The organism is Kitasatospora saccharophila (assembly GCF_039529925.1).
GTDB lineage: Bacteria > Actinomycetota > Actinomycetes > Streptomycetales > Streptomycetaceae > Kitasatospora > Kitasatospora saccharophila.
This window is the reverse complement of sequence record NZ_BAAANS010000058.1, coordinates 1-48708: the sequence shown is the minus strand read 5'-3', so window position 1 is coordinate 48708 and position 48708 is coordinate 1. Positions and strand designations below refer to the sequence as shown.

The 48708-nt window shown below is 73.5% G+C and carries 41 protein-coding genes, 1 tRNA gene and 1 pseudogene; 17 read left to right on the top strand and 26 right to left on the bottom strand.

Going from position 1 to position 48708, the window contains the following annotated elements:
* The 7 genes from ABD345_RS31865 to ABD345_RS31835 all read right to left on the bottom strand — a co-directional run.
* Positions 1–522: Rho termination factor N-terminal domain-containing protein (locus ABD345_RS31865; protein WP_344557239.1), on the bottom strand; the 522-nt coding region annotated here is incomplete at its 3' end.
* A gap of 512 nt (positions 523–1034) precedes the next feature.
* The gene (gene thrB, locus ABD345_RS31860; RefSeq protein ID WP_344557238.1) at positions 1035–1952 is read right to left on the bottom strand and encodes a homoserine kinase; all 918 of its coding nucleotides are present in this window, start codon (positions 1950–1952) and stop codon (positions 1035–1037) included.
* 301 nt (positions 1953–2253) lie between these two features.
* Positions 2254–3351, bottom strand: coding sequence for a threonine synthase (thrC, locus tag ABD345_RS31855; RefSeq protein ID WP_344557237.1), 1098 nt, complete (start codon positions 3349–3351; stop codon positions 2254–2256).
* Positions 3352–3362: 11 nt separating this feature from the next.
* Positions 3363–4655 carry a homoserine dehydrogenase gene (locus ABD345_RS31850; protein ID WP_344557236.1) on the bottom strand — a complete coding sequence of 431 codons (1293 nt, stop codon included), beginning with the start codon at positions 4653–4655 and terminating at the stop codon, positions 3363–3365.
* 132 nt (positions 4656–4787) lie between these two features.
* Positions 4788–6179: a diaminopimelate decarboxylase gene (lysA, locus tag ABD345_RS31845; RefSeq protein ID WP_344557235.1), complete on the bottom strand. Its 1392-nt coding sequence runs from the start codon at positions 6177–6179 to the stop codon at positions 4788–4790.
* A gap of 102 nt (positions 6180–6281) precedes the next feature.
* Positions 6282–7937 (bottom strand): arginine--tRNA ligase, encoded by a 1656-nt coding sequence (argS, locus tag ABD345_RS31840; protein WP_344557234.1) that lies wholly within the window; start codon positions 7935–7937, stop codon positions 6282–6284.
* A gap of 117 nt (positions 7938–8054) precedes the next feature.
* Complete coding sequence (locus tag ABD345_RS31835; protein ID WP_344557233.1) at positions 8055–8555, bottom strand: response regulator; 501 nt, start codon at positions 8553–8555, stop codon at positions 8055–8057.
* 169 nt (positions 8556–8724) lie between these two features.
* Here ABD345_RS31835 and ABD345_RS31830 point away from each other — a divergent pair.
* Positions 8725–8796 (top strand) — tRNA-Arg (locus ABD345_RS31830).
* A 100-nt stretch (positions 8797–8896) separates the two neighbouring features.
* Positions 8897–9274 (top strand): hypothetical protein, encoded by a 378-nt coding sequence (locus tag ABD345_RS31825; RefSeq protein WP_344557232.1) that lies wholly within the window; start codon positions 8897–8899, stop codon positions 9272–9274.
* 231 nt (positions 9275–9505) lie between these two features.
* Here ABD345_RS31825 and ABD345_RS31820 read toward each other — a convergent pair whose 3' ends face one another.
* The 4 genes from ABD345_RS31820 to ABD345_RS31805 form a co-directional block, all read right to left on the bottom strand.
* The gene (locus tag ABD345_RS31820) at positions 9506–10405 is read right to left on the bottom strand and encodes a trypsin-like serine peptidase (protein ID WP_344557231.1); all 900 of its coding nucleotides are present in this window, start codon (positions 10403–10405) and stop codon (positions 9506–9508) included.
* Positions 10406–10577: 172 nt separating this feature from the next.
* Positions 10578–11990 carry an MFS transporter gene (locus ABD345_RS31815; RefSeq protein ID WP_425556904.1) on the bottom strand — a complete coding sequence of 471 codons (1413 nt, stop codon included), beginning with the start codon at positions 11988–11990 and terminating at the stop codon, positions 10578–10580.
* A 254-nt stretch (positions 11991–12244) separates the two neighbouring features.
* On the bottom strand, positions 12245–13957 hold the full coding sequence (locus tag ABD345_RS31810) for a DUF885 domain-containing protein (protein ID WP_344557227.1): 1713 nt from the start codon (positions 13955–13957) through the stop codon (positions 12245–12247).
* Between the two features lie 56 nt (positions 13958–14013).
* Entirely contained in the window at positions 14014–14664 is a 651-nt protein-coding gene (locus tag ABD345_RS31805; RefSeq protein ID WP_344557225.1) for a rhomboid-like protein, read from the bottom strand.
* Positions 14665–14801: 137 nt separating this feature from the next.
* On the opposite strand from ABD345_RS31805, the gene ABD345_RS31800 reads away from it, so the two are divergent.
* The gene (locus tag ABD345_RS31800; RefSeq protein WP_344557223.1) at positions 14802–15560 is read left to right on the top strand and encodes a TetR/AcrR family transcriptional regulator; all 759 of its coding nucleotides are present in this window, start codon (positions 14802–14804) and stop codon (positions 15558–15560) included.
* Between the two features lie 192 nt (positions 15561–15752).
* Here the strand turns inward: ABD345_RS31800 and ABD345_RS31795 are convergent, their stop codons facing one another.
* The 3 genes from ABD345_RS31795 to ABD345_RS31785 form a co-directional block, all read right to left on the bottom strand.
* A complete protein-coding gene (locus ABD345_RS31795; RefSeq protein ID WP_344557221.1) occupies positions 15753–16592 on the bottom strand; it encodes a fumarylacetoacetate hydrolase family protein in 840 nt (279 codons plus the stop codon).
* A gap of 181 nt (positions 16593–16773) precedes the next feature.
* Entirely contained in the window at positions 16774–17883 is a 1110-nt protein-coding gene (locus ABD345_RS31790; protein ID WP_344557219.1) for a DUF6745 domain-containing protein, read from the bottom strand.
* A gap of 46 nt (positions 17884–17929) precedes the next feature.
* Positions 17930–18256, bottom strand: a complete 327-nt coding sequence (locus ABD345_RS31785) for a hypothetical protein (RefSeq protein WP_344557217.1) — start codon at positions 18254–18256, stop codon at positions 17930–17932.
* A gap of 232 nt (positions 18257–18488) precedes the next feature.
* Here ABD345_RS31785 and ABD345_RS31780 point away from each other — a divergent pair, with 232 nt between their 5' ends.
* The 5 genes and pseudogenes from ABD345_RS31780 to ABD345_RS31760 all read left to right on the top strand — a co-directional run bounded on the left by ABD345_RS31780 (position 18489) and on the right by ABD345_RS31760 (position 23746).
* Positions 18489–19442: an STM4015 family protein gene (locus ABD345_RS31780; protein ID WP_344557215.1), complete on the top strand. Its 954-nt coding sequence runs from the start codon at positions 18489–18491 to the stop codon at positions 19440–19442.
* A gap of 16 nt (positions 19443–19458) precedes the next feature.
* Positions 19459–20544: pseudogene (locus ABD345_RS31775) on the top strand (STM4014 family protein); the annotation flags it as partial.
* 201 nt (positions 20545–20745) lie between these two features.
* Complete coding sequence (locus tag ABD345_RS31770) at positions 20746–21567, top strand: STM4013/SEN3800 family hydrolase (RefSeq protein ID WP_344557243.1); 822 nt, start codon at positions 20746–20748, stop codon at positions 21565–21567.
* Complete coding sequence (locus ABD345_RS31765; protein ID WP_344557214.1) at positions 21567–22898, top strand: STM4012 family radical SAM protein; 1332 nt, start codon at positions 21567–21569, stop codon at positions 22896–22898. The genes ABD345_RS31770 and ABD345_RS31765 overlap by 1 nt, the downstream gene beginning before the upstream one ends.
* Positions 22895–23746: an STM4011 family radical SAM protein gene (locus tag ABD345_RS31760; RefSeq protein ID WP_344557212.1), complete on the top strand. Its 852-nt coding sequence runs from the start codon at positions 22895–22897 to the stop codon at positions 23744–23746. Before ABD345_RS31765 ends, ABD345_RS31760 begins: the two co-directional genes overlap by 4 nt.
* Positions 23747–23777: 31 nt before the next feature.
* On the opposite strand, the gene ABD345_RS31755 is transcribed toward ABD345_RS31760, so the two are convergent.
* The 6 genes from ABD345_RS31755 to ABD345_RS31730 are packed head-to-tail and all read right to left on the bottom strand — an operon-like array spanning position 23778 to position 29129.
* Positions 23778–24767, bottom strand: coding sequence for an ABC transporter substrate-binding protein (locus tag ABD345_RS31755; protein ID WP_344557210.1), 990 nt, complete (start codon positions 24765–24767; stop codon positions 23778–23780).
* A 30-nt stretch (positions 24768–24797) separates the two neighbouring features.
* Positions 24798–25550 carry an amino acid ABC transporter ATP-binding protein gene (locus ABD345_RS31750; RefSeq protein WP_344557241.1) on the bottom strand — a complete coding sequence of 251 codons (753 nt, stop codon included), beginning with the start codon at positions 25548–25550 and terminating at the stop codon, positions 24798–24800.
* A 20-nt stretch (positions 25551–25570) separates the two neighbouring features.
* Entirely contained in the window at positions 25571–26518 is a 948-nt protein-coding gene (locus ABD345_RS31745) for an amino acid ABC transporter permease (RefSeq protein WP_344557206.1), read from the bottom strand.
* A gap of 15 nt (positions 26519–26533) precedes the next feature.
* Positions 26534–27460: an ABC transporter substrate-binding protein gene (locus ABD345_RS31740; RefSeq protein ID WP_344557204.1), complete on the bottom strand. Its 927-nt coding sequence runs from the start codon at positions 27458–27460 to the stop codon at positions 26534–26536.
* Positions 27457–28005 carry a GNAT family N-acetyltransferase gene (locus ABD345_RS31735; protein ID WP_344557202.1) on the bottom strand — a complete coding sequence of 183 codons (549 nt, stop codon included), beginning with the start codon at positions 28003–28005 and terminating at the stop codon, positions 27457–27459. The genes ABD345_RS31740 and ABD345_RS31735 overlap by 4 nt, the downstream gene beginning before the upstream one ends.
* On the bottom strand, positions 28002–29129 hold the full coding sequence (locus ABD345_RS31730) for an LLM class flavin-dependent oxidoreductase (RefSeq protein ID WP_344557200.1): 1128 nt from the start codon (positions 29127–29129) through the stop codon (positions 28002–28004). The genes ABD345_RS31735 and ABD345_RS31730 overlap by 4 nt, the downstream gene beginning before the upstream one ends.
* A gap of 584 nt (positions 29130–29713) precedes the next feature.
* Here ABD345_RS31730 and ABD345_RS31725 point away from each other — a divergent pair.
* The 3 genes from ABD345_RS31725 (at position 29714) to ABD345_RS31715 (ending at position 34955) form a co-directional block, all read left to right on the top strand.
* On the top strand, positions 29714–30718 hold the full coding sequence (locus ABD345_RS31725) for an amino acid ABC transporter permease (RefSeq protein ID WP_344557198.1): 1005 nt from the start codon (positions 29714–29716) through the stop codon (positions 30716–30718).
* Between the two features lie 5 nt (positions 30719–30723).
* Positions 30724–32610: an FAD/NAD(P)-binding protein gene (locus tag ABD345_RS31720; protein ID WP_344557197.1), complete on the top strand. Its 1887-nt coding sequence runs from the start codon at positions 30724–30726 to the stop codon at positions 32608–32610.
* Positions 32611–32681: 71 nt separating this feature from the next.
* A complete protein-coding gene (locus ABD345_RS31715) occupies positions 32682–34955 on the top strand; it encodes an FdhF/YdeP family oxidoreductase (protein WP_344557196.1) in 2274 nt (757 codons plus the stop codon).
* Between the two features lie 116 nt (positions 34956–35071).
* Here ABD345_RS31715 and ABD345_RS31710 read toward each other — a convergent pair whose 3' ends face one another.
* Positions 35072–36631 (bottom strand): C40 family peptidase, encoded by a 1560-nt coding sequence (locus tag ABD345_RS31710; RefSeq protein WP_344557194.1) that lies wholly within the window; start codon positions 36629–36631, stop codon positions 35072–35074.
* Between the two features lie 300 nt (positions 36632–36931).
* Here ABD345_RS31710 and ABD345_RS31705 point away from each other — a divergent pair, with 300 nt between their 5' ends.
* Together ABD345_RS31705 and ABD345_RS31700 are read left to right on the top strand one after the other, a co-directional pair.
* The gene (locus tag ABD345_RS31705) at positions 36932–38089 is read left to right on the top strand and encodes an inorganic phosphate transporter (RefSeq protein ID WP_344557192.1); all 1158 of its coding nucleotides are present in this window, start codon (positions 36932–36934) and stop codon (positions 38087–38089) included.
* A gap of 14 nt (positions 38090–38103) precedes the next feature.
* Positions 38104–38331: a hypothetical protein gene (locus tag ABD345_RS31700; RefSeq protein WP_344557190.1), complete on the top strand. Its 228-nt coding sequence runs from the start codon at positions 38104–38106 to the stop codon at positions 38329–38331.
* Positions 38332–38443: 112 nt separating this feature from the next.
* On the opposite strand, the gene ABD345_RS31695 is transcribed toward ABD345_RS31700, so the two are convergent.
* Complete coding sequence (locus tag ABD345_RS31695; protein WP_486327094.1) at positions 38444–39994, bottom strand: MDR family MFS transporter; 1551 nt, start codon at positions 39992–39994, stop codon at positions 38444–38446.
* 144 nt (positions 39995–40138) lie between these two features.
* Positions 40139–40603, bottom strand: a complete 465-nt coding sequence (locus ABD345_RS31690; protein ID WP_344557186.1) for a MarR family winged helix-turn-helix transcriptional regulator — start codon at positions 40601–40603, stop codon at positions 40139–40141.
* A 114-nt stretch (positions 40604–40717) separates the two neighbouring features.
* Here ABD345_RS31690 and ABD345_RS31685 point away from each other — a divergent pair, with 114 nt between their 5' ends.
* Positions 40718–41761: an ABC-2 transporter permease gene (locus ABD345_RS31685; protein ID WP_344557184.1), complete on the top strand. Its 1044-nt coding sequence runs from the start codon at positions 40718–40720 to the stop codon at positions 41759–41761.
* Positions 41762–41783: 22 nt separating this feature from the next.
* Here ABD345_RS31685 and ABD345_RS31680 read toward each other — a convergent pair whose 3' ends face one another.
* From ABD345_RS31680 to ABD345_RS31670, 3 genes are all read right to left on the bottom strand, one after another.
* Positions 41784–42311: a GtrA family protein gene (locus ABD345_RS31680; RefSeq protein ID WP_344557183.1), complete on the bottom strand. Its 528-nt coding sequence runs from the start codon at positions 42309–42311 to the stop codon at positions 41784–41786.
* A gap of 80 nt (positions 42312–42391) precedes the next feature.
* Positions 42392–44785: an endopeptidase La gene (gene lon, locus ABD345_RS31675; protein ID WP_344557181.1), complete on the bottom strand. Its 2394-nt coding sequence runs from the start codon at positions 44783–44785 to the stop codon at positions 42392–42394.
* Positions 44786–45035: 250 nt separating this feature from the next.
* Positions 45036–45752 carry a rhomboid-like protein gene (locus tag ABD345_RS31670; protein ID WP_344557179.1) on the bottom strand — a complete coding sequence of 239 codons (717 nt, stop codon included), beginning with the start codon at positions 45750–45752 and terminating at the stop codon, positions 45036–45038.
* Positions 45753–46061: 309 nt separating this feature from the next.
* On the opposite strand from ABD345_RS31670, the gene ABD345_RS31665 reads away from it, so the two are divergent.
* The 3 genes from ABD345_RS31665 to ABD345_RS31655 all read left to right on the top strand — a co-directional run.
* Positions 46062–46787 (top strand): response regulator transcription factor, encoded by a 726-nt coding sequence (locus ABD345_RS31665; RefSeq protein WP_033212075.1) that lies wholly within the window; start codon positions 46062–46064, stop codon positions 46785–46787.
* 106 nt (positions 46788–46893) lie between these two features.
* Positions 46894–48066: a HAMP domain-containing sensor histidine kinase gene (locus ABD345_RS31660; RefSeq protein WP_344557177.1), complete on the top strand. Its 1173-nt coding sequence runs from the start codon at positions 46894–46896 to the stop codon at positions 48064–48066.
* A gap of 301 nt (positions 48067–48367) precedes the next feature.
* Positions 48368–48708: 2-oxoglutarate dehydrogenase E1 subunit family protein (locus ABD345_RS31655; RefSeq protein ID WP_344557175.1), on the top strand; the 341-nt coding region annotated here is incomplete at its 3' end.

Here is a 48708-nt window from a genome sequence, read left to right as displayed (position 1 = left end):
GGCGGCGAGGGCGGAGCCGGGGAGGGTGGCGAGGAGTTCCGCGGCGGTGGCCCGGCGGCGCGGGCGCTCGGCCCGGGCGGTGGCGGCCGCGGTCTCGGCGGCGGCCTGCACCGGGATCTCGATCTGCGCCTGCGGCTGCGGCTCGGCGGCCGGGGCGGGCCGGGTGCGGCGGGCGGCGGGCGGCGGGGCCGCTTCGCCCTGCTCCTCGGCCGGGGCGGCCTCGGCGGCGGGCGCGGCGGCCTTGGCGGCCTTCTTCGCGGCCGGGGCGGCGGAGCCGGAGGCGCCCGCGAGCAGCGGGTCACCGCCGCTCTTCTCCTTGATGGCCTCGATCAGCTGGCTCTTGCGCAGCCGCCCGGTGCCGCTGATCCCGAGGGACGAGGCGAGCTTCTGGAGCTCGGCCAGCACCAGGCCGTCCAGGCCGGCGGCAGCGGTACGACGGCGTCGCGCCGGAGCCGCAGGGGCTGCCGCGTCCGACGCCTCGGCGTCCGGGCGCGCGCCCATCAGATCGGTGGTGTCGCTCACTAAGGGTCCTTCCCTGGAGCGGACGTCGGCCTGTCTGGCACGGCGACCGGTTGTGCTGTCCTGTCCAGCGGCTCTTTGCGCCGGCCAGGGGCTGGATTCCCGCGGAAGGCTGGTCCTTCCGGGGAGCTGCGAAGTGCGGTGCACTGTGGTGCGAAGCGGCGCGGACGGCCGGGTTCTGCTGCCGACCTCGCTGCGCCTGTTGATGCCCGGGCCCCCGTCGCGCGGCGGCACTGCGGGCCCCGCCCGGCCGAGCCTCAGTGCGGAGGCTGGAGGTGGGAGTCCGGTGCCGTCACGGCTTCGGGATGGGCCCCACTTGCGCAGGCAGGCTGCGTACGCGGTGTGGCGAGCTCCCGGAGAATCGTGCTCCCGAGCTTCCGGCCCCCGTGCGGACGGGGGAACGGGATCGGGATGCGTCGCACCGGCGCCCGGAGGGCACCTGGTGCAGCAATGAGGTTAACACTACCTACCCCCTGACACATTCCCCAGCCCTTTGCTTGTCAATCGTGTCCGTCTCACATGTCGAGCGGCAGGACGGTGGCGCCGGTGCGGTCCAGCTCCAGCCGGTGCGCCGCGAACTGCGCCCCCGCGCTGTTGAGCACCTTGCCGACGTGGGCCTCGTCGGTGAGCGCGAGCACGGTCGGTCCGGCACCCGAGATGACGGCGGGGACGCCCTCGGCGCGCAGGGCGGCGACCAGGGCGGCGCTGTCCGGCATCGCGGAGGCCCGGTAGTCCTGGTGCAGGCGGTCCTCGGTGGCGGTGAGCAGCAGCTCCGGGCTGCGGGTGAGCGCCTCGACCAGCAGGGCGGCCCGGCCCGCGTTGAGCGCGGCGTCGGAGAGCGGCACGGTCTTGGGGAGCAGGCCGCGGGCGGTCTCGGTGAGCACCTCGGTGGAGGGGATGAACACGACCGGCACGACCCGGTCGGAGGGGTCAAGCGTGATGGTGCGGGCGCCGCCGTCCTCGGTCCAGGCGACGGTGAAGTTGCCGCGCAGGCAGGCCGCGACGTTGTCGGGGTGGCCCTCCAGCTCGGAGGCGAGGGCCAGCAGCGCGTCGTCGCCGAGCGCGGAGGCGCCGCCGATGGTGACGGCGCGGGCGGCGACGATGCCGGCGCAGATCGCGGCGGACGAGGAGCCCAGACCGCGGCCGTGCGGTATCCGGTTGGCGCAGACCACTTCGAGGCCGCGGGGCTGGCCGCCGAGCCGGTCGAAGGCGGCGCGCATCGAACGGACCACCAGGTGGCGCTCGTCGCGGGCGAGGTTCTCGGCGCCCTCGCCGGCGATGTCCACGGTCAGACCGGAGTCGGCGACCCGGACCACCACGTCGTCGTAGAGACCCAGGGCGAGGCCGAAGGCGTCGAAGCCGGGGCCGAGGTTGGCGCTGGTCGCGGGGACGCGGACCCGGACGGCGGCGGCGCGGAACGCGGGACCGGCCATGCGGTGGACACACTCCTGAGAAAGTGGGGGGAGCCAGGCCCGGACGACGCGGACGACGGGGGCGGCGGTGGTTCTGGCGGCGGGGTCTCGAAAGGGGGCGCGCAGCATGGCGCGGCCCGCCGGGGTCCAGCGTATCGAAGAGAGGTTCCGGAGCGGTACACCCTGCTCGACTCGGATCTTCCGTGTTGCCCCGAGCAGCGCGAAAGCGCCGGTGGGGTGACCGGAAAACGGCGGCGAGCGGCCGGCCCGGAGGGGGCCGGCCGCTCGCCGGGTTGACGCCCGGTCAGTGGCGTCGGTGGCGTCAGTCGAGCAGGCCCAGGCGGCGGGCGGCCGTCTCCGGGTCGATCGGGACGACCTGCGGCTGCGGGGCGCCGGCCACCGCCCAGTCCGGGTCCTTGAGGCCGTTGCCGGTGACGGTGCAGACGATCCGCTGGCCGGGGTCGACCAGTCCGGCCTCGGCCTTGGCCAGCAGGCCGGCCACCGAGGCGGCGGAGGCGGGCTCGACGAAGACGCCCTCCTGCGCGGCCAGCAGGCGGTAGGCGGCCAGGATCTGGCGGTCCGTCACCTTGTCGATCAGGCCGCCGGAGTCGTCCCGGGCGGCCAGCGCGTAGTCCCAGGAGGCCGGGTTGCCGATCCGGATCGCGGTGGCGATGGTCTGCGGCTTGAGCACCGGGGCGCCGTCCACGATCGGGGCCGAGCCGGACGCCTGGAAGCCCCACATGCGCGGGGTGCGGGTGGCCAGGCCGTCCGCGGCGTACTCGCGGTAGCCCTTCCAGTAGGCGGTGATGTTGCCCGCGTTGCCGACCGGCAGGACGTGGACGTCCGGGGCGTCGCCGAGCATGTCGACGATCTCGAAGGCGGCGGTCTTCTGGCCCTCGATGCGCACCGGGTTGACCGAGTTGACCAGGGCCACCGGGTACTTCTCGGAGAGCTCGCGGGCCAGCGTCAGGCAGTCGTCGAAGTTGCCGTCGACCTGCAGGATCTTGGCGCCGTGCACCAGCGCCTGGCCCATCTTGCCCAGGGCGATCTTGCCCTGCGGGACGAGCACCGCGGAGACCATGCCGGCCCGCACCGCGTAGGCGGCGGCGGAGGCGGAGGTGTTGCCGGTGGACGCGCAGATGACGGCCTGGGCGCCGTCCTCCTTGGCCTTGGAGATGGCCATGGTCATCCCGCGGTCCTTGAAGGAGCCGGTCGGGTTGGCGCCCTCGACCTTGAGGTAGACGTCGCAGCCGGTGCGCTCGGAGAGCACCTGGGCGGGGACGAGCGGCGTGCCGCCCTCCAGCAGGGTCACCACGGGGGTGGAGTCGGAGACCGGGAGGCGGTCGCGGTACTCCTCGATGAGGCCGCGCCACTGGTGGGTGTGGCTGCCTCGGGCTGTGCTTTCGGCAATGGCGTTCATACCGGTTTTCCTTATTCCCCTTCGACCCGCATGATGCTGGCCACGTCGCGCACGCTGTCCAGTGCGCGGAGCTTGTCGACCGTCGCCGACAGGGCGGCGTCGGTGGCGCGGTGGGTGACCACCACGAGCGCGGCGTCGCCGTCCCGGCCCTGCTGGCGCACGGTGTCGATGGAGACGCCGTGGTCGGCGAAGACCGAGGCGACCTGGGCGAGCACGCCCGCGCGGTCGTCCACGTCCAGGCTGACGTGGTAGCGGGTGACCACCTCGTCCATCGGCTTGGCGGGCAGCGCGGCGTAGACCGAGTCGCCGGGGCCGGTGGAGCCGGTCAGCTTGTTGCGACAGACCGCGACCAGGTCGCCGAGGACCGCGGAGGCGGTCGGCGAGCCGCCCGCGCCGGGGCCGTAGAACATCAGCCGGCCGGCCGCCTCGGCCTCCACGAAGACCGCGTTGTACGCCTCGCGGACCGAGGCCAGCGGGTGGCTGAGCGGGATCATCGCCGGGTGGACCCGGGCGGTGACCGAGGCGCCGTCGGCGGCCCGCTCGCAGATCGCCAGCAGCTTGACCACGCAGCCCATCTGCTTGGCGGAGGCGATGTCGGCGGCGGTGACCTCGGTGATGCCCTCGCGGTAGACGTCCGCGGCGGTGACCTTGGTGTGGAAGGCGATCCCGGCCAGGATGGCGGCCTTGGCGGCGGCGTCGAAGCCCTCCACGTCGGCGGTCGGGTCGGCCTCGGCGTAGCCCAGCGCGGTGGCCTCCTCCAGCGCCTCGGAGTACCCGGCGCCGGTGGAGTCCATCTTGTCCAGGATGAAGTTGGTGGTGCCGTTGACGATGCCCAGCACCCGGTTCACCTTGTCGCCGGCCAGCGACTCGCGCAGCGGGCGCAGCAGCGGGATCGCCCCGGCCACGGCGGCCTCGTAGTAGAGGTCGACGCCGGCCGCGGCGGCCGCGGCGTGCAGTTCGGCGCCGTCCTTGGCGAGCAGCGCCTTGTTCGCGGAGACGACCGAGGCGCCGCCCTCGAAGGCTTTCAGGATCAGCGACTTGGACGGCTCGATGCCGCCCACGACCTCGATCACCACGTCGATGTCGCCGCGGCCGACCAGGGCCTCGGCGTCGGTGGTGAGCAGGTGCTCGGGGACGCCGGGGCGGGGGCGGCCGGCCCGTCGGACCGCGATGCCCGCGAGCTCGACCGGGGCACCGATGCGGGCGGCGAGGTCGTCGGCCGTCGTCGTCATGATGCGCGCCACCTCGGAGCCCACCACACCACAGCCCAGCAACGCCACCTTCAGCGGGCGCGTACGCATCATCCGACTCCGCTCTGCATTCTTCGGTCCCCGTCGGGGCGCTCCGTCGTCCCCGGGGGCATGTCTGTTCACACCAGTCTCCGGGACTTTCCGCACAGATCTACGGCTGGTCCACGTTCTGAGACGAAAATTTCGTCAGCCGATATCCAGCCGCAGGAGATCCTCCTCCGTCTCGCGGCGGACGATCACCCGGGCCGCGCCGTCGGCGACGGCCAGCACCGGGGGCTTGAGGGCGTGGTTGTAGTTGCTCGCCATCGAGCGGCAGTAGGCGCCGGTCGCGGGCACCGCGATCAGGTCGCCGGGGGCCAGGTCGGCGGGCAGGAAGGCGTCCTTGACCACGATGTCGCCGGACTCGCAGTGCTTGCCGACCACCCGGACCAGCATCGGCTCGGCGTCGCTGGTGCGGGAGGCCAGCGCCACCGAGTAGGCGGCGTCGTACAGCGCGGTGCGGATGTTGTCGGACATGCCGCCGTCCACGCTGACGTAGGTGCGCAGGCCCTCCAGCGGCTTGACCGTGCCGACCTCGTACAGCGTGAACGCGGTGGGGCCGACGATCGCCCGGCCGGGCTCGACGCTGATCCGAGGGACCGTCAACCCGGCCGCGGCGCACTCCCGTCGGACGATCTCGCCGAGCGCGGCGGCGATCTCGGCGGGCTCGCGCGGGTCGTCCTCGGCGGTGTAGGCGATGCCGAGCCCGCCGCCCAGGTCGACCTCCGGCAGCTGGACGCCGTGCTCGTCGCGGACCTCGGCGAGCAGGCCGACCACCCGGCGGGCGGCGACCTCGAAACCGGCGAAGTCGAAGATCTGCGAGCCGATGTGCGAGTGGATGCCGCGCAGTTCCAGGGCGGGCTCGGCCAGCACCCGGCGGACCGCCTCGGCGGCCAGGCCGCCGGACAGCGAGAGGCCGAACTTCTGGTCCTCGTGCGCGGTGGCGATGAACTCGTGGGTGTGCGCCTCGACGCCGACGGTGATCCGGATCAGCACCGGCTGCCGGACGCCCTGCGCCCCGGCGATCTCGGCCAGCCGCTCGATCTCCTGGAAGGAGTCCACCACGACGTGGCCGACGCCGGCCTTCACGGCCTGCTCCAGCTCGCGCACCGACTTGTTGTTGCCGTGCAGCGCGATCCGCCCGCCCGGCATCCCGGCCGCCAGCGCGACGTGCAGCTCGCCCGAGGAGCACACGTCGACGTTCAGGCCCTCCTCGTGCAGCCAGCGCACCACGGCCTTGGACAGGAACGCCTTGCCCGCGTAGTACACGTCGGCGTCCGTGCCGAAGGCGTCCCGCCAGGCCCGGGCCCGGGAGCGGAAGTCGGCCTCGTCCAGCACGTAGGCGGGGGTGCCGAACTCCTCGGCCAGGGTGCGCACGTCGACCCCGCCGACGGTGAGCGCGCCGTCCGCGCCGCGGGCCACGGTGCGCGCCCACACCTTGGGGTCGAGGGCGTTCAGGTCGGCCGGCGGGGCCTGGTAGTGCCCCTCGGGCAGCACGTCGCCGTGCCGGGGGCCCGCCGGGTGAGCGGATCGACTCATCTTGCTGTCACTTCCTCGACCTATGGCGAGGGGCGGCGACCGGTCCGCCGTGGACCGGTCCGCCGCCCCTTCGCTCCGTACCGTGCGCTGGGGGCTTGGTGCTTACATCCGCTCGGGCGCCGAGACGCCGAGCAGTCGGAGGCCGTTGGCCAGCGTCGTTCGCGTGGCGTCGGCCAGCCAGAGCCGGGCGTGCGTGAGGTCGGTGACCTCCTCGTCGCCCTTCGGCAGGATCTGGCAGTTGTCGTAGAACCGGTGGTAGGCGCGGGCCAGCTGCTCCAGGTAGGTGGCCACGTGGTGCGGCTCGCGCAGCTCGCCGGCCTTGGCCAGCACCCGCGGGAACTCGCCGAGCTGGCCGAGCAGGTCGTTCTCCCACTCGGTGCTCAGCAGCTCCGGGGCGAAGTCCGCGCTGCGGGTGATGCCCTTCTCCGCCGCGTTGCGCTGCACGGAGCACATCCGGGCGTGCGCGTACTGCACGTAGAAGACCGGGTTCTCGGCGGTCTGGCTGGTGACCACGTCGATGTCGATGGTGATGGTGGAGTCGGTGGACTGCCGCACCAGCATGTAGCGGGCGGCGTCCACGCCGATCCAGTCGACCACGTCGTCGATCGTGATGATGTTGCCCGCGCGCTTGGAGAGCCGGACCTCCTTGCCGTCGCGCAGCATCTTCACGAACTGGCCGATCATCACCTCGATGTTGCGGTCCATGTCGTCGCCGGCGCAGGCCGCGATGGCCTTGAGGCGGTTGACGTAGCCGTGGTGGTCGGCGCCGAGCATGTAGACCGAGACCTCCGCGCCGCGGTCCCGCTTGCTCAGGTAGTAGGCGGCGTCGGCGGCGAAGTAGGTGGTCTCGCCGTCGGCCTTGATCAGGACGCGGTCCTTGTCGTCGCCGAAGTCGGTGGTGCGCAGCCAGATCGCGCCGTCCCGGTCGAAGACGTGGCCCTGCTCGCGGAGCCGCTCGATGGCCTTCTCGACGGCGCCGGAGTCGTGCAGCGTCTGCTCGGAGAACCAGGTGTCGAAGTGCACGCCGAACTCGGTCATCGAGCGCTGGATCTCGGCGACCATCAGCTTGAGGCCCTCGGTCCGGAACGCCCGGAGCTGCTCGTCCTCGGGCAGGTCGAGGATGCCGGGGACGCCGTCGGTGACGGCCTTGGCGATGTCGGTGATGTACTCGCCGACGTAGCCGTCCTCGGGGGCGGGCTGCCCGTTGGCCGCGGCCTTGAGCGACTTGGCGAACTTGGTGATCTGCACGCCGGCGTCGTTCAGGTAGTACTCGGTCGACACCTCGGCGCCGGTCGCCTTGAGCACCCGGGCCAGCGAGTCGCCGACGGCGGCCCAGCGGACGCCGCCGATGTGGATCGGGCCGGTCGGGTTCGCCGAGACGAACTCCAGGTTGATCTTCAGGCCCTTGAGCGCCTCGTTGCGGCCGTACGCCTCGCCCGCCTCGACGATGGTGCGCGCCAGCTCGCCCTGGGTGGCGGCGTCCAGCGTGATGTTCAGGAAGCCCGGACCGGCGATGTCGACCTTCGCGACGCCGGTGATCCCTCGCAGACGCCCGGCCAGGATCTCCGCGACGGCTCGCGGCGGCTTGCCGGCCGGCTTCGCGAGCTGGAGGGCCACGTTGGTGGCGTAGTCGCCGTGGTCCCTGTTCTTGGGCCGCTCGACCGTCACGTGCGCGGGCACGTCGACGGTCAGCTCGCCCGCCTCGATGGCGGTGCTGACGGCGGCCTGGACTGCCTGGGAGAGTTCTGCGGGTGTCACGGTGCCCAGCCTAGGCGAGACGGGGGACCCGGCCGCCACTCGGTTTGTCCGCGGCGGCGCGCGTCGCGGCTCCGGACGTGCTTCGTGTCGTCGGACGCCGCTGCTGGCGGGCACATCTCACGGGCGCGGCTCGTCCGGCCGGACGAGTTCCTGCCTCCGTTCGCTCTGAGCTGAATCGCGCGGGTCCGGCCCGCCGGACGGCGCCGGGCTGCCGAAGTCGTAGGCGAAGCGCCGCTCCGCCGAGGCCGCCGCCCGCAGCCGCCGCACCAGCGCGACCAGCTCCGCCGGGTCGAAGGGCTTGGCCAGGTAGCCGTCCACCCCCACCGACTCGCCGCGCTCCAGGTCGGCCGGCGTGCAGGCGCTCACGATCGCGATCGGCAGGTGCGCGGTGTCCCGCGAGGCGCGCAGCCGGGCCGCCGTCCGCAGGCCGTCCAGCCGGGGCATCACCACGTCCAGGGTGACCACGTCCGGCGCGACCCGGCGGACCACCTCCAGGCACTCGGCACCGTCGGCGGCGGTCACCACCTCGAAGCCCTCCAGCTCCAGGTTGACCCTGATCAGTTGGCGGATCACCTCGCTGTCGTCCACCACGAGGACCCGCCCCGACGTCGCCGCCACCTCACCGAGGGTAGCCGCGCCCCGCCCCCCGCGTCCGGCCTTTGGGTCACATCCGGCGGCCCGCTGACGGGCCGTCGGCGGGGGCGGGGAAGAACCCTGTGCGGAGGCGCGCACTTTCCCTGGTAGTGTTTTCCCCGTCAGGCCGGGCAACACCGCGAGGTCAGCCCAGGCCCCCGTAGCTCAGGGGATAGAGCACCGCCCTCCGGAGGCGGGTGCGTAGGTTCGAATCCTACCGGGGGCACTTCAGCAGGTGAGTCTCGACGAGGCCCGGGTCCAACGGACTTGGGCCTTCTTGCTGTCCGGGCCGAGCCGCCCGCCGGGTGTGGCAGGGTACCCGGGTGATGATCTCTCCCGAACAGGTCCGGCTGGTCTCCGGGGCGTCCGCGCCGATCCTGCTGCTCGGCGGCGCCCCCGTGCACGGCGGCCTGCCGGTGCTGCGCGTCACGGACGGCTCGGTGCCCGCGCTGGACGGCTGGTCGGTGTTCGCCCGGCTGACCATGTGCGTGCTGGACGGCCCCGGCGACGAGGGCTGCGTCTTCCCCACCCTGGGCGGCTCCTTCGACACCGACGGCGTCGCCCGCTGGTGCGAGGAGGTCGAACAGGCCGGCGGAGCGCTGGTCGTCTCCCTCCCCGACCCCGCCGGCCTGACCGGACCGCTCGACTGGCCGGCCCTCCTCGACGGCGGCTCGCACGGCGGCTTCGCCCCCGCTATGGGCTGACCGCCCGACCGGCGGGAGGCGAATCAGGGGCTCGGGGAACGGCGAGTCCGTGCTGCTGGCGGCCGGAGCCCATCGAAATGTCCGTGCTGCTGCGTGTAGTGACAAGAACCAGAAGCAGACGCGCGCAACAGCAGTGAACCCGCAACAGCCACGGCCTCGCCGTTCCCCGAGCCCCTGAGTGCGCGCACTCGTGAGCCCCTGAGTGCGCGCCTCTGAATGCGTGCTCCGCTATCAGCTTGCCTCGGCGAGGAGTTCGGCGATGGTGTGGTCGAAGGCGGCGCTGTAGGAGGTGTCGGCGGTGTCGCCGCCCTGCTGGTAGCCGCCGATGACGCCGATGACCTCTCCGGTGTCGGTGTCGACGAAGGGGCCGCCGCTGGTGCCGCCGGGGAAGGCGGGGCAGTCGATCCGGCGCTGGTAGGTGTCCTGGCGGGTGGTGGTGTTGGTGCAGCGGATGGGGAGTTCGGTGCTGGCGGGGTAGCCGTAGAGCCGGACCCGGGCGGTCCAGGGGGCGTCGGTGCCGAGAAGGTTGCCGCCGACGGCGTCCTCGATCTGGCGGCCGTCGTTGGGGGCGACGGCGAGGATCGCGAAGTCCTCGTCGGGGTCGCCGCCGTTGCGCCAGCCGTCGGCGGTGTAGACCTTGGTGACCCGCCAACTGCCGTACGGGGCACGGCCGTCGCGGTAGCCGGGGGCGAAGGTGGTGCCGTTCGCGCCGGAGAGGCAGTGCGCGGCGGTGAGGATCAGGTTGCGGCCGGGGCTGTCGATGACGCTGGCGGTGCAGAAGTGGTTGCCGGGGGTGGCCTGGCCGGAGAACAGGGCGCCGACCCGGCGGGACTCGGCGTCGTCGGGGGCGGTGGTGGTGACGCCGAGCGGGACGCCCTCTGGGGCGAGGGACGCGGAGGAGGACGGGGACGGGGACGGGGACGGCGAGGACGAGGGCGTCGGGGTGGGCGCGGCGGTGGTGGGGACGGCCAGGGCGACGGTGTCGCTGCTCGGGCGACCCGGGTGCCGCGGGTGGGCGGCGAGCAGCCCGGCGGCCGTCAGCGCGCCGACGACGCCGACGGCGAGGAAGGAGGTGAGCGCGGCCGTCCGCAGCGGGCGGTGGCCGTCCTGTCCGGTGTGTCGTCGTCCCATGTGCTGTCCCGTCCTCGCCGGTCCTGGTCGCGGTGGCGCCCGCGTCGGCGTTCCGGCGTGGGCGCGTGCCGGACGGCTTCCCCAATATCCGCCGTCGAACTGGGAAAGCCGTCAGGACTTGCTGGGAGGTCGGTGAGTTTCCGGTGGCGCCGGGCGGCCTCCCGCGGTCGGGTCAGACCGTGGCGCGGGCCTCGGCGGCGGCGTCCTTGCCCCGGGCCTCGCCGGGGGCCGGGCGGTGGTTGATCATCAGGAAGGCGACCAGCGCGGCGCCCAGCAGGATGGCCATCGCGACGGTGGTGGCGACGGCGTAGCCGTGCACCGCGCCGTTGGCCTGCACCAGCGGGTCGGTGGGGTTGCGGGCGGCCAGGTAGGTGGCGGTGACGCTGGCGGCGATGGTGTTGAGCAGGGCGGTGCCGATCGAGCCGCCGACCTGCTGGGCGCTGTTGATGATGGCGGAGGCGGCGCCGGTCTCCTCGGGGGCGACGTTCAGGGTGGCCAGGCTCATGGTGGGCATGAAGACCAGGCCCATGCCGAAGCCGAGCAGCAGTTCGGCGGGCAGCACCATGGTGGCGTAGGGGCTGTCCACCTTGATCTGGGTGAGCCAGGCCATGCCGGCGGCGCCGAGCAGCAGGCCGGGGACGACCAGGTTCCGGGTGGGGATCCGGTTCATCAGCCGGGAGGCGATGCCGGCCGCGCTGACCACGATGGCGGCGGTCATCGGCAGGAAGGAGACGCCGGCCTTGATCGGCGAGTAGCCCTTGATCACCTGCAGGTAGTAGGTGAGGAAGAGGAACAGGCCGAACATGCCGATCACGGCGAGCCCGACCGAGAGCGCGCCGCCGGCCCGGTTCCGGTCGCCGATCAGGTGCATCGGCAGCAGGGCGTGCTCGGTGCGCCGTTCGACCAGCGCGAAGACGGCGAGCAGGGCGACGCCGCCGCAGAGCGCGGTGAGCACCAGCCAGTCGTCCCAGCCGCGGGTGACCGCCTCGGAGGTGCCGTACACGATGGCCAGCAGGCCGCCGCAGCCGAGCACCGCGCCGGGCAGGTCGAGCCGGACCCGGCGGGAGCGGTCGACGTGGTCGCGCACCAGCAGGTAGTACGCGGCGATGCCGGTGATGATCGCGATCGGCACGTTGACGTACAGGCACCAGCGCCAGGACAGGTACTCGGTGAGCAGTCCGCCGGTGATCAGGCCGATCGCCGCGCCGCCGCCGGCCAGGGCGCCGAAGATGCCGAAGGCGGTGGCGCGCTCGCGCGGGTCGCGGAAGGTGACGGAGAGCAGGGAGAGCGCGGACGGGGCGAGCAGCGCGCCGAAGGCGCCCTGCAGGGCGCGGGCGGCGAACAGCATGCCGCCGGTGGTGGCGAAGCCGCCGATGCCGGAGGCGAGGGCGAAGCCGAGCAGGCCGACCATGAAGGTCCGCTTGCGGCCGAAGAGGTCGCCGATCCGGCCGCCGAGCAGCAGCAGTCCGCCGAAGGCCAGCGTGTAGGCGGTGATCACCCACTGCCGGTTGGCGTCGGAGATGTCGAGCGCCTTCTGCGCGGACGGGAGGGCGATGTTCACGATCGTCGCGTCGAGGACGATCATCAGTTGGGCGATGGCGATGACCGCCAGGGCCCACCAGCGGCGCGGATCCGCGGCAGGAGTGTCGGGGGCTTGCTGGGGTGTCACCGTGGGGCCGCCTTCCGCCGATCGGGAGTGGGGCAGGGCGCGTACGGCGCTCTTCCCAGGGAAACCCCCGGACGGACCGGCGGCAAGGCGAATTGGCCGGTTTGTCAACATTTGGGACGGCGGTCCCGGGTGCCCGGCCGCATCGGCCACCCGGGACGCGGTCCGTCCGGTTACAGCGCGCTCAGCTCGGTGACCAGGTCGTCCAGGCCCAGCGAGCCCTGCGACAGCGCCGCCATGTGCCAGCTCTTGAGGTCGAACTCGCCGCCGCGCGCCTCGGCCGCCGCCCGGGCCGCGGCCCGGCCGCGCAGCCAGGCCCGCTCGCCGAGCTTGTAGCCGATCGCCTGGCCGGGCAGGCCCAGGTAGCGCACCAGCTCGCTGTCCAGGAAGTCGGCGGACAGGCCGCAGTAGGCGCCGAAGAACTCGCGGGCCCGCTCGGGGAGCATCGGCTCGCCGGGGGCGAACGGCGAGTCGGCGGGGAAGTCCAGCTCGGCGTGCATGCCGATGTCGACGATCACCCGCAGCGCCCGCATCATCTGGGCGTTCAGGTAGCCGAGGCGGTGGCCCGGGTCGGTCAGGTGGCCCAGCTCGTCCATCAGGCGCTCGGCGTACAGCGCCCAGCCCTCCATGTTGGCGCTGACCCCGCCCAGGGTGACCTGGTAGGTGGAGAGCCGGTCGGCGACGTACGTCCACTGGGCGAGCTGCAGGTGGTGGCCCGGGACGCCCTCGTGGTACCAGGTGGAGACCAGGTCCCACTCGGGGAACGCCTCCCGGCCCAGGGTCGGCAGCCAGGTCCGGCCGGGGCGGGAGAAGTCCAGCGAGGGCTGGGTGTAGTACGGGGCGGCGGCGCCGCCGGGCGGGGCGATCCGCGACTCGACCCGGAGCAGCGGCTCGGCCAGGTCGAAGTGGGTGCCCTGGAGGTCGTTGATCGCCCGGTCCATCAGGCCCTGCAGGTACTCCTGCACCTGCTGCTCGCCGCGGATCGCCGGGCCGTCGGTCTCCAGCCACTTCATGACCTGCATCGGGGTCTCGCCCGGGCGGACCTTCTCCGCCTCGACCCGCATCTGCGCGTCCAGCTCGTGGAACTGCTCCCAGGCCCAGCGGTACGCCTCGTCCAGGTCGAGCTCGGCACCCGTCCAGTAGCGCACCCAGCGGGTGTAGCGCTCCCGGCCGACCGCGTCGGGGGTGCCCTGGGCGGCGGGGGCGTACACGTCGCGCATCCAGTCGCGCAGCTCGGCGAGCGCGGCGGTGGCCGCGACGGCGGTGGCGGCCAGCTGCTCGCGCAGGTGCTCGGGGGCCGGGGCGACCAGGTCGCCGAACCAGCCGCCGGGGGTGTCGCCGTCGATCCACTCGCCGAACTGGCCGACCGCCGTCTCCACCTGGCGCGGCGCCGACAGCAGGCCGCGCCGGACGCCCTCCTCCAGGCTCGCCCGGTACTGGGCCATCGCCAGCGGGAAGCGGGCCAGCCGGCGGCCGAGCCGCTGCCAGTCCTCGTCGGTGTCGGTGGGCAGCAGGGTGAACACCTCGCGGGTGTTGTGCACCGGCGAGCCCAGGTTCCGGACGCTGCGGTAGTCCTCGCCCGCGTCGTGCACGGCCAGTTCGGCGGTCAGCCGCTCGCGCAGCAGCCGGGCGCAGCGGCGTTCGGCCTCGTCCTCGACCGGGCCGGACGCCTCCAGCGCGTCCAGGGCCGCCAGGGTGCGGCGGGCCAGTTCGGCGGTGGCTTCGACGCCCTCGGGCGACAGGTCGGTCAGCCGGTCGTCGTCCGGGTTGAGGCCGAGGTAGACCGCGGTCAGCGGGTCGGCGTCGGCGAGGGCGTGGACGTAGGAATCAGCGAGGCGGCGCGGGGTGGGGCCGCTCGGGTGAGGGTCGTTCAGTTCATGAGCCATCCGGCCATTCTGTTGGAGCCGCAGGCGAATTCAACCCCTGTCCGCTCTCGGCCTCGTCAGCCCTTGACGGGGGTCGGCCGGCGCACGCCGCGCCACGGGTCCCAGGTCGGCCGGCCCCGGGTGATCGGGTAGAACGCCAGGCCGATCAGCACCGAGCAGAAGTGCCCCAGATCGGTGAACGTGTGCGAGGTCAGCAGCGGCACCAGGTAGAAGCCGACCAGCCCGCACCCGTACACCCAGCGCCACGCCCCGGCCAGCCCGTACGTCAGCACGCCCTCCACCCCGGCCAGTGCGTACGACACGCCGACGTCCACCGTGGTCGACATGTTCGGCGGCAGCACCTGGTGGTTGACGCCCCAGGCCACCACGCCCTCGCTGACGAAGGTCGCCAGCACGTGCGCGGTCAGCGCGACGGTCAGCCAGCGGCGGGTGCCCAGCCAGCGCTCGGCCGGCACGTGGAAGACGTGGAAGACCACGAAGTAGAACAGGAAGTTCGACTGCTCGGTCCAGATCAGGCTGGCCAGCAGGGCGTGCACCGGGCGCGAGGTGAGCTGGTCGACGTTGGTGGAACGCTTCTGCAGGAAGTAGTCTAGCGCCGCCGGATCCATCCGGGCCACCACGAAACTGGTGAGCGCCAGCAGCAGCAGCCACACGTACGTCCCCGGCGACCTCCCGATCCACCGCCACACCGCCCGCACCCACCGCACCGGCCGCTCCTCGCCGTCCTCCGCTGGCCCCGGCCCCAGTCTGCGGCCGCGGACCGGGCCCCGCCCGACGGGAACTCCGCCGGTCGCGGCCGTGCGCAGGGGGTGCGGCGGCCCGCCCGAGGTCTACCCTGGCACCCATGGCAGCGACCCCCTCCCCCGTCGGGGACCCCGTCGACGACCCCACCGCCGCGCAGCGCCCCCGCCGCGCCACCTACCGGAGGCTGCCCGTCCAGCAACGGCGCGAACAACTGATCGCCGTCGCCCTCGAACTGTTCGCCTCCCGCCCGCCCGAGGAGGTCTCCCTGGACGACGTCGCGGAGGCCGCCGGCGCCTCCCGGCCGCTGGTCTACCGCTACTTCGCCGGCGGCAAGCAGCAGTTGTACGAGGCGGCCCTGCGCAGCGCCGCCTCCGAACTCACCACCCGGTTCACCGTCGAAGCCGCCGACGGCACCCCCACCCAGCAGCTCGGCGCCGTCCTGCACCGGTACTTCGACTTCGTCGGCGAGCACGCCGCCGGCTACGGCGCGCTGCTGCGCGGCGGCTCGGTCGTCGAGACCGCGCGCACCTCCGCCATCGTCGACGACGTGCGCCGCGCGGCGCTGAGGCGCACCCTGCGGTACCTGGGGGTGCGGGAGGCCGGACCGCGACTGACCCTGCTGGTCCGCTCGTGGATCTCGGTGGTCGAAGCCTCCGCGATCAGCTGGCTCGACGAGGGGCGGCAGATCCCGGCCGACTCGCTGTGCGCCTGGCTGGTCGACCAGTTCGTGGTGATGGCCGCGGCCACCGCCGTCCGCGACGCCCAGACCGCGGAGGTCCTGCACGGCTGGCTGGCGCTGGAGACCGCGGACAGCCCGGCGGGCGTGCTCATCGCGCGCCTGCGCGCGATGGGGCTGTAGGGGTCAGGGGCTCGACAGGGAGCACCATCAGGGGCCCGGGGAACGGCGGGTCGATGCTGCTGACGGCCGGAGCCCATCGGAGGTCCGTGCTGCTGCGTGTAGTGAACGGAACCGGAAGCAGATGCGCGCTCCGGCAGTGAACCCGCAGCAGACCCGAGCTCGCCGTTCCCCGAGCCCCTGACGGTGCTCGTACTAGGCCTGGCCGAGCGTCGTCTCCTGGCGGCCGAGGCCGGTGACTTCGAGGGTGAGCTTGTCGCCCTCGCGGAGGAAGGGGGTGCCGGGGCGGCCGAGGGTGACGCCGGCGGGGGTGCCGGTGATGACGATGTCGCCGGGGTCGAGGCGCATGAAGTGGGTGAGGTAGCGGACGGTTTCGTGCACCGGGAAGATCATCTCGGCGGTGGAGCCGTTCTGGCGGAGTTCGCCGTTGACCCACAGCCGCAGGTCGAGGGCCTGCGGGTCGCCGAGTTCGTCGGGGGTGACCAGCCAGGGGCCGAGCGGGGTGAAGGTCTCGGCGGACTTGCCCTTGTCCCACTGGCCGCCGCGCTCGAACTGGAAGGCGCGCTCGGTGACGTCGTTGGCGGCGGCGTAGCCGGCGATGATCGCGGCGGCGTCGGCCGGGGTGTCGAGGTAGCGGCCGGTGCGGCCGATGACGACGGCGAGTTCGACCTCGTAGTCGGTCTTCAGGCTGCCGCGCGGGACGAGCACCCGGTCGTGGGGGCCGACCAGGGTGTTGACGGGCTTGAGGAAGACCACCGGCTCGGTCGGGATCTCGGCGCCGGCCTCGGCCGCGTGGTCGCGGTAGTTGAGGCCGATGCCGACGATCTTGCCGGGGCGGGCGACCGGCGGGCCGACGCGTTCGCCGGTGAGGTCGGTGACCGGGAGGGTGGCGGGGTCCAGGGTCGCCGGGTCGAACCCGGCGAGGAAGGCGCCGTCGAGGTCGGGGGTGAGCGGGCGGAGGTCGCGGGCGGTGCCGTCGGGGGCGAGCACGACCGGTCGTTCTGCGCCGGCCGGGCCCACGCGGAGGAGCTTCACTGTCCGTCACCACCTGTTCGTCTCGGGAGCGGGTCGTCCCCGCCCCGGGACATCGAGGTATATCAGGGGTGCTCGCCTGCGGAACAGCGGTGCCGCTTCGGCGAATTCCTCCCATTCGGAGGGGGCCGGGCGCAGGCCGAATCATCGGCCCGCACCCTTGACAGCGGCCGCCCGCCGCCGGTCAGGTCTCGCGCTGCGGCCGGTAGTCGGCCTCCTCGACGCCGAACGTCCAGGCGACGCCGGCCCGGGCGGTGCGGGTGCCGGGCGGGACGCGCAGGTAGTAGGTGCGGTGGGTGCCGTCCGGTTCGGGGGTGGAGTTGACCACCTCGACCATCACCACCGGCTCGTCGTCGGGCAGTTGGATCCGCCACAGGACGCCGGTCTCGTCCCGGTGCAGGGGTTCGGCGCCGGACTCGGCGAGGTAGCGGTCGTAGCCGAAGTGCTCCAGCATGACGCGGCGCAGTTCGGCGTTCTCCTCGGTGCGGATGCGCTCGGGGGTGAGGCCGGTCAGCCGCTCGGGGAAGTCGGCGGGGACGGGCATGCCGCGCCAGGCGTACAGGGCGAAACCGTCGGCGTAGGCGAGGGCCGGGCCGTCGGCGCGGTCGAGCCGGCCGGCCTCGTCGCGGTGCAGGGCGGCGGGGCGTTCGCTGAGCAGCACGGTGCGCTCGTACGGCCACCACCAGCCGGTCTGGCGGGCGACGCCGGCCAGCGCGGCGAGGGCCGCGTCGCCGGTGCCGGCGGTGTCGAAGGCGGCGAGCCAGGCGGCGTCGTGCTGGCCGGCCACGGCGTCCAGCAGGGCGAGCCGGACCCGGCCGCGCCGTTCGGCGGCGGCCTGGCGGAGCGCCAGGTTCTCGGGCTTGCGGGCCTCGCGCCAGTCGTCGATCGGCTCGGGCTCGGGGGCGAAGTGGTCGAGCAGCGCGGTGCGGACGCGTTCGGCGGGCAGGTCGGTGGTGCCGACGAGTTCGCCGCCGGTGGTGTTCCACAGTTCGGCCCAGCCGGTGGGGCCGAGCGCGCCGAGGGCGCCGGCGCGGGCCCGTTCCCAGGCGGCGGTGCGCACCTGCTCGCGCACGCTGGCACCGAACTCGCCCCGGTGGTCGAGGAGTTCGGCGAGGGCGGCGCGCGGCGAGGGGTACCAGCGGAACTCGGTGGGCTCGGCGAGTCCGGCGGCCCGGTAGGCGTCCCTGACGGCCTGTTCGGCGGTGGCACGGTCGGCGGGGCCGGTGGCGGCGGCGACGGCCCGCCAGTGGGCCGCCGAGAGGTCGGCCGGGCGGCCGGTCAGCTGGCTGGTCATCGGTTCTCCGTGGGCTGGGTCTGGGGCGGGTGGCGGGCGGGCGGGCTCAGTCGGCGACCATGCGGACCGCGCCGGGCGCGTACTCGCGCTGGCGGACCACCCGGAACCAGCCGCTGGGCAGGGTGATCGCCGCGTGCTCCTCGTGGACGACCCGGCCGCCCTCCGGCAGGTGCAGCCAGGCGGGGGCGAACGGGCCGCCCTCGCGGGCGAGTTCGCCCGGGCCGACCACCGCGTGGGCGTGCCCGGTCACCTCGCCGAGGGCCAGCACCAGCCGCCCCCGGGCGTCCCGCGGCCGGCGCGCCAGGTGGGCGACGGAGGCCGGCACCGCGCTCCGCGCGACCGGCACGATCAGTACGTCTCCCTGGCGGTACACGGGGCCTCCCGCTGTCAGGTCCGGCCCGCTGCCGAACTCCGTGCCCCGAAAACTAGGCCGTGCCACCGACAACCCCGCTCCCGTCGCGTCCTTCGTGCGGGTGAACGTCACGGGCGCCTGGTAGACAGGTCTCCGGCCCACCACGGGCCGCGGGGTCCTCACGGGCCGCGAGGTCCACCACGGGCCGCGACGGACAGCAGCGGTACGACGAAGAAGCAGCGAGGAGCAGCGCATGGTTGTCAGGGACCACGCCGAGGAGTTCCACGGCCTCCCGGTCACCGATTTCCACACCGCCCGGGAGAAGGGCGACCTCCCGGCCGCGGGCAGCACCGCCTGGCGGGTCGGCCTGGACTGGGAGGACGAGGACGGGGAGTTCCCCGCGCTGTGGCAGGCGTTCGTGGACGCCGTCGACCTGTCGGAGGTCACCGCGCTGGTGCTGGGCCGCTGGTTCCCGGAGGAGCCGGAGCCGCTCTCCGAGGCGCTGTCGCTGATCCTCGCCGCCGCCGACCGGCTGCCCGCGCTGCGGGCGCTGTTCCTCTGCGACGTCACCGGCGAGGAGTGCGAGATCTCCTGGCTCCAGATGTGCGACGTCACGCCGGTGTTCGAGACCTTCCCGCTGCTGGAGGAACTGGTGGTGCGCGGCTCCGCCGCGGACTACGAGGACAAGGAGCGGCTCGCCCTCAAGCCGCTGCGGCACGAGCGGCTGAAGGCGCTGCGCTTCGAGTCCGGCGGCCTGCCCGCCCCGGTCGTCCGGGCGGTCGGCGCCTGCGACTTCCCGGCGCTGGAGCGGCTGGAGCTGTGGCTCGGCGTCGACGGCTACGGCGGCGACTGGACGCTGGAGGACCTCGCCCCGTTCCTGTCCGGCGCCAAGCTGCCCGCGCTGACCCACCTGGGCCTGCAGGACTCCGAGGAGCAGGACCGGATCGCCGCGCTGGTCGCCCGGGCCCCCGTGGTGCCCCGGCTGACCGGCCTGTCGCTGTCCATGGGCGCGTTCACCGACGAGGGCGCGGCGGCGCTGCTGGAGGGCCAGCCGCTCACCCACCTGAAGACCCTGGACCTGCACCACCACTACCTCACCGAGGGCATGCAGCAGCGCCTGCGCGAGGCGCTGCCCGGGGTCGCGATCGACCTCTCCGACGCCGAGGACCCGGGCGACAACTGGCGCTACGTCGCCATCTCCGAGTAGGCGGGACGGCGGAACGTTGACCTCGCACCAGCCGTCCCCCCTGGTCGTCCTGGGCTGCCCGGGGCACCGCCGGGTCACCCTGTTCGCCGCCGCGGCCCGCGCCGCGGGGCGGCCGGAACCCGCCGTGCTGCCCTGGTCGGACCTGCTGCGCGGACGGTACGAACTGCCGCCCGGCGCGGTGGTCCGGCTCGACTCGCCCGGCGAGGACCCGGAGGCCGACCGGCTGCTGCGCGGTCCCGTCCTCGGCCCGGGGTACGCCGCGACCCGGGTGGAGGGCGGCCCCGCCTGGTACGCGGGCGTCACCGCCGCCCTGCGCGGGCTGGCCGCCCGGCCCGGGGTGCGCCTGCTCGGCGACCCGGACGAGATCGCCGTGATGTTCGACAAGCGGCGCACCCACGCCCGGCTGGCCGCCGCCGGGGTGCCGGTGCCGCCCGCGCTGCCCGGCGGACTCCCGTCCGGCTTCGAGGAGTTGCGGGAGCGGCTGGCGGCGGCCGGGATGCGCCGGGTGTTCCTCAAGCCGGTGCACGGCTCCTCCGCGTCCGGCGTGGTGGCGCTGGAGTTCGGCCCGCGCGGCCGGGTCCAGGCCACCACCTCGGTGGAACTCGCCCCGGGCGGGCTGCACAACTCGCTCGCCGTCCGCCGCTACCGCTCCGCGGCGGAGGTCGCCGAACTCGTCGACCGGCTCGCCCCCGAGGGCCTGCACGTCGAACGCTGGATCCCCAAGTCCGGCCAGCACGGCCGGGCGGCGGACCTGCGGGTCCTGGTGGTCGGCGGCCGGGCCACCCACGCGGTGGTCCGCACCAGCCGGCACCCGATGACCAACCTGCACCTCGGCGGGGCCCGCGGCGGGACCGACCTCGCCCGGGCCGCCGCGGGCGAGCACTGGCCCGAGCTGCTCGCCACCGCGGAGGCCGCCGCGAGGTGCTTCCCGCACGCCCCCATGGTCGGCGTCGACCTCCTCCCCCACTCCCACTGGCAGCGCGCCGCGGTCGCCGAGGTCAACGCCTTCGGCGACCTCCTCCCCAACCTCCCCGGCCTCCCCGAGGGGCCGGCCGCGGGCCTGGACACGTACGCGGCGCAACTGGCTTCGCCGGCCTACGCGTTCAGGGGCTCGGCGGAGCGTGCACACAGGGGCTCGGGGAACGGCGAGCCCGGGGCTGCTGACGGTGCACTGCCGGAGCGCGCATCTGCTTCCGGTTCTGTTCAGGCACGCAGCAGCACGGACCTTCGATGGGCTCCGGCCGTCAGCAGCACGGACTCGCCGTTCCCCGAGCCCCTGGTTTCGCCCCACGGGATTCCCGACATGAACGAGGTCGTCGGGTCGCACGACCTGCTGCTGGTCACGCTCGACACGCTGCGCTTCGACGTCGCCGCGGAGCTGTTCGCGGCGGGGCGGCTGCCCAATCTGGCGAAGGTCCTGCCGCCCGCCGGCTGGGAGCGGCGGCACTCGCCGGGGAGCTTCACGTACGCCGCGCACCAGGCGATCCTGGCCGGATTCCTGCCGACGCCGGCCTCGCCGGACGGGCCGCACCCGCGGCTGTTCGCGGCGCGGTTCGCCGGTTCGGAGACCACCGAGTCGCGGACCTGGGTGTTCGACGCGCCGGACCTGCCGACCGCGCTCGCCGGGGCCGGGTACCGGACGGTGTGCATCGGCGGGGTGGGGTTCTTCAACAAGCGGGGGCCGCTGGGTTCGGTGCTGCCGGGGTTGTTCCAGGAGAGCCACTGGGCACCGGAGTTGGGGGTGCCGTCGCCGACCTCCTTCGAGTCGCAGGTGGCGGTGGCGGAGCGGGTCGCGGCCGAGCAGCCGCCCGATCGGCCGCTGTTCCTGTTCCTGAACGTCTCGGCGCTGCACCAGCCGAACTGGTTCCACCTGCCGGGTGCGACCCGCGCGGACGGGGACAGCCGGGAGACGCACGCCGCCGCGCTGGAGTACGTGGACGCGCACGTGGGCAGGCTGTTCGCGGCGATGAGCGCCCGGCGGCCGTGCTTCGCGATCGTCTGCTCCGACCACGGCACCGCGTACGGCGAGGACGGGTACACCGGCCACCGGATCGGCCACGAGGTGGTCTGGACCGTCCCGTACGCGCACTTCTTCCTTCCCGCCGGCCCGTCACGGGAGTCCTGATGAGCACCACCACCGCCGAGTCCCCGTACCGGAGTTACGTCTACGCGTACCCGCACAAGACGGCGTACCGCGCGCTGCCGGAGCGGCCGCGGCTCGCGGAACTGTGGCGGGGGGAGAAGCAGGACGCGCTGTCGCTGTACCTGCACGTGCCGTTCTGCGAGGTGCGGTGCGGGTTCTGCAACCTGTTCACCCGGATCGGCAGTCCGGAGGGGCTGACCACCGCGTACCTGGACGCGCTGGAGCGGCAGGCCGGGCAGGTGCGGGAGGCGCTGGCGCCGGACGCCCGGTTCGCGCTGGCGGCGTTCGGCGGCGGGACGCCGACCTACCTGACCGCGGCCGAGCTGGAGCGGCTGTGCGACATCGCCGAGTCGCGGATGGGGGCGGACCTGCGGGCGGTGCCGCTCTCGGTGGAGGCGTCGCCGGACACCGCGACGGCGGACCGGCTGCGGGTGCTGGCCGAGCGCGGGACGACCCGGCTGAGCCTGGGCGTGCAGTCGTTCCTGGACGGGGAGGCCCGGGCGGCGGTGCGCCCGCAGAAGCGGGCGGCGGTGGAGGCCGCGCTGGGGCGGGTGCGGGACGCCGGGTTCCCGGTGCTGAACATCGACCTGATCTACGGCATCGACGGCCAGACGCCCGCCAGTTGGGTGGAGTCCCTCAACGCGGCCCTGCGCTGGCAGCCGGAGGAGCTGTACCTGTACCCGCTGTACGTCCGGCCGCTGACCGGCCTGGGGCGGCACGGCGCGGCCGACGCGCCGAGCCCGGAGTGGGACGCCCAGCGGCTGGCGCTGTACCGGACGGGCCGCGACCACCTGCTGGCCGAGGGGTACGAGCAGGTGTCGATGCGGATGTTCCGCCGGGCCGGCGCGGCGCGCGCGAGCGCGGGCGAGTACGCCTGCCAGACCGACGGCATGGTGGGCCTGGGCTGCGGGGCCCGCTCGTACACCTCGCGGCTGCACTACTCCTTCGACTACGCGGTGGACGCCCGCGAGGTGCGCCGGATCATCGACGACTACGTGGCCGCGCCGGACTTCTCCCGGGCCGAGCTGGGCTGGGTGATGACGGACGAGGAGACCCGCCGCCGCCACCTGGTGCAGTCGCTGCTGCAGGGCGAGGGCGTCGACCTGGCGGCCTACCGGGAGCGCTTCGGCAGCGCCCCGGAGCTGGACTTCCCGGCCGAGCTGGCCGAGTTCGCCGCCCGCGGCTGGCTGTCGGCGCGGGACCCGGCCCGGCTGCTGCTGAGCGCGGAGGGCCTGGCCTGGTCGGACGCGGTGGGGCCGCGGCTGTTCTCGCCGGCGGTGCGCGCCAACATGGCGGAGTACGAGGCCAAGTGAGCGACCACCTGACCCTGCTGTACCGGGGCCCGCTGTCCTCCTGCGACTACGACTGCCCGTACTGCCCGTTCGCCAAGCGGCGCGACACCCCCCGGCTGCTGCGGGCCGACCGGGCCGCGCTGGAGCGGTTCACGGCCTGGGCGGCGGCGTACCGGCACGGGCGGCTGTCGGTGCTGTTCACGCCGTGGGGCGAGGGGCTGGTGCGCGGCTGGTACCGGCGGGCGATGGTGGAGCTGAGCCGGCTGCCGCACCTGGAGCGGGTGGCGATCCAGACCAACGCGAGCTGCCGGACGGCCTGGCTGGCGGAGGCGGACCGCGCGAAGCTGGCGCTCTGGGTGACGTACCACCCGGGGCAGGTCGGCGAGCCGCGCTTCCTCGCCAAGTGCGCCGAACTCACCGCGCTGGGCGTGCGGTTCAGCGTGGGCGTGGTCGGGCAGCCGGAGCACCTGGCGGCGGCCCGCCGGCTGCGGGCGGCGCTGCCGGCGGAGGTGTACCTGTGGGTGAACGCGGCCGACGGGCTCACCTACACCGACGCCGAGGCGGCGCGGTGGACGGAGCTGGACCCGCTGTTCGGCTACAGCCGGCACCCGCACCGCAGCGCGGGGCTGCCGTGCCGGACGGGCGAGAGCGTGCTGTCGGTGGACGGGGACGGGACGGTGCGCCGCTGCCACTTCGTCCGGCCGCCGCTGGGCAACCTGTACGACGACTCGTACCGGGCGCAACTGCGGCCGCGGGCCTGCCCGTTGGGGTCGTGCGACTGCCACATCGGCTACGTGCACCTGGAGTCGCTGCCGCTGTACGACGTGTTCGCGGGCGGCGTGCTGGAGCGCATCCCGCACGGCTGGTGAGGGATGCGCTCCGGAGCGCGCCGGGGAGGCGTCAGCTGTTGGTCTTGGGCAGGCCGGGCGGGTTGATCTCGGAGGTCTGCACGGCCTCGTTGTCCAGGCCCCAGCGCTTGAGGACCTGGGCGTAGGTGCCGTTCTTGATGGTCTCGTTGATCGCCGCGTTGAGCGCGTTGACCAGGCCGTTGTCCTTCTTGGTGGTGGCGGCGATCTTGCCGAGGACGGTGTCGCCGGCGCCGGAGTAGGTGCCGATCACCTCGGTCTCGCCGGTCTGCGCGGAGTGGAAGGCGGCGGCCGGGTTGGGGCCGAGCCAGGCGTCGATCCGGCCGGAGCCGAGGGCCAGGTAGTAGTCGGAGGCGTTCTGGTAGTACTTCACGTCGACCGGCTTGAGGCCGTTCTTGACGTCCTGGTCGCTCCAGGCCAGCAGCAGCTTCTCCTGGTTGGTGCCGGAGGAGACGCCGATGGTGTGCCCGGCGACGTCGGCCGGGCCGGTGACCTTCCAGCTGCCGCCCTTCTTGGCCTCGAAGCCGAGGATGTCGAGCCGGTAGGTGGCGAAGTCGTACTTCTCCTTGCGGGCCTCGGTGACGGTGACGTTGGTGATGCCGACGTCGTACTTGCCGCTGTCCAGGCCGACGAAGACGTTCTCCCAGGAGACCGGGTTGACCTCGATCTTCAGGCCGAGCACGTCGGCGATCAGGTGCGCCAGGTCGGGCTCGGTGCCGATGACGGTCTTGTCGTCGGTGGCGTAGAAGCCCAGTGGCGGGACGGTGCCGACGCTCGCCGCGACCTGGAGGGTGCCTCTTCGGCGGATCTCCTCGGGGAGGAGGGCGGCGATCGAGTCGACCTTGGGAGTGGTGATCCGGTTCTGGTCGGGCGTCAGGTTGATCTTCACGCCGTTGGGCGCGGTGCCCTCCTTCTTGCCCTTGAGGTCGGCGGAGGCGTTGTTCGAGGAGCCGCAGGAGGTGAGCAGCAGGGTGGCGGCGAGGACGGCGGCGGCCGAGGCGATGGTGCGGCGGTTCACGGACATGGGGGCGACTCCTTTGTCAGGAAGGGGATTTCAGAGGACCTTGGCGAGGAAGGCGCGGGTGCGTTCGTGCTGCGGGTCGTCCAGCACCTGGGCCGGCGGGCCCTGTTCGACCACCACGCCGCCGTCCATGAACACCACCGTGTCGGCGACCTCGCGGGCGAAGCCGATCTCGTGGGTGACCACGATCATGGTGGTGCCGGTGCGGGCCAGGTCCTTGATCACGTCGAGCACCTCGCCGACCAGTTCGGGGTCGAGCGCGGAGGTCGGCTCGTCGAACAGCAGCACCTTGGGCTCCAGGGCGAGCGCCCGGGCGATGGCGACCCGCTGCTGCTGGCCGCCGGAGAGCCGGCGCGGGTACTCGGCGGCCTTGTCGGCGAGGCCGACCCGCTCCAGCAGTTCCAGCGCCCGGGCCCGGGCCTGCTCCTTGGGCACGCCGAGCGCGCCGACCGGGGCCTCCACCAGGTTCTCCAGCACGGTCAGGTGCGGGAACAGGTTGAAGTTCTGGAACACGAAGCCGAGCCGGGTGCGCTGCTTGAGCACCTCGCGCTCGGGCAGTTCGCGCAGCTTGTCGCCGACCCGCCGGTAGCCGATCAGTTCGCCGTCCACCCGGACGTACCCCTGGTCGAGCTTCTCCAGGTGGTTGACCGCCCGCAGCAGGGTGGACTTGCCGGAGCCGGACGGGCCGAGCACCACGGTGACGGTGCCGGGGCGGACGTCGAGGTCGATGCCGCGCAGCACCTCCAGCCGCCCGAACCGCTTGTGCACGCCGCGTACTTCGACCATGGCCGTGGCGCCGTCGCCGCTCATGCCCGCTTCTCCTTGATCTCGGTGACGGTGGCGCGCAGCCGCTGCCAGGGGGTGGGCGGCGCGTGGCGTTCGCTGCCGCGGGCGAAGTAGCGCTCGACGTAGTACTGGACGAGCGAGAGGGCGGTGGTCAGCAGCACGTACCAGACGGTGGCGACCATCAGCAGCGGCACCACCCGGCCGGTGCGGCCGTAGATCACCTGGACCTGGTAGAAGAGCTCGCCGATCGCCATCACGTAGACGATCGAGGTGCCCTTGAACAGCGAGATCACCTCGTTGGCGGCGTTCGGCAGGATGCCGCGCATGGCCTGCGGCAGCACGATCCGCCAGGCCTGCCGGAACTTCGGGATGCCGAGCGCGGCGGCGGCTTCGAGCTGTCCGGCGTCCACCGCGAGCACCCCGCCGCGGATGATCTCGGCGGCGTACGCGGCCTGGTGCAGGGCGAGGCCGAGGACGGCCGCGCCGAGGGCGCCGAGCAGGTCCATGGTGCCGAAGGAGGCGAAGGTCGGGCCGAACGGGATCCCGATCCCGATCCGCTTGTACAGGTAGGCCAGGTTGAACCAGAACACCAGCTGCACGATCAGCGGGATCGAGCGGAACGCCCACACGTACGTCCAGGCGATGGTGCGCAGGATCGGGCTGCCGGACAGCCGCAGCGCGGCGATCACCGCGCCCAGCGCGAAGCCCAGGACGGTTCCGTAGGCGGTGAGTTGGAGGGTGACGCCGACCGCGCGCAGGATGCTGTCGGAGAACACGAAGGCGCGGAAGGTCGGCCAGTCCCAGCCGGGGTTGACGGCCAGTCCGTGCAGGAACTGGGCGGCCAGCACCAGCGCGGCCAGGCCGGCCACCAGCCGCCACGGCCTGCGGTGCGGGACGATCGTCAGCCCCTCGACGGAGTCGGCGGGTTGTCGGAGCGGTAGGGCCTGTTCGGGGGTCACGGCGGTCATCGGGGGCTCCCGGGATCAGCTGTGCTCGGGCGGGTTGATCTTGGACTCGGTGATCGCCGAGTCGGTGGTGCCCCACTTGGCCAGGATCTTCTGGTACGTGCCGTCCTTGATCAGCTCGTTGACGGCGGCCTGGAAGGCGGGGGTGAGCGTCGAGCCCTTCTTGAACGCGAAACCGACGTCGAGCCGGTGGTACTCGCCGAGGAAGCGGGTCTTCGAGGCCGGCTGGTTCGCCTGGTAGCGCAGGCCGTTGATGGTGGACATCACCACGTCCAGCCGGCCCTGCTGGAGGCCGGTGATCACGGCGGCGTTCTCGGAGAAGGACTTCACCTCGTACGGCTTCTTGCCGTTCTGGGCGCAGACGTCCTTCTTGGCGTTCAGGGTGGCCTCGAAGGTGGTGCCCGCGCCGGTGCCGACGGTCAGGCCGCACAGCTGGGACAGGTCGGTCACGCTGGTCAGCGCGGTGTTGTCGGCGCGCACCGCGAAGCCCTGGCCGTCGTCGATGTAGGTGACGAAGTCGACGGTCTTCAGCCGGGCCTCGGTGACGCCGAAGTTGCCGGTGCCGACGTCGTACTTGCCGCTGCCGAGCGCGGGCAGGATGGTCTCGAACGCGGCGTCCTCGCGCTGCACGGTGATCCCGAGCACCTTGGCGACGCCGTTGACCAGGTCGACGTCCAGGCCGGCGACCTGCTTCTGGCCCTCCGGGTAGTACGCCGCGGGCGCGGCTCCGACCGAACCGCCGAGCTTGATGCTGCCGGCGGACTTCACGTCGGCGGGCAGCAGCGCGGCGGCCGCCTCGTTCTTCTGCACGCCGGACAGCACGTCCTGGCTCGGCTGGACGCCGACCGGTGCGGCCTTGGGGCCGGTCGCCGGGTCGGAACCGCAGCCCGCCAGCGCCAGGGCGGCGACGGAAGCCAGGGCGACGGCGGGGAGGTGGCGCTTCATCTGGAGGGTGCCTTTCCGGCCGCCGCGGCGGCCAGGTCTTGCGGGTGGGACGGACGGGGATGGGACGGACGGGGGTGGGGCAGGTCCTTCTCGAACGGCAGCGGCCGGTCCTGCGGCGGCGCGTCGGGGTCGAACAGCGGGGTGTAGCCGGCCGCCAGGTAGAGGCCCTTGGCCTCGGGCTGGCGGGGCCCGGTGGTGAGGAAGACCCGCCGGTAGCCGGCCTCCCGGGCGGCGGTCTCCAGTTCGGCCAGGACCCGCCGGCCGAGGCCCTGCCGGCGGTGCCCGGCGGCGGTCCACATCCGCTTCACCTCGGCGGTGCGCTCCTCGTGGTGGCGGCGGTAGGCGCCGCCGGCCACCGGCTCGCCCTCGCGCAGCAGCAGGAGCAGCAGGCCGTCCGGCGGGGTGAACTCCTCGGCGCCGTACCGGGCCATCTCCTCGTGCCCGCCGGGGCCGTAGCGGGTGACGTACTCGTGGGTGAGTTCGCGGACCAGCGGCTCGGTGAGGGGGTCGCCGAGGGCGGCCCGCACCACGGTCAGGGCGCTCATCCGGCTGCGGCGTCCCCGACCCGGGCCGCCTTGGCGGCGTCGCGCTTGGCGACCTCCTCGCGGACGATCGGGATGACGTGCCGGCCGAAGTCGATGGCGTCGTCGACGTGGTCGTAGCCGCGGGCGGAGAGGATGTCCACGCCGAGGTCGTAGTAGTCGAGCAGCGCCTGGGCGACCGTCTCGGGGGTGCCGACCAGGGCGTTGGAGTTGCCCGAGCCGCCGATGGCGGCGGCGGTCGGGGTCCACAGCGCGCGGTCGTAGCGCTCGCCGGCCTCGGCGATCTCCAGCAGCCGCTGCGAGCCGGAGTTCTCCGGCGCGTTGCCGTTGCTGAACCGGCGGCGGACCTGGGGGCTGGACTCCCGGTGGGCCTTGATCGCGGCGACCGTGCGGTGCGCCTTCTCCCAGGCGAGTTCCTCGGTGGGCGCGATGATCGGCCGGAAGGCGACCTGGATCCGCGGGGTGTCGGTGCGCCCGGCGGCCCGGGCGGCGGCCTTCACCAGCTCGATCTGCTCGGCGGTGCGGGCCAGCGGCTCGCCCCACAGCGCGTAGATGTCGGCCTCGGCGCCGCCGGCCGCGAACGCGGCGGGCGAGGAGCCGCCGAAGGAGACGTCCGGCCGGGGCTGCTGGACCGGGAAGACGCTGGAGACGAAGTCGTTGAAGCGGTAGTACTCGCCCTCGTGGTCGAAGGGCTCGCGGCTGGTCCAGGCCTTCTTGACGATGCCGATGTACTCGCGGGTGCGGTCGTAGCGGCGGTCCTTGGGCAGGAAGTCGCCCTCGCGCTGCTGCTCGTGGTCGTTTCCGCCGGTGATGAAGTGCACGGTGAGCCGGCCGTCGCTGATCCGGTCCAGGGTGGCGAAGGTCTTGGCGGCGAAGGTCGGGTACGAGACGTTCGGCCGGTGCGCGAGCAGGATCTGCAGCCGGTCCAGCTTGGCGGCGAGGTACGCGGCGGCGGCGGCGGGTTCGGGCGCTCCGGCGCTGTAGGCGAACAGCACCCGGTCCCAGCCGTGGTCCTCGTGGGCGCGGGCCAGGCGCAGCGTGTAGTCGCGGTCGAAGGCGTGGGTGGTGCGGGCGGTGGTTTCCGAACCGTCGCCGGTGGCGGCGATTCCGAGGAACTCGACGGGCATGGCGGAGCCTCTTCCAGTGGTGCGGGGCCGGGTCCGGGCGTGCCGGAGGAAGCCTCGGCAGGCGGGTGCGGACGGCGGCGGCGGGTGGGGAGGACGGGCGCGGGCGCGTGACGGGGCGCCGGCTCAGGAGCGAGCGGGAGGTGCTGGGGGAGGCGGCAGCGTACGCCTGTCGATCCGTCCGGACGGACGGTGTCCCGGCCCGCAACAGGGGCGACCGAGGGAGGACTCCCGGAGGGAGGAAGGGCCGGTCAGGCGGCCCGCTGCCGGGTCAGCCGCGACACGCTGCGGACCACACCCGACCGAAGTCGATGTGGCCTCGCGTCACGAGGGCGGGCTGCTCGGCTGTCATGTCGAACAGTTGAGCAGTGCCGCCGACGGCCCGTCAACCTTTCCGGCCGGTACGAAACACCGACGTCACACCCGCGTCCTTGACAGCCTCCAGTCGCTCACGCGTACGATCGAATCGGAGCGAGAACTGCCCGGGCCCGGCCGAACTGCCGCCAGGCCCAGCCGCGTTGAGGGACGCGGTCGCGTGAGTGACGGCATGCGGAGACCGCCTGCCCCGCCGCCCGTTGGAGCCCTCCATGGCCTCGCCCGCCGTCCCGTCCACCAGCCCCCGCTCCGCCCCGCCACCCACCCCCGGGGCCCCGGCCGAGGCGTCCGCCGCCGCCGGCCCCACCGCCCTGGCGACGCTGCCGATCGTGCCCCGCCACCGCCCCGGGCGGTACGTGAGCGGCGGCCTGGCGCTGCTCGCCACCGCCCTCGTGGTGCGCTCGCTGATCGGGAACAAGGCCTTCGAGTGGTCGGTGGTCGGCACCTACCTGACCGCCCCGTCGATCCTGCGCGGCCTGCTGCTGACGCTCTGGCTGACCGGCGCGGTGACCGCCCTCGGCTTCGCCCTGGGCACCGCGCTGGCGGCGGCCAGGCTCTCGGACAACCCGGTGCTGCAGAGCCTGAGTTGGGGCTTCGTGTGGATCTTCCGGGCCACCCCGCTGCTGGTCCAGCTGCTGATCTGGTTCAACATCGGGGCGCTGTACCCGACGCTGTCGCTGCCCCTGCCGTTCGGCGGCGAGCTGTTCGCGGTGAAGACGGTCAACCTGCTCGGCCCGGTGCTCACCGCCCTGATCGGCCTGACCCTGCACGAGGCCGCGTTCGCCGCCGAGGTGGTGCGCTCCGGCCTCCTGTCGGTCGACCAGGGCCAACTGGAGGCGGCCGCCTCGCTCGGCCTGAACCGCGGCCGGGTGCTGCGCCGGATCGTGCTGCCGCAGGCGATGCGGGCGATCCTGCCGCCCGCCGGGAACATGCTGATCGGCACCCTCAAGGGCACCTCGATCATCAGCGTGCTGGCCGTCCACGACCTGCTGTTCTCCGCCCAGTTGATCTACAACCAGACCTACCGGGTGATCCCGCTGCTGATGGTGGTCACCCTCTGGTACATCGCGGTGACCAGCGTGCTGTCCGTCGGCCAGTACTACCTGGAGCGGCACTTCGCCCGCGGCGCCACCCGCGCCGGGCTGCCGCCGACGCCCTGGCAGCGGTTCCGGACCCTGCTGGGCCGGCTCCCGTCGCGACGCCCGGCCGGGCGGTGAGCGCGGTGCCCGTACTGGTCGTGATCGGGGCCGGGCCGCGCGGCACCGGCCTGCTGGAGCGGATCGCCGCCAACGCGCCCGAACTGCTGGGCCCCGGCGTCGAGTTGGACGTCCACCTGGTCGACCCGCACCCGCCCGGCGGCGGCCGGATCTGGCGGCACGCGCAGTCCCCGCTGCTGCGGATGAACTCGATGGCCGAGGACGTCACCATGTTCACCGACGAGCGCACCACCATGGACGGCCCGGTCCGCCCCGGCCCCTCGCTCGCCGAGTGGGCCGCCGACCCGGCCGCCCACCCCCCGTACCAGCCGGTCGAGGACCCGGAGGTGGCCGCGGAACTGCACGCCCTGGCCCCCACCGACTTCCCCACCCGGCGCGCCCAGAGCGGCTACCTGGACTGGGTGCTGCGCCGGTCCGTGGGCGAACTCCCGGACAACGTACGGCTGTTCGTCCACCAGGACACCGCCCGCCGGATCACCGGCGACCCGGAGGGGCCGCAGCGCGTCCACCTCTCCGACACCGTGCTGCTCGCCGACCGGGTGGTGCTCGCCCTCGGCCACCTGGACTCCGCGCCCGGCCCCGACACCGCCGAACCGCGCGAGTTCGCCGAACGGCACGGCCGCAGCTACCTGCCGCCCGCGTTCACCGCCGACTCCGACCTGTCCGGCCTGGCCCCCGGCGAGCACGTGGTCGTCCGCGGCCTCGGCCTGGCCTTCGTCGACCTGGTCGCGCTGCTCACCGAGGGCCGCGGCGGCCGCTTCACCCCGAAGCCCGGCGGCGGCCTGCGCTACCACCCCTCCGGCCGCGAACCCGTGCTGCACGCGGGCTCCCGGCGCGGCGTCCCGTACCACGCCAAGACCGGCTACCGGCTCCAGGGGCCGCCCCCGCCGCTGCCCCGCTACTTCGGCCCCGACCTCGAACTCCCGGACGGGCACATCGAGTTCAAGCGCGACCTGTGGCCCGCCATCGCCAAGGAACTCGGCTTCGCCTACTACCACGAGCTGTTCCACGGCCACCCCGAACGCACCACCCTGCCCTGGGCGGAGTTCCTGGCCGGCTACGACCCGCTCCCCTGGGACGCTCCCGAGCGCGCCGCCCTGGTCGCCGCCGCCGTCCCCGACCCCGAGGACCGGCTCGACCTGGACCGCCTGGACCGCCCGCTCGCCGGCCTGCGGGTCGGCAGCCCCGCCGAACTCCAGGAGCACCTGCGCTCCCACCTGCGCGCCGACCTGGCCCGCCGCTCCGACCTGCGGCACAGCGCCGACCTCGGCGCCTTCTACGCCCTGCTCTCGGTCTACGGCACCCTCATCCGCCTGCTGCCGCTGCACCCGCTCACCGCCCGCTCCACCGCCGCCGAACTCGACGGCTGGTGGCAGGGCTTCTTCTCCTTCTACGCCTCCGGCCCGCCCGGCTTCCGGCTGGAGCAGCTGCTCGCCCTCTCCGACGCCGGACTGCTGCACTTCCTCGGCCCCGACCTGCGGGTCGACCTCGACGAGGAGCACGGCACCTTCCGCGCCTCCTCCCCCGCCCTGCCCGGCCACCACGTCCACGGCACCGCCCTGGTCGACGCCTTCCTCCCCCGGCACGCCCTGGACCGCACCAACGACCCGCTGCTGCGCCAACTCCTGCGCGACGGCCGGATCGACGAGGAACTGCTGGCCGACCCGGACGGCCACACCTACCGCTCCGGCCTGATCCGCACCGACCCCGACGCCCGCGTCCTCGACCCCGCCCTCGGCGGCCGCCCGCACCCGCGCCGCACCGCCCTCGGCGCCCCCACCACCACCCGCGCCCCGGCCGCCTTCGCCCGCCCGGGCACCGACGCCCCGTCCTTCCGGCAGAACGACGCCGTCGCCCGCCGCCTGCTCGTCGAACTCCAGAAGGAGGACTGACCGCCGCCGCACGACACGTCCACCCGCACCGGATACGCTCCGAGGACCCCGAGTCCTCCGGAGAGCCCGCCATGGCCAAGCAGCCCCCGCCCCGCGACCCCGCCCAGGACGCGCCGCACGTCGCGCCCCCGGCCCACGCCGCCGCCGGCCTGCCCGCGATCGGGCACACCCTGCGGATGGCGTCCGAGCAGATGTCGCCGGGCCGGGTGCTGGCCACCCTGCGCCGGGTCAACCAGCCCGGCGGCTTCGACTGCCCCGGCTGCGCCTGGCCCGAGCCGGACAAGCCGCACCTGGCCGAGTTCTGCGAGAACGGCGCCAAGGCCGTCGCCGAGGAGGCCACCGAACGCCGGATCACCCCGGCCTTCTTCGCCGAGCACCCGGTGGCCGCCCTCGCCGAGCGCTCCGGCTACTGGCTCGGCCAGCAGGGCCGGCTCACCACCCCGATGCTGCTGGACGAGGGCGCCACCCACTACGCGCCGATCGGCTGGGACGACGCCTTCGCGCTGATCGCCGAGGAGCTGACCGCGCTCGACTCCCCGAACGAGGCCGCCTTCTACACCTCCGGCCGCACCTCCAACGAGGCCGCCTTCGCGTACCAGCTGTTCGCCCGCCGGCTCGGCACCAACAACCTGCCGGACTGCTCCAACATGTGCCACGAGTCCTCGGGTTCGGCACTCACCGAGACGCTCGGCGTCGGCAAGGGCAGCGTCTCGCTCAAGGACCTGTACCAGGCCGACCTGATCGTCGTCGCCGGTCAGAACCCGGGCACCAACCACCCCCGGATGCTCTCCGCCCTGGAGCGCGCCAAGCGGGCCGGCGCGAAGATCGTCAGCGTCAACCCGCTGCCCGAGGCCGGGCTCGAACGCTTCAAGAACCCGCAGACCCCGCGCGGCCTGGTCGGCGGCGGGACCAGGCTCACCGACCTGTTCCTGCAGATCCGGCTCGGCGGCGACCTCGCCCTGTTCCGCGCCCTCAACCACCTGCTGCTCACCACCCCGGGCGCCGTCGACGAAGCCTTCGTCGCCGAACACTGCGCCGGCTACCCGGAGTTCGCCGCCCAGGCCGCCGAACTCGACCGGGAGGCCGTGCTGCGCGCCACCGGCCTGCCCTGGGAGCAGATCGAGGAGCTGCACCGCCTGGTGCTCGGCTCGCGGAAGGTCATCGTCTGCTGGGCGATGGGCCTCACCCAGCACAAGCACTCCGTCCCCACCATCCGCGAGGTGGTCAACTTCCTGCTGCTGCGCGGCAACGTGGGCCGCCCCGGCGCCGGGGTATGCCCCGTCCGCGGGCACAGCAACGTGCAGGGCGACCGCACCATGGGCATCTTCGAACGCCCCTCCGCGGCCTTCCTGGACGCCCTCGGCAAGGAGTTCGCCTTCGAGCCGCCGCGCGCGCCCGGCCACGACACCGTGGACACCATCCGGGCGATGCGCGACGGCCGGGTCAAGGTGTTCTTCGCGATGGGCGGCAACTTCGTCTCCGCCAGCCCCGACACCGGGGCCACCGAGGCCGCGATGCGCCGCTGCCGGCTCACCGTGCACGTCTCCACCAAGCTCAACCGCTCGCACGTGGTCACCGGCGCCCGCGCGCTGATCCTGCCCACCCTCGGCCGCACCGACCGCGACCTGACCGCCGCCGGACCGCAGTTCGTCAGCGTCGAGGACTCCATGGGCATGGTGCACTCCTCCCGCGGCGGCCTGCGCCCGCCCGCGCCCGACCTGCTCTCCGAGGTCGCCGTCGTCGCCCGCCTCGCCCGCGCCGCCCTCGGCCCCCAGGACCCCACCCCCTGGGAGGAGTTCGCCCTCGACTACGACCGGATCCGCGACCGGATCGCCCGGGTCGTCCCCGGCTTCGACGACTACAACACCAGGGTCCGCCGCCCCGGCGGCTTCGCCCTCCCGCACGCCCCGCGCGACAGCCGCACCTTCCCCACCGCCACCGGGAAGGCCAACTTCACCGTCAACCCGCTGACCGCCCCCGAGGTCCCCGCGGGCCGCCTGCTGCTCCAGACGCTCCGCTCGCACGACCAGTACAACACCACCGTCTACGGCCTGGACGACCGCTACCGGGGCATCACCGGCGGCCGCCGCGTGGTCCTGGTCAACCCCGCCGACGCCGCCGAACTCGGCCTCGCCGAAGGGCAGTTCGTCGACCTGGTGAGCGAGTGGACCGACGGCACCGAACGCCGCGCCCCGCACTTCCGGGTGGTCCACTACCCCGTCGCCCGCGGCGGCGCGGCCGCCTACTACCCGGAGACCAACGTCCTGGTCCCGCTGGACTCCACGGCCGACATCAGCAACACCCCGACCTCGAAGTCCGTCCTGATCCGCTTCGAACCCGAGTAGCCCGACCAGGGAGCCGCCCCCGGGGCCCCGCCGTGCGAGGGCCCCGCCAGGGGCCCGGGGAACGGCGGGGCCGTGGCTGCCGCCGTCGCGCGCCGCCGTTCCCGGCCGCCCGCGCCTCAGCCCGCCGACCGGCTCCCCGACGGCGTCGCCGAGTCGTCCCCGCTCGGCGACCCCGACCCGCTGGGCGTCCCGCTCGAACTCGCCAGGCCCGAAGCCGAAGCCGGAGCCGAACCCGAGTCGCTCGGCGCGGCGGAGGCCGAACCCGACCCCGAAGGCGACCCCGAGCCGCTCGGCGACCCCGAGCCGCTCGGAGAACCGGACCCGCTCGGCGACCCCGACCCGCTGGGAGAACCGGACCCGCTCGGCGACCCCGACCCCGACCCCGAAGGCGTCGCGGACGCACTCGGCTCGCCCGGCACGGTGGGCGTCGGCGACGCCGCGGGCGGTGTCGGGAGCGTGGACGGCTTGGCCGGCTGGATCTTCACCGCGCCCAGCTCGACGTCCGGCACCTTCCACTCGCCGCCCGCGTCGTCCGCCGCGTCGTCCCCGTCCGGGCGCACCGCGCCCAGGATCGGCATGGCGCCGACCTGCGAGACCTTCACCACGTCCCCGGTGTGCGGGGCCTGGACGATCAGGCCGCCGCCGATGTACATGCCGATGTGCGTCGCGCCGCCGAAGTAGACGATCAGGTCGCCCGGCCGGATCTGGTTCAGCGGCACGTGCTTGAGCTGCGCCCACTGCTCCTGGCTGGTGCGCGGGATCGGCACCCCGGCGTGCAGCCAGGCCTGCGAGGTGAGGCCGGAGCAGTCGAACACGTCCGGTCCGGCGCCGCCCCACACGTAGTCCTTGCCGAGCTGCTGGAGCGCCCAGGCGACCGCCTTGCGGCCCGCCGCCGACGGCGTCCGCTCGCCCTTGCCGAGCGCCCCGGAGGCGAGGAAGGCGAGTTGGGCCTCGCTGGCCTGCTGCTTCTCCAGTTCGGCCAGTTCGTCGCGCTGGGCGCCGGTGAGCGAGCCGACCAGCTGCTCGACCTCGGCCAGCTTGGCGGCCACGTCGTTCTTGGCCTTCTCCTGGTCGGCGGCCAGCGTCTTCGACTCGGCGACCGCCTGCTGGGCGGCGGTGCGCAGCGCGTCGAGGGTGTCCCGGTCGGCCTTGAGCCGGTCCAGGAACTCCTTCTGCGAGTGCCCGGCGGAGCGCAGGAGTTCGGCGATCACCACGGCCTCGTACGGGTTGTCGGCCATCAGCAGCTCGGCGTACCCGGAGATCTGGTTGTTGCGGTACTGCGCGGCGGCGAGCTGCGAGGCCAGGTCCGTCCCGGCGTCGACGGCGGCCTGCTGCCGTTCGGCCCGCGAGTCGAGGTCCTCGACGGTGGTCTGCTGCTCGGCGAGCGCGGCGACGGTGCCGTTGTACGTCTCGGTGGCGGTCTCGGCCTGCTGGTAGAGGTCGTGCAGCTGGTCGAGCAGCGGCCCGAGGGTGCGCTTGGCGTCGGCCAGCGGGTCGGTTCCGGGGGCGACCGTCGGGGCGGCGACCGTCGGGACGCCCGGCTCGGGCACCGCGTACGCGGCCGAGCCGAGGAAGGGCAGGGTGAGCGCGGCGGCGGCGAGCACCGCCCCGCAGCGCAGCGCGGCGCGCACCCACGGTCGCAGGCCGGTCGATTCGGTCCGCTGTCCAGCCCCCATCGGCCGGCCCTCCCCTGATTGTCCGTCGGCGATCGGACCGATCCTGCCACGGGAACCCCTGCTCGCGGCAGGTGCTTTCGGGACCGCCGGGTGAATTCTCATCCGGCCCGACGTGTGAGAACGGTCTCACGGCGGGACGCGGGCGCCCGGCCGCCCTCCACGGAAACCGGCCCCGCCGGTAACTCCCCCGCCACGAACGGAACCACTACTCCGCTCCCAGTTAACCTCCCGTTCACCATCCCTCCCTACCTTCGCCAAGGACAGCAACGTCAGTCCGACCACTACGACGATTGTTTGGGTATGGAACACATCACGTTCCTGGTGGCCGTTGTGATCATCACGGCGCTCGCCTTCGACTTCACCAACGGCTTCCACGACACCGCCAACGCGATGGCCACCTCCATCGCGACCGGCGCACTCAAGCCCAAGGTCGCCGTCGCGATCGCGGCGGTGCTGAACTTCGCCGGTGCCTTCCTCTCCGTGAAGGTCGCCACCACCATCTCGGGCGGCCTCGTCAACGAGAAGGCCGGACTGCAGCCCTCGATCATCTTCGCCGCCCTGGTCGGCGCGATCCTGTGGAACCTGCTGACCTGGCTCAAGGGCCTGCCCTCGTCCTCCTCGCACGCCCTGTACGGCGGCCTGATCGGCGCCACCGTGGTCGGCGTCGGCCTGCACGGCGTGAACTTCACCACCGTGGTCTCCAAGATCCTGATCCCGGCGGTCGCCTCGCCGGTCATCGCGGGCGTGGCCTCCTGGGGCGCCACCAAGCTGGCCTACCTGATCACCCGGGGCGCCCCGAAGGCGGGCACCGAGAAGGGCTTCCGCCGAGGCCAGGTCTTCTCGTCCTCGCTGATCTCGCTCGCGCACGGCACCAACGACGCGCAGAAGACCATGGGCATCATCACGCTGACCCTGATCTCGGCCGGCGCGCTGGACAAGGGCGACGGCCCGCCGGTCTGGGTGATCGTCAGCGCCGGTCTGGCCATCGCGCTCGGCACCTACATGGGCGGCTGGCGGATCATCCGCTCGATGGGCTCCGGCCTGGCCGACATCCGGCCGCCGCAGGGCTTCGCCTCGGAGACCGCGGCCGCCACGGTGATCCTGACCTCCTCGCACATGGGCTACGGCCTGTCCACCACCCAGGTCTGCTCCGGCGGCATCATGGGCGCGGGCCTGGGCGGCCCGTCCGGCAAGCTGCGCTGGGGCATGGTCCGCCGGATGGCCTACACCTGGGGCCTGACCCTGCCGGCCGCCGCCGTGGTCTCCGGCGCGGCCGCGCTGGTCGCCGACCGCGGCAACTGGGGCGTGGCCCTGGTGGGCCTGGCGCTGGTGGCGGGCGCCGGTTCGATGTGGCTGGTCTCGCGCCGCCAGCCGGTGCACGCGGACAACGTCAACGGCGAGGCGCAGCCCGCCGTCGAACTGCCCGCCGTCCCCGCCCCGACCACCCTCGCGGCCTGAGAGGAACCCCCGCCATGAACATCAAGTGGGCCGCACTGGCCGAGACCACGGGCGTCAGCCTGCTCGTCACCCTCGGCGTGGTCGTCGTCTTCGCGCTCGGCAACCTCGCCCTGTCCCGCCGGGAGGCCGCCGTCACGGCGGGCACCGGCAAGGGCGTCCCCGCCCTGGTCGCCGCGGGCGTCTGCTTCGCGGCCTGCGCGGCCGTGGTGCTGTACGGCATCTCGCTGATCGCCGCGAAGTAACCCCCGCGCACCACGGATCCGCGCACCACGCGGCACGCAGGACGCACGACGAAGGGCCCCCGCCACGCCGGCGGGGGCCCTTCTCGCATGTCGTCGGCGGACGGCCGCCGGGTCAGTCGGCGACCAGCTCCGCGGCCTTGGCCCCGGCCTCGGCGGGGGCGGCCGGGCGCTCATCGTTGGAGGTGCGCAGCGGCACCTCGCGGATGAACAGCACCAGCAGGAAGCCCACCACCGCGAACGGCGCGGCGATCAGGAAGACCGTGCCCACGCCGTGCCCGAAGGCGTCGGTGACCAGCGGGACGACCTGCGCGGGCAGCTTCTTGAGGTCCGGGATGCCGTCGCCGCCCGCGCCGGAGGCGGGGATGCCGGCCTTGGCGAAGTTCTCCGCCGTGTAGCTGGCGACCTTGTGGCCGAGCAGCGCGCCGAGCGCGGAGACGCCCATCGCGCCGCCCATGGTGCGGAAGAAGGTGACGGTGGAGCTGGCGGCGCCGAGCTCGTTGCGCGGCACCGTGTTCTGCACCGCGAGCACCAGGTTCTGGCTGGTCAGGCCGAGGCCGATGCCGGCCAGCAGCATGTAGAGGGCGAGCAGCCCGTACGCGGTGTCGGCCCGGGCGGTGCCCATCAGGCCGAGGCCGGCGGCGAGCAGCACGGTGCCGGCGACCAGGAAGCCCTTCCACTTGCCGTACTTGGTGATCAGCTTGCCGGCCACCGTGGAGGAGACCGCCAGGCCGAAGATCATCGGCAGGGTGAGCAGGCCGGCCTGGGTGGGGGTCTTCTCCTTGGCGAGCTGGAAGTACTGGCCGAGGAAGGTGGTGGTGCCGTACATGCCGACGCCGACGAAGGCGCTGGCGACCGCGGCGAGGGTGACGGTGCGGTGGCGGAACAGGTCGAGCGGGATCAGCGGCTCGGTGGCGCGCTTCTCGACCAGCACGAACAGGCCGGCCAGTGCCAGGCCGCCGATCACCATGACGGCGGTCTGCCAGGAGACCCAGTCGTAGTTCTTGCCGGCCAGCGAGATCCAGATCATCAGCAGGCAGACCGAGGCGGTGACCAGCGTCGCGCCCAGGTAGTCGATCTTGGGCTTGCGGGCGGGGGCCTCGGGGAGCTTGAGGGTGCGCTGCAGCACCAGGATCGCGATCAGCGCGAACGGGACGCCGACGTAGAAGCACCAGCGCCAGCCGAGCCAGGAGGTGTCCACGATGACGCCGCCGATCAGCGGGCCGCCGATGGTGGCGAGCGCGAAGACCGCGCCGAAGTAGCCGCTGTAGCGGCCGCGCTCGCGCGGCGGGACCATCGCGGCCAGGCAGATCTGGCCGAGCGCGATCACGCCGCCCGCGCCGATGCCCTGCAGCACCCGGCAGAAGATCAGCATGCCGATGCTCTGCGACAGGCCGGCCAGCGCCGAGGCCAGCACGTAGATCACCATGGCGATCTGGACCAGCAGCTTCTTGCTGACCAGGTCGGAGAGCTTGCCCCAGAGCGGGGTGGCGGCGGTGATCGACAGCAGGGCGGCGGTGACCACCCAGGTGTAGGCGGACTCACCGCCGTGCAGGTCGGTGAGGATCCGCGGCAGGGCGTTGGAGACCACCGTGGAGGAGAGCACGGCCACGAACAGGCCGAGCAGCAGGCCCGAGAGGGCTTCGAGTACTTGACGGTGGGACATCCGGTCCTGCGGGGGTGCGGGGAGGGTCGACGACATGCGGTTCCTTCGACTAAAAATTCGTTGCCTCAAGCAACTATACGTGGATAGTTGACTAAGGCAACTTTCTTCAAGCCCAGGTAAAGAAACCCTCCCGACGCGGCGCCCTCAGACCCCCTCGGTCAGCTCGTTGAACCGCTCCAGCAGCCGGGCGAACTGCTCCAGCTCGACCAGCTCCCACCCGGCCAGCGACTCCCGGAACCGCGCCATCCGCTCCTCCCGGGCCGCCGCGAACCGCCGCTCGCCCTCCTCGGTCAGCGACACCAGCGAGGCCCGCCGGTCCAGCGGGTCGGTCTCCCGGCGCAGCAGCCCCAGCTCCTCGATCGCCCGGATCTGCCGGCTCACGGTGGCCTTGCCCACCCCGAAGTGCAGCCCGACGTCGGTCACCCGGGCCCGCCCGGACTCCCGGATGAACCCGAGCAGCACGTACGCCCCGGCCTCCAGCTCGGGGTGCACCAGCCGGGAGATCTCGGCCGCCCGCGCCCGGCTGCGCCTGAACAGCGTCGCCACCTCCCGCTCGACCGCGAGAAACGCCAGTTCGGCGGGGTTCGGCCCGTCCAGGGGGTCACTCATGGCGGACAGTATCGCGCAGCCCGCGCCTCCCCCGGCACCCGACCGCTTCATGGTACGAAGTAACGATTTGGACGTTTTCCCCGCCTTTGCCCCCGTTGAAGGAGACGCCTCACCATGGCCCACCAGGCAGAATCCGGAAAGGGCTTCCTCGGCGACCTCCGGGACGCGGTCACCCCGCGCGCCTTCTTCCTGGTCGTCGCCGTCCTACTGCTCCAGCTCGGCTTCATCACCTCGTACGTGGGCGCCCTGCACCACCCGGCGCCGCACGAGCTGTCCATCGCCGTGGTCGCCCCGGCGGAGGCCGCGCCCAAGCTGGTCGGCGCGCTGGAGTCCGTCCCGGACGACGCGGTGCGCGCCTCCGTCCTGCCGGACGGGGACACCGCCCGGGCCCGGATCAAGGACCAGAAGATCTACGCGGCCTGGGTGGTCGACCCGACCGGCACCGAGGACGCGCTGCTGGTGGCCGGCGCCCGCGGCCCGGCCGCCGCCACCGCCGCGGAGGGCATCGTCGGCAAGCTGGCCGCGAGCCAGGGCCGGACGATCGTGGTGGACGACACCGTCCCGCTGGCCAAGGGCGACGCCGAGGGGCTGTCCGCCTTCTACCTGGTGGTCGGCTGGTGCGTGGGCGGCTACCTGGTCGCCTCGATCCTCGGCATCAGCGCCGGTTCCCGCCCGGCGAACACCGCCCGGGCGGTGCTGCGGCTCGGCACCCTGGCGCTGTACTCGGTCGCGGCGGGCCTGGGCGGCGCGCTGATCATCGGACCGATCCTGCACGCGCTGCCCGGCTCGATCGCCGCGCTCACCGGCCTGGGCACCCTGGTGGTGTTCTCGGTCGGCGCCGTCACCATGGCCCTGGAGTGCCTGTTCGACGTGGTCGGCATCGGCCTGGCGGTGCTGCTCTTCGTGGTGCTGGGCAACCCCAGCGCGGGCGGCGTCTTCCCGCCGCCGCTGCTGCCCGCGTTCTGGCGGGCGATCGGCGAGTGGATCCCGAACGGGGCCGGCACCTCGGCGGCCCGCTCGATCGCCTACCTGGACTCCACCAACCTCACCGTGCCGTTCCTGGTGCTGGCGGCCTGGGCGGTGGTCGGCGTCGCGGTGACCTTCCTCGCGGTGGCCCGGGCCCCGCGCTTCGGCCGCCCCGTCCCCGCGGAGACGTGAGCGGCCGAAGGGGCTCGCGGGGTCAGACCCGCTCGGGCTCCCGGCCCGGCTCCTGGCCCTGGGTGATCCGGTCCGAGAACTGGGTGAACACGAAGCGGTTCATCGCCCAGTAGCGGAACACCATCGCCACCAGGGTGCCCACGATGATGCCGCTGGCGAAGTCGGCGATCTCCTGGGTCATGTGGCTCACGTCCGGCTCGCGCAGGTCGAACACGTACCGCGAGGCCACCAGCGGCAGGTCGTTCACGCCCACCGCCAGGGCGCTCACCACGAAGAACCCGGCGGCCTCGCGCTTGCGCCCGGCCGCACGGAACGACCACTGGCGGTTCATCACGTACGAGACCAGCGTGGTGATCACGGTCGCGATGGTGAGCGCCATGACCGGCTTGCTCTCCAGCACGGACATCTTCAGGGCGAAGTTGATGATCATGGTGAGGACGAAGCACGTTCCTCCCACCACGAGGAACTTCACCAGCTTGCGGTGCTTGACCAGGAACGGGCGGTAGCGCTCCGGGATGGCGGTCAGCGCGCGCTGCGTAGGGGACGGCATGCGGGAAGTGTCCCACGGGCTCGTTTCGGCAACCACCAGGGGCCTCGGAAGTACGCGCACTCCCGGGGCCCCCGGCCGGATCAGGCCGCCGCGACCAGCAGTTCCGCCGGTTCCAGCGCCAGCGCCAGCACCTCCCGGACGTCCGAGACCGGGTGCACCGACAGGCGCTCCAGCACCTCGGCGGGGACGTCGTCCAGGTCCGCCTCGTTGCGCTTGGGGATGATCACCGTGGTGACCCCGGCCCGGTCGGCGGCCAGCAGCTTCTGCTTCACCCCGCCGATCGGCAGCACCCGGCCGGTCAGCGACACCTCACCGGTCATCGCCACGTCGGTGCGCACCTTGCGGCCGGACAGCAGCGAGGCCAGCGCCGTGGTCATGGTGATGCCCGCGCTCGGGCCGTCCTTCGGCACCGCGCCGGCCGGCACGTGCAGGTGGATGCCCCGCTCGCGCAGCCCGGTCACCGGCAGCTCCAGCTCGGCGCCGCGCGAGCGCAGGTAGGAGAGCGCGATGTGCGCCGACTCCTTCATCACGTCGCCCAGCTGACCGGTCAGGGTCAGCCCGGTCGAGCCGGTCTCGGCGTCCGCCAGCGACGCCTCGATGTAGAGGACGTCGCCGCCGGCGCCGGTGACCGCCAGGCCGGTGGCCACGCCGGGCACCGCGGTGCGCCGCTCGGCCGGCTCCTGCGCCGCCTCCGGCACGTGGTGCGGGCGGCCCAGCAGGGCCCGCAGGTCGTCCGCGCCGATCGCGGCGGGCAGCTCGCGCTCGCCCAGCTCGCTCTGCGCGGCGACCTTGCGCAGGATCCGCGCGATCGACCGCTCCAGGTTCCGGACGCCCGCCTCCCGGGTGTACTCGGCGGCCAGCCTGCGCAGCGCCGCCTCGTCCACCGTCAGCTCGTCCCCGCCCAGGCCCGCCTTGGCGAGCTGGCGCGGCAGCAGGTGGTCGCGGGCGATGGCGACCTTCTCGTCCTCGGTGTAGCCGTCCAGGCGGACCAGGTCCATCCGGTCCAGCAGCGGCTCCGGGATGGCCTCCAGCACGTTGGCGGTGGCCAGGAACACCACGTCCGAGAGGTCGAGCTCGACCTCCAGGTAGTGGTCCCGGAAGGTGTGGTTCTGCGCCGGGTCGAGCACCTCCAGCAGGGCTGCCGCCGGGTCGCCCCGGTAGTCCGAGCCGACCTTGTCGATCTCGTCCAGCAGCACCACCGGGTTCATCGTCCCGGCCTCCTTGACCGCCCGGACGATCCGGCCGGGGATCGAGCCCACGTACGTCCTGCGGTGGCCGCGGATCTCCGCCTCGTCCCGCACGCCGCCGAGCGCGACCCGGACGAACGACCGGCCCATCGCCTTCGCGACCGACTCGCCGAGCGAGGTCTTGCCCACCCCGGGCGGCCCGACCAGCGCCAGCACCGCTCCCCCACGACGCCCGCCGATCTGGCCCAGGCCCTGGTCGGCCCGGCGCTTGCGGACCGCCAGGTACTCGACGATCCGGTCCTTCACGTCCGCCAGCCCGGTGTGGTCCGCGTCCAGCACGGCGCGGGCCCCGGCGATGTCGTACGCGTCCTCCGAGCGCTCGTTCCAGGGCAGCTCCAGGACGGTGTCCAGCCAGGTGCGGATCCACGAGCCCTCGGGCGACTGGTCGCTGGCGCGCTCCAGCTTGTCGACCTCCTTGAGCGCCGCCTCGCGCACCATCGTAGGCAGCGCGGCCGCCTCGACCCGGGCCCGGTAGTCCTCCTCCTCCGTGTCGGCCTCGCCGTTCAGCTCGGCCAGCTCCTTGCGCACCGCCTCCAGCTGGCGGCGCAGCAGGAACTCCTTCTGCTGCTTGGCCACGCCCTCCTCGACGTCCTTGCGGATGGTGTCGTTGACCTCCTCCTCCGCGAGGTGGTCGCGCAGCAGGCCCAGCGCGTACTCCAGCCGGGCCGGGCGGTCCGCCTCCAGCAGCACCTTCAGCTTCTGCTCGGCGGTCGCGAACGGCGCGTACCCGATGTTGTCGGCCAGCTCGCCGACGTCCTCGATCGCGGCCACCCGGTCGACGATCTGCCAGGCCCCGCGACGGCGCAGCCACTGCGTGGACAGCGCCTTGTACTCCCTGACCAGCTCGGCCGACCGCCCCGCCACCGGCAGCCCCTGGTCCGACTCCTTGAACGGCGTGGTCTCCACCCACAGCGCGGCCCCCGGCCCGGTCGTCCCCGCACCGATCCGCACCCGCCGGACGGCCCGCACCAGCGCCGCCGGGTCCCCGTCCGCCAGCCGCCCCACCTGCTCGACCGTCGCCAGCGCCCCCACCGCCGCGTACGACCCGTCCAGCCGCGGCACCAGCAGCACCTGCGGCTTCCCCCCTGCGCTCCCGGCCCGGGCCGCCTCCACGGCCGCCCGCACCTCGGGATTCGAAAGTTCCAGCGGAACCACCATGCCGGGGAGCACCACCTCGTCATCGAGCGGCAGCACAGGCAGAGTGAGCGGAACGGACGTCGATGCCATGATCTCTCCCCAGTCAGTGAAGTTGAGCTGACCTGACTAAGGTCTGGCACCCCCCGATTGTTCCCCACCCCCCGTTCGCTCCCGGAGAACACACCCCGCCCCCGAAGCAGACGCGCCCCAGAGAACCCGGCGCCGCGTCAGGGGCGCGGGGAACTGCGCGGGGCGGAAGGAGCACGCCGGAAAGATCGCGGCACGAACAGCAGCCCGCCCCACCCCGCGAACCCCGCGAAAGCCCTCCGCGCCGACCCGGCTACCCCTCCGCCGGCGCGACCTTCGACCGGCCGCGCACGCGGCCGCGCGCCCGGGCCCCGACCGCCCGCCAGGGCCGCCGGGGGCCGCCGCCGCGAATGAGCGGCCAGAGCGCGACCCCCACCGCCAGCGCCGCCGGGTGTCCGACCGAGGTGACCAGGTCGGGGTCGGTCGCCACCTGGTGCGCGATCAGCGCGAGCCCGGCCCCCAGCGCGACCTTCCGCCCGGCGGGGCCGAGCAGTCCGGCGAGCGCGCCGAGCGAGGCGAGCACCCCGTACGAGACGCCGATGTCCATCGCGTCCAGCAGTCCGGCCTCGGCGTGGTCGGTGGCGACCGCGGCGACCACGACGGTCTGCGAGAGCAGCGTCGCGGCGACGTGTCCGGCGCCGAAGACGCCGAGGGCACGAAGTCCGCCGACGCGTCGTTCCAGGGGTGCGACGGTGAGGGCGAAGGCCCAGAAGTACGGCATCCAGACCGGCCCGGCGACCCACAGGCCGCTGCCGACGAGGGAGAGCGCGGGGTGGGCGAGCAGGTTGTGCGCGTCGGTGGAGGAGAGGGCCTGGAGCCGGTGCACGGTCTCCGGGTCGCCGAAGCGGGCGTAGAGGGTGGTGCCGAGCAGCAGTCCGAGGTAACCGAGCGCGAACGGGTTGGCCCGCGGGGTGGGCACGGCCCGCAGTCCGGGCCTGAGCAGTCGTCGTCGCAGTTCCGCGCTGGTCATGGTGCCTCCCGAACGCCTCGTCGGGCCCACCATACGGGGGGCGGGTGAGAGGTGTCTGAGGAACTTCTGTGAAGGGCTCCACCCGGGCGCGCTCCGGTCGCACACGTACCGTTACAGCTCGCAAGTGCTGCGGGTAAGGTACTGGCCCGTGCCCGTCCGAACGGGGACCTGCCAAGCCTGATGCGTCCGCCGGCGGGGCACACCCACGACGGAACAGCACGACGGAAACAAGACGACTACGAGCGGAGCCCGCCGTCCCCGGACGGTCGGCCCGCGAGCCCTGGGGGCGGTGGCGTGACCGTGACAGAGATGCAGCAAGAGACGATCAGCAGTGGACCGGTGGGCACCCAGCGACGGGTGCTCGTCGTGGAGGACGAGCCCACCATCGCGGAGTCGATCGCGGCGCGGCTGGGTGCCGAGGGCTTCAAGGTGGCGGTGGCCCACGACGGGCCGGGCGCGGTGGACGGGTTCCACACCTGGCAGCCGGACCTGGTGGTGCTGGACATCATGCTGCCGGGCTTCGACGGCCTGGAGGTGTGCCGCCGGATCCAGGCGCAGCGCCCGGTGCCGGTGCTGATGCTGACCGCGCGGGACGACGAGACGGACCTGCTGGTGGGCCTGGGCGTCGGCGCGGACGACTACATGACCAAGCCGTTCTCGATGCGCGAGCTGGCCGCCCGGGTGAACGTGCTGCTGCGCCGGGTGGAGCGCGCCCAGCAGGCGGCCCGCACGCCGGCCCTGGGCAGCCTGCGGTTCGGCGAGCTGGAGATCGACCACGTGCAGCGCCGGGTCCGGCTGGGCAGCGGCGACGTGCACCTGACGCCGACCGAGTTCGACCTGCTGGCCTGCCTGGCGGCGCAGCCGCGCGCGGTGCTGACCCGCGAGCAGCTGCTGGCCGAGGTGTGGGACTGGACCGACGCGTCCGGCACCCGCACGGTGGACAGCCACGTGAAGGCGCTGCGCCGGAAGATCGGCGCGAGCTGGATCCGCACGGTGCACGGCGTCGGCTACGCGCTGGAGGCCCCGCTGTCCTGACCGGTGGCCGCCGGTCCGGGCCCGCCCGGGCCCCGCGCGGCGGCCCGACCCCCTCTACCGGTACCCCACCGGGACCGAGTCGCCGAGGACGAGTCGCAGGGACACCATGACCTTTCCGCAGCAACGCAACGGGGAAGCCGAGCCGGCCCCGCCCCGGCCCCCGCTCGCCCGTCCCCCGCTCGCCCGTCCCCCGCTGGTGGTGCGCGCCGCGCGCCGGGTGTGGGCGGACGTCCGCCCGTTCGACCCGGTCCGCTCGATCAAGGGCAAGCTGGCCCTGCTGGTGGTCGTCTCGGTGGTGCTGGCCACCGGGATGGTGGTGGTGGCGATCCGGTCGGAGACCCAGATCCGGATCATCATGATCTTCTCGCTGATCGCCTCGCTGCTGTTCATGCAGTTCCTGGCGAACGGCCTGACCGCGCCGCTGCGCGACATGACGGCGGCGGCCCGGTCGATGGCGGAGGGCGACTACAGCGGCCGGGTCGAGGTCTCCTCGCGGGACGAGATCGGCGAGCTGGCCGACACCTTCAACCGGATGGCGGGCGACCTGGAGGCCGCCGACCGGCACCGCCGCGAGCTGATCGCCAACGTCTCGCACGAGCTGCGCACCCCGATCGCGGCGCTGCGCGGCCTGCTGGAGAACGTGGTGGACGGCGTGGTGAAGCCGGACCCGAAGAACCTGGGCACCGCGCTGGAGCAGACCGAGCGCCTGGGCCGGCTGGTCACCCACCTGCTGGACCTGTCGAAGCTGGACGACGGCGTCGTCCCGCTGGACTCCCGCCCGTTCCGGGTGGGCCCGTTCCTGGACGGGGTGCTGCGCGGGGTGACGGTGGACGGCGCGACGGCCGGCGGCGCGTACGACCGGCGCGGGGACGTGCGGCTGGCGCTGGACGTGCGGCCGCCGGAGCTGGCGGCGGTGGCGGACGCGGAGCGGCTGCACCAGGTGGTGGCCAACCTGGTGGACAACGCCTGCAAGCACTCGCCGGCCGGCGGCACCGTGACGGTGCGGGCCCGGGCGGCGGAGGGCGGCGGGCTGCTGCTGGAGGTGGAGGACCAGGGACCGGGGATCCCGGCGGAGGACCGCGAGCGGGTCTTCGAGCGGTTCGGCCGCAGCGGTTCGCCGACCGCGCTGGGGCCGGGCAGCGACGGCGGCACCGGGCTGGGGCTGGCGATCGCGCGCTGGGCGGTGGACCTGCACGGCGGCCGGATCCGGGTGGCCGAGGCGGCGACGGGCTGCCGGATCGAGGTCACCCTTCCGGGTGAGACGCCGGTCCCGGCCTGAGACTGTGGCGAAATCGGTACGAACCGGGGCCGGGCCGCTCGGGCCCGGTGTCCGTCCGGGGTCGCCAAGTGGTCCAGACCACTGGTTCGTCCGATTTCATGCCGGTATGACCACGACCGATCTGGGGGCGAGTTCCCCGATTTCCGGCATTCCTAACGCATGGATCCGGCCAAAAACCGGCCCGGCAATGTGATCTGGGCGACGCCTGACCACCGGGGACTGCGCGATCACTGGTCGGAGGCGTAGCCTTAATCCCCGCTGTCCACCATCCCAAAAGGAAGCGGAAGAGGGCGGTTGCCCCGTGTCGCCACACCAAGAAACCCCCAGCTCGGCAAGTTCCACTGGCTTCGGCCCCAATGAGTGGCTCGTCGACGAGATCTACCAGCAGTACCTCCAGGACCCGGCCTCGGTCGACCGTGCCTGGTGGGACTTTTTCGCCGACTACAAGCCCGGTACCGAGGTGACTCCAGTGACCCAGGCCGCAACTCCGGTCGGCGCCCAGCCGACCCCCGTTGCCGCTCCCGTTGCCGCAGCTCCGGCCGCGCCCGCCGCCCCCGCGCCCGTCGCGCCGGCGACCGCGCAGCCGGTGGCCGCCGCCCCCGCGCCGCTCCGCCGCCGGCTCCACCAGCACCTCGCCCGAAG

Coding starts and splice junctions, on each gene's coding strand:
- thrB (WP_344557238.1), bottom strand. CDS start 1,952: ATGGCCGGTCCCGCGTTCCGCGCCGCCGCCGTCCGGGTCCGCGTCCCC.
- thrC (WP_344557237.1), bottom strand. CDS start 3,351: ATGAACGCCATTGCCGAAAGCACAGCCCGAGGCAGCCACACCCACCAG.
- ABD345_RS31850 (WP_344557236.1), bottom strand. CDS start 4,655: ATGATGCGTACGCGCCCGCTGAAGGTGGCGTTGCTGGGCTGTGGTGTG.
- lysA (WP_344557235.1), bottom strand. CDS start 6,179: ATGAGTCGATCCGCTCACCCGGCGGGCCCCCGGCACGGCGACGTGCTG.
- ABD345_RS31825 (WP_344557232.1), top strand. CDS start 8,897: ATGATCTCTCCCGAACAGGTCCGGCTGGTCTCCGGGGCGTCCGCGCCG.
- ABD345_RS31820 (WP_344557231.1), bottom strand. CDS start 10,405: ATGGGACGACGACACACCGGACAGGACGGCCACCGCCCGCTGCGGACG.
- ABD345_RS31815 (WP_425556904.1), bottom strand. CDS start 11,990: ATGATCGTCCTCGACGCGACGATCGTGAACATCGCCCTCCCGTCCGCG.
- ABD345_RS31810 (WP_344557227.1), bottom strand. CDS start 13,957: ATGGCTCATGAACTGAACGACCCTCACCCGAGCGGCCCCACCCCGCGC.
- ABD345_RS31800 (WP_344557223.1), top strand. CDS start 14,802: ATGGCAGCGACCCCCTCCCCCGTCGGGGACCCCGTCGACGACCCCACC.
- ABD345_RS31790 (WP_344557219.1), bottom strand. CDS start 17,883: ATGACCAGCCAGCTGACCGGCCGCCCGGCCGACCTCTCGGCGGCCCAC.
- ABD345_RS31780 (WP_344557215.1), top strand. CDS start 18,489: ATGGTTGTCAGGGACCACGCCGAGGAGTTCCACGGCCTCCCGGTCACC.
- ABD345_RS31770 (WP_344557243.1), top strand. CDS start 20,746: ATGAACGAGGTCGTCGGGTCGCACGACCTGCTGCTGGTCACGCTCGAC.
- ABD345_RS31765 (WP_344557214.1), top strand. CDS start 21,567: ATGAGCACCACCACCGCCGAGTCCCCGTACCGGAGTTACGTCTACGCG.
- ABD345_RS31755 (WP_344557210.1), bottom strand. CDS start 24,767: ATGTCCGTGAACCGCCGCACCATCGCCTCGGCCGCCGCCGTCCTCGCC.
- ABD345_RS31750 (WP_344557241.1), bottom strand. CDS start 25,550: ATGGTCGAAGTACGCGGCGTGCACAAGCGGTTCGGGCGGCTGGAGGTG.
- ABD345_RS31745 (WP_344557206.1), bottom strand. CDS start 26,518: ATGACCGCCGTGACCCCCGAACAGGCCCTACCGCTCCGACAACCCGCC.
- ABD345_RS31740 (WP_344557204.1), bottom strand. CDS start 27,460: ATGAAGCGCCACCTCCCCGCCGTCGCCCTGGCTTCCGTCGCCGCCCTG.
- ABD345_RS31735 (WP_344557202.1), bottom strand. CDS start 28,005: ATGAGCGCCCTGACCGTGGTGCGGGCCGCCCTCGGCGACCCCCTCACC.
- ABD345_RS31730 (WP_344557200.1), bottom strand. CDS start 29,129: ATGCCCGTCGAGTTCCTCGGAATCGCCGCCACCGGCGACGGTTCGGAA.
- ABD345_RS31725 (WP_344557198.1), top strand. CDS start 29,714: ATGGCCTCGCCCGCCGTCCCGTCCACCAGCCCCCGCTCCGCCCCGCCA.
- ABD345_RS31715 (WP_344557196.1), top strand. CDS start 32,682: ATGGCCAAGCAGCCCCCGCCCCGCGACCCCGCCCAGGACGCGCCGCAC.
- ABD345_RS31710 (WP_344557194.1), bottom strand. CDS start 36,631: ATGGGGGCTGGACAGCGGACCGAATCGACCGGCCTGCGACCGTGGGTG.
- ABD345_RS31705 (WP_344557192.1), top strand. CDS start 36,932: ATGGAACACATCACGTTCCTGGTGGCCGTTGTGATCATCACGGCGCTC.
- ABD345_RS31700 (WP_344557190.1), top strand. CDS start 38,104: ATGAACATCAAGTGGGCCGCACTGGCCGAGACCACGGGCGTCAGCCTG.
- ABD345_RS31695 (WP_486327094.1), bottom strand. CDS start 39,994: ATGTCCCACCGTCAAGTACTCGAAGCCCTCTCGGGCCTGCTGCTCGGC.
- ABD345_RS31690 (WP_344557186.1), bottom strand. CDS start 40,603: ATGAGTGACCCCCTGGACGGGCCGAACCCCGCCGAACTGGCGTTTCTC.
- ABD345_RS31685 (WP_344557184.1), top strand. CDS start 40,718: ATGGCCCACCAGGCAGAATCCGGAAAGGGCTTCCTCGGCGACCTCCGG.
- ABD345_RS31680 (WP_344557183.1), bottom strand. CDS start 42,311: ATGCCGTCCCCTACGCAGCGCGCGCTGACCGCCATCCCGGAGCGCTAC.
- lon (WP_344557181.1), bottom strand. CDS start 44,785: ATGGCATCGACGTCCGTTCCGCTCACTCTGCCTGTGCTGCCGCTCGAT.
- ABD345_RS31670 (WP_344557179.1), bottom strand. CDS start 45,752: ATGACCAGCGCGGAACTGCGACGACGACTGCTCAGGCCCGGACTGCGG.
- ABD345_RS31665 (WP_033212075.1), top strand. CDS start 46,062: ATGCAGCAAGAGACGATCAGCAGTGGACCGGTGGGCACCCAGCGACGG.
- ABD345_RS31660 (WP_344557177.1), top strand. CDS start 46,894: ATGACCTTTCCGCAGCAACGCAACGGGGAAGCCGAGCCGGCCCCGCCC.